Annotated in this window: 55 protein-coding genes (1 of these 55 only partly in view); 12 read left to right on the top strand and 43 right to left on the bottom strand. The window is 62.0% G+C overall.

The features are described from left to right. The 6 genes from rlmB to HMPREF2690_RS07760 form a co-directional block, all read right to left on the bottom strand. On the bottom strand, positions 1-787 hold the 5' portion of the coding sequence (gene rlmB, locus HMPREF2690_RS07785; protein ID WP_070422501.1) for a 23S rRNA (guanosine(2251)-2'-O)-methyltransferase RlmB. Its footprint begins 146 nt before the window's first position; only the first 787 of its 933 coding nucleotides appear in the window; its start codon is at positions 785-787; its stop codon lies off the left edge, out of view. A gap of 3 nt (positions 788-790) precedes the next feature. Further along, positions 791-2149 (bottom strand): cysteine--tRNA ligase, encoded by a 1359-nt coding sequence (cysS, locus tag HMPREF2690_RS07780; protein ID WP_070820591.1) that lies wholly within the window; start codon positions 2147-2149, stop codon positions 791-793. A gap of 5 nt (positions 2150-2154) precedes the next feature. Next, entirely contained in the window at positions 2155-2640 is a 486-nt protein-coding gene (gene ispF / locus HMPREF2690_RS07775; RefSeq protein ID WP_070820590.1) for a 2-C-methyl-D-erythritol 2,4-cyclodiphosphate synthase, read from the bottom strand. Further along, the gene (locus tag HMPREF2690_RS07770) at positions 2637-4112 is read right to left on the bottom strand and encodes an HNH endonuclease signature motif containing protein (RefSeq protein ID WP_070820589.1); all 1476 of its coding nucleotides are present in this window, start codon (positions 4110-4112) and stop codon (positions 2637-2639) included. Before HMPREF2690_RS07770 ends, ispF begins: the two co-directional genes overlap by 4 nt. Positions 4113-4211: 99 nt before the next feature. Then, the gene (gene ispD / locus HMPREF2690_RS07765; RefSeq protein WP_070820588.1) at positions 4212-4934 is read right to left on the bottom strand and encodes a 2-C-methyl-D-erythritol 4-phosphate cytidylyltransferase; all 723 of its coding nucleotides are present in this window, start codon (positions 4932-4934) and stop codon (positions 4212-4214) included. Positions 4935-4943: 9 nt separating this feature from the next. Then, a complete protein-coding gene (locus HMPREF2690_RS07760) occupies positions 4944-5522 on the bottom strand; it encodes a CarD family transcriptional regulator (RefSeq protein ID WP_070450262.1) in 579 nt (192 codons plus the stop codon). A 157-nt stretch (positions 5523-5679) separates the two neighbouring features. On the opposite strand from HMPREF2690_RS07760, the gene HMPREF2690_RS07755 reads away from it, so the two are divergent. Both HMPREF2690_RS07755 and radA read left to right on the top strand, forming a co-directional pair. Beyond that, positions 5680-6219: a hypothetical protein gene (locus tag HMPREF2690_RS07755; RefSeq protein ID WP_070820587.1), complete on the top strand. Its 540-nt coding sequence runs from the start codon at positions 5680-5682 to the stop codon at positions 6217-6219. 118 nt (positions 6220-6337) lie between these two features. Next, positions 6338-7702 carry a DNA repair protein RadA gene (gene radA, locus HMPREF2690_RS07750; RefSeq protein ID WP_070820586.1) on the top strand — a complete coding sequence of 455 codons (1365 nt, stop codon included), beginning with the start codon at positions 6338-6340 and terminating at the stop codon, positions 7700-7702. 10 nt (positions 7703-7712) lie between these two features. Here radA and HMPREF2690_RS07745 read toward each other — a convergent pair whose 3' ends face one another. Together HMPREF2690_RS07745 and HMPREF2690_RS07740 are read right to left on the bottom strand one after the other, a co-directional pair. Beyond that, the gene (locus tag HMPREF2690_RS07745) at positions 7713-8393 is read right to left on the bottom strand and encodes a hypothetical protein (RefSeq protein WP_070422493.1); all 681 of its coding nucleotides are present in this window, start codon (positions 8391-8393) and stop codon (positions 7713-7715) included. A gap of 9 nt (positions 8394-8402) precedes the next feature. After that, complete coding sequence (locus HMPREF2690_RS07740; protein WP_070820585.1) at positions 8403-9023, bottom strand: carbonic anhydrase; 621 nt, start codon at positions 9021-9023, stop codon at positions 8403-8405. Between the two features lie 10 nt (positions 9024-9033). Here HMPREF2690_RS07740 and HMPREF2690_RS07735 point away from each other — a divergent pair, with 10 nt between their 5' ends. Continuing rightward, a complete protein-coding gene (locus HMPREF2690_RS07735) occupies positions 9034-9909 on the top strand; it encodes an HhH-GPD family protein (protein WP_371326020.1) in 876 nt (291 codons plus the stop codon). Here the strand turns inward: HMPREF2690_RS07735 and HMPREF2690_RS11710 are convergent. After that, a complete protein-coding gene (locus HMPREF2690_RS11710) occupies positions 9888-10058 on the bottom strand; it encodes a DUF4236 domain-containing protein (RefSeq protein ID WP_083279432.1) in 171 nt (56 codons plus the stop codon). The genes HMPREF2690_RS07735 and HMPREF2690_RS11710 overlap by 22 nt on opposite strands. Before the next feature lie 24 nt (positions 10059-10082). On the opposite strand from HMPREF2690_RS11710, the gene HMPREF2690_RS07730 reads away from it, so the two are divergent. After that, a complete protein-coding gene (locus HMPREF2690_RS07730; protein ID WP_070820584.1) occupies positions 10083-11540 on the top strand; it encodes a lipase family protein in 1458 nt (485 codons plus the stop codon). On the opposite strand, the gene HMPREF2690_RS07725 is transcribed toward HMPREF2690_RS07730, so the two are convergent. The 24 genes from HMPREF2690_RS07725 to dacB form a co-directional block, all read right to left on the bottom strand. Beyond that, a complete protein-coding gene (locus tag HMPREF2690_RS07725; RefSeq protein ID WP_070820583.1) occupies positions 11492-14233 on the bottom strand; it encodes an ATP-dependent Clp protease ATP-binding subunit in 2742 nt (913 codons plus the stop codon). The genes HMPREF2690_RS07730 and HMPREF2690_RS07725 overlap by 49 nt on opposite strands. 176 nt (positions 14234-14409) lie before the next feature. Continuing rightward, positions 14410-15507, bottom strand: a complete 1098-nt coding sequence (locus HMPREF2690_RS07720; RefSeq protein WP_141761223.1) for a hypothetical protein — start codon at positions 15505-15507, stop codon at positions 14410-14412. Beyond that, positions 15495-18230 carry an FtsK/SpoIIIE domain-containing protein gene (locus HMPREF2690_RS07715; RefSeq protein WP_070820581.1) on the bottom strand — a complete coding sequence of 912 codons (2736 nt, stop codon included), beginning with the start codon at positions 18228-18230 and terminating at the stop codon, positions 15495-15497. Before HMPREF2690_RS07715 ends, HMPREF2690_RS07720 begins: the two co-directional genes overlap by 13 nt. Continuing rightward, complete coding sequence (locus HMPREF2690_RS07710; protein ID WP_070820580.1) at positions 18211-18474, bottom strand: hypothetical protein; 264 nt, start codon at positions 18472-18474, stop codon at positions 18211-18213. Before HMPREF2690_RS07710 ends, HMPREF2690_RS07715 begins: the two co-directional genes overlap by 20 nt. A 12-nt stretch (positions 18475-18486) precedes the next feature. Continuing rightward, positions 18487-18849, bottom strand: coding sequence for a hypothetical protein (locus HMPREF2690_RS11955; protein ID WP_141761222.1), 363 nt, complete (start codon positions 18847-18849; stop codon positions 18487-18489). Between the two features lie 75 nt (positions 18850-18924). Further along, the gene (locus HMPREF2690_RS11705) at positions 18925-19227 is read right to left on the bottom strand and encodes a CHY zinc finger protein (protein WP_083320344.1); all 303 of its coding nucleotides are present in this window, start codon (positions 19225-19227) and stop codon (positions 18925-18927) included. Next, positions 19227-20039 carry a MetQ/NlpA family ABC transporter substrate-binding protein gene (locus HMPREF2690_RS07705; protein WP_070820579.1) on the bottom strand — a complete coding sequence of 271 codons (813 nt, stop codon included), beginning with the start codon at positions 20037-20039 and terminating at the stop codon, positions 19227-19229. Before HMPREF2690_RS07705 ends, HMPREF2690_RS11705 begins: the two co-directional genes overlap by 1 nt. A gap of 57 nt (positions 20040-20096) precedes the next feature. Next, on the bottom strand, positions 20097-21788 hold the full coding sequence (ptsP, locus tag HMPREF2690_RS07700) for a phosphoenolpyruvate--protein phosphotransferase (protein ID WP_070820578.1): 1692 nt from the start codon (positions 21786-21788) through the stop codon (positions 20097-20099). A gap of 10 nt (positions 21789-21798) precedes the next feature. Then, complete coding sequence (locus tag HMPREF2690_RS07695; RefSeq protein WP_070820577.1) at positions 21799-23796, bottom strand: glucose PTS transporter subunit IIA; 1998 nt, start codon at positions 23794-23796, stop codon at positions 21799-21801. Positions 23797-23865: 69 nt separating this feature from the next. Beyond that, positions 23866-24726: a hypothetical protein gene (locus tag HMPREF2690_RS07690; protein WP_141758886.1), complete on the bottom strand. Its 861-nt coding sequence runs from the start codon at positions 24724-24726 to the stop codon at positions 23866-23868. Between the two features lie 5 nt (positions 24727-24731). Further along, entirely contained in the window at positions 24732-26273 is a 1542-nt protein-coding gene (gene lysS, locus HMPREF2690_RS07685) for a lysine--tRNA ligase (RefSeq protein WP_070820576.1), read from the bottom strand. A gap of 16 nt (positions 26274-26289) precedes the next feature. Further along, on the bottom strand, positions 26290-27543 hold the full coding sequence (locus tag HMPREF2690_RS07680) for a hypothetical protein (RefSeq protein WP_070450286.1): 1254 nt from the start codon (positions 27541-27543) through the stop codon (positions 26290-26292). A gap of 38 nt (positions 27544-27581) precedes the next feature. Continuing rightward, positions 27582-28379 carry a pantoate--beta-alanine ligase gene (locus HMPREF2690_RS07675; protein ID WP_070820575.1) on the bottom strand — a complete coding sequence of 266 codons (798 nt, stop codon included), beginning with the start codon at positions 28377-28379 and terminating at the stop codon, positions 27582-27584. Beyond that, complete coding sequence (locus tag HMPREF2690_RS07670; RefSeq protein WP_070820574.1) at positions 28380-29081, bottom strand: 6PGD fold domain-containing protein; 702 nt, start codon at positions 29079-29081, stop codon at positions 28380-28382. It lies immediately after the preceding gene. Continuing rightward, positions 29082-29906 carry a DUF6779 domain-containing protein gene (locus HMPREF2690_RS12500; protein WP_070614409.1) on the bottom strand — a complete coding sequence of 275 codons (825 nt, stop codon included), beginning with the start codon at positions 29904-29906 and terminating at the stop codon, positions 29082-29084. It lies immediately after the preceding gene. A 10-nt stretch (positions 29907-29916) separates the two neighbouring features. Continuing rightward, positions 29917-30384 carry a DUF3180 domain-containing protein gene (locus HMPREF2690_RS07660; protein ID WP_070820573.1) on the bottom strand — a complete coding sequence of 156 codons (468 nt, stop codon included), beginning with the start codon at positions 30382-30384 and terminating at the stop codon, positions 29917-29919. Further along, complete coding sequence (gene folK, locus HMPREF2690_RS07655) at positions 30381-30839, bottom strand: 2-amino-4-hydroxy-6-hydroxymethyldihydropteridine diphosphokinase (RefSeq protein WP_070820604.1); 459 nt, start codon at positions 30837-30839, stop codon at positions 30381-30383. The genes HMPREF2690_RS07660 and folK overlap by 4 nt, the downstream gene beginning before the upstream one ends. A 5-nt stretch (positions 30840-30844) precedes the next feature. Beyond that, complete coding sequence (gene folB, locus HMPREF2690_RS07650) at positions 30845-31216, bottom strand: dihydroneopterin aldolase (RefSeq protein ID WP_070483452.1); 372 nt, start codon at positions 31214-31216, stop codon at positions 30845-30847. After that, a complete protein-coding gene (folP, locus tag HMPREF2690_RS07645; protein WP_070820572.1) occupies positions 31209-32051 on the bottom strand; it encodes a dihydropteroate synthase in 843 nt (280 codons plus the stop codon). The genes folB and folP overlap by 8 nt, the downstream gene beginning before the upstream one ends. Positions 32052-32058: 7 nt before the next feature. Beyond that, positions 32059-32634 carry a GTP cyclohydrolase I FolE gene (gene folE / locus HMPREF2690_RS07640; RefSeq protein ID WP_070422479.1) on the bottom strand — a complete coding sequence of 192 codons (576 nt, stop codon included), beginning with the start codon at positions 32632-32634 and terminating at the stop codon, positions 32059-32061. After that, on the bottom strand, positions 32621-34969 hold the full coding sequence (gene ftsH / locus HMPREF2690_RS07635) for an ATP-dependent zinc metalloprotease FtsH (protein WP_070820571.1): 2349 nt from the start codon (positions 34967-34969) through the stop codon (positions 32621-32623). Before ftsH ends, folE begins: the two co-directional genes overlap by 14 nt. Positions 34970-34990: 21 nt before the next feature. Beyond that, the gene (gene hpt, locus HMPREF2690_RS07630; protein WP_070820570.1) at positions 34991-35590 is read right to left on the bottom strand and encodes a hypoxanthine phosphoribosyltransferase; all 600 of its coding nucleotides are present in this window, start codon (positions 35588-35590) and stop codon (positions 34991-34993) included. A gap of 114 nt (positions 35591-35704) precedes the next feature. Next, the gene (gene tilS, locus HMPREF2690_RS07625; RefSeq protein WP_070820569.1) at positions 35705-36589 is read right to left on the bottom strand and encodes a tRNA lysidine(34) synthetase TilS; all 885 of its coding nucleotides are present in this window, start codon (positions 36587-36589) and stop codon (positions 35705-35707) included. 11 nt (positions 36590-36600) lie between these two features. Then, a complete protein-coding gene (dacB, locus tag HMPREF2690_RS07620) occupies positions 36601-37857 on the bottom strand; it encodes a D-alanyl-D-alanine carboxypeptidase/D-alanyl-D-alanine endopeptidase (protein WP_070820568.1) in 1257 nt (418 codons plus the stop codon). A gap of 61 nt (positions 37858-37918) precedes the next feature. Here dacB and HMPREF2690_RS07615 point away from each other — a divergent pair, with 61 nt between their 5' ends. Continuing rightward, a complete protein-coding gene (locus HMPREF2690_RS07615) occupies positions 37919-38401 on the top strand; it encodes an inorganic diphosphatase (protein ID WP_070422474.1) in 483 nt (160 codons plus the stop codon). Positions 38402-38636: 235 nt separating this feature from the next. On the opposite strand, the gene HMPREF2690_RS07610 is transcribed toward HMPREF2690_RS07615, so the two are convergent. The 4 genes from HMPREF2690_RS07610 to HMPREF2690_RS07595 form a co-directional block, all read right to left on the bottom strand. After that, the gene (locus tag HMPREF2690_RS07610) at positions 38637-40292 is read right to left on the bottom strand and encodes an MFS transporter (protein WP_070820567.1); all 1656 of its coding nucleotides are present in this window, start codon (positions 40290-40292) and stop codon (positions 38637-38639) included. 88 nt (positions 40293-40380) lie between these two features. Continuing rightward, entirely contained in the window at positions 40381-42408 is a 2028-nt protein-coding gene (locus HMPREF2690_RS07605; RefSeq protein ID WP_141761220.1) for a hypothetical protein, read from the bottom strand. 45 nt (positions 42409-42453) lie between these two features. Next, positions 42454-43305 carry a hypothetical protein gene (locus HMPREF2690_RS07600; protein ID WP_070422471.1) on the bottom strand — a complete coding sequence of 284 codons (852 nt, stop codon included), beginning with the start codon at positions 43303-43305 and terminating at the stop codon, positions 42454-42456. A 129-nt stretch (positions 43306-43434) separates the two neighbouring features. Further along, positions 43435-44142 (bottom strand): sortase family protein, encoded by a 708-nt coding sequence (locus HMPREF2690_RS07595; RefSeq protein WP_246815330.1) that lies wholly within the window; start codon positions 44140-44142, stop codon positions 43435-43437. Positions 44143-44161: 19 nt separating this feature from the next. On the opposite strand from HMPREF2690_RS07595, the gene HMPREF2690_RS07590 reads away from it, so the two are divergent. Genes HMPREF2690_RS07590 through HMPREF2690_RS07580 form a run of 3 tightly spaced genes read left to right on the top strand, consistent with a single transcriptional unit; the run spans position 44162 to position 48816 of the window. Then, the gene (locus tag HMPREF2690_RS07590) at positions 44162-44458 is read left to right on the top strand and encodes a rhodanese-like domain-containing protein (RefSeq protein WP_070422470.1); all 297 of its coding nucleotides are present in this window, start codon (positions 44162-44164) and stop codon (positions 44456-44458) included. Between the two features lie 44 nt (positions 44459-44502). After that, the gene (locus HMPREF2690_RS07585; RefSeq protein ID WP_070422469.1) at positions 44503-44937 is read left to right on the top strand and encodes a MarR family winged helix-turn-helix transcriptional regulator; all 435 of its coding nucleotides are present in this window, start codon (positions 44503-44505) and stop codon (positions 44935-44937) included. A gap of 57 nt (positions 44938-44994) precedes the next feature. Further along, complete coding sequence (locus tag HMPREF2690_RS07580) at positions 44995-48816, top strand: Pls/PosA family non-ribosomal peptide synthetase (RefSeq protein WP_070820565.1); 3822 nt, start codon at positions 44995-44997, stop codon at positions 48814-48816. Positions 48817-48881: 65 nt separating this feature from the next. Here HMPREF2690_RS07580 and HMPREF2690_RS11950 read toward each other — a convergent pair whose 3' ends face one another. Then, on the bottom strand, positions 48882-49304 hold the full coding sequence (locus HMPREF2690_RS11950) for a hypothetical protein (protein ID WP_141761219.1): 423 nt from the start codon (positions 49302-49304) through the stop codon (positions 48882-48884). 322 nt (positions 49305-49626) lie between these two features. Here HMPREF2690_RS11950 and HMPREF2690_RS07575 point away from each other — a divergent pair, with 322 nt between their 5' ends. Genes HMPREF2690_RS07575 through HMPREF2690_RS07560 form a run of 4 tightly spaced genes read left to right on the top strand, consistent with a single transcriptional unit; the run spans position 49627 to position 52567 of the window. Further along, positions 49627-50514, top strand: coding sequence for a transporter substrate-binding domain-containing protein (locus HMPREF2690_RS07575; protein ID WP_070820564.1), 888 nt, complete (start codon positions 49627-49629; stop codon positions 50512-50514). 3 nt (positions 50515-50517) lie between these two features. Beyond that, a complete protein-coding gene (locus tag HMPREF2690_RS07570; protein WP_070569174.1) occupies positions 50518-51171 on the top strand; it encodes an amino acid ABC transporter permease in 654 nt (217 codons plus the stop codon). Next, positions 51161-51832 (top strand): amino acid ABC transporter permease, encoded by a 672-nt coding sequence (locus HMPREF2690_RS07565; RefSeq protein ID WP_070422464.1) that lies wholly within the window; start codon positions 51161-51163, stop codon positions 51830-51832. The genes HMPREF2690_RS07570 and HMPREF2690_RS07565 overlap by 11 nt, the downstream gene beginning before the upstream one ends. Further along, positions 51833-52567, top strand: a complete 735-nt coding sequence (locus HMPREF2690_RS07560) for an amino acid ABC transporter ATP-binding protein (protein WP_070422463.1) — start codon at positions 51833-51835, stop codon at positions 52565-52567. On the opposite strand, the gene HMPREF2690_RS07555 is transcribed toward HMPREF2690_RS07560, so the two are convergent. The 5 genes from HMPREF2690_RS07555 to HMPREF2690_RS07535 form a co-directional block, all read right to left on the bottom strand. After that, complete coding sequence (locus HMPREF2690_RS07555; protein ID WP_070422462.1) at positions 52564-53088, bottom strand: GNAT family N-acetyltransferase; 525 nt, start codon at positions 53086-53088, stop codon at positions 52564-52566. The two genes, HMPREF2690_RS07560 and HMPREF2690_RS07555, sit on opposite strands and share 4 nt — an antisense overlap. Beyond that, positions 53078-53362: a type II toxin-antitoxin system TacA family antitoxin gene (locus HMPREF2690_RS07550; RefSeq protein ID WP_070422461.1), complete on the bottom strand. Its 285-nt coding sequence runs from the start codon at positions 53360-53362 to the stop codon at positions 53078-53080. The genes HMPREF2690_RS07555 and HMPREF2690_RS07550 overlap by 11 nt, the downstream gene beginning before the upstream one ends. Positions 53363-53584: 222 nt before the next feature. Next, positions 53585-53989 (bottom strand): ImmA/IrrE family metallo-endopeptidase, encoded by a 405-nt coding sequence (locus HMPREF2690_RS07545; RefSeq protein ID WP_070422460.1) that lies wholly within the window; start codon positions 53987-53989, stop codon positions 53585-53587. A gap of 172 nt (positions 53990-54161) precedes the next feature. Next, complete coding sequence (locus HMPREF2690_RS07540; RefSeq protein WP_070820563.1) at positions 54162-54920, bottom strand: ATP-binding protein; 759 nt, start codon at positions 54918-54920, stop codon at positions 54162-54164. A gap of 14 nt (positions 54921-54934) precedes the next feature. Further along, entirely contained in the window at positions 54935-55864 is a 930-nt protein-coding gene (locus HMPREF2690_RS07535; protein ID WP_246819528.1) for a Mu transposase domain-containing protein, read from the bottom strand. Positions 55865-55944 lie beyond the last annotated feature (80 nt).

Here is a 55944-nt window from a genome sequence, read left to right as displayed (position 1 = left end):
CTTCGGAGCCAACCACGATCACTACCGGGCCCGTGGCCTGGTCAAACGTGTCCAGGGTGTGCTCGCCGCCCGCATCCAGGCCGACGACCGTGTAGCCGTTGTCCTGGAACTTCTTCACCGTGCGAGTCACGTTGGTCACGCGCGCCACCGGCAACTGCGCCGCCGTACCCGCCGACGTCCGCCACGCCACACCCGTGACCTGCGCCGAACGCCGTTCCGGGATGATCACGCCGTTACCGCCAAACGCCGCAGTCGAACGAATCACCGCACCAAGATTGCGCGGATCCGTAATGTTGTCCAGCACCACAAACATGCCGGGGCCATCCACCGACTCCAGCAGGTCATCCAGGTCAGCGTACTTGTACGGCTGGATCTTCAACCCAATGCCCTGGTGTAGGCCGTTGCCGGTCATCGCATCCAACTGCTGGCGCGGCACCTCCTGCACCGGAATGTTCTTGCTGTTCGCCAGCGCAACGGCCTCGCTCAGACGGTCATCGTGGCCAGTGCCCTGCGCGACGAACAACGCCTCCGACGGCACCTTCGCCTTCAGACACTCAATGACCGGGTTGCGGCCCACCACCAGATCCGCCACCTCACGATCGTGCCGGCCCTGCGCGCGGCGCTTCTGCTCCAACTTGCGCTTATGCGCCGCGTGGTAGACGCGATCCTCAGCCTTCGGCGTCGCACCTTTGCCCTTCAGGCCACGGCGACGCTGCCCGCCAGAGCCCTTCGTCGGACCCTTTTTGTTCTTCTTCTGTACGTCACGACGCTGATACGGTTTCGCCATCGTCTACTCCTTTACCTGCCACTGCGGCCCCTCGGCCGTGTCGGTCACTTCAATTCCCGCACGCGCCAACCGGTCGCGCACCTCATCCGCCGTGGCCCAATCCTTCTCCGCACGCGCGGTCGCACGGCGTTCCAGTTCAGCTTCCACCAGCACGCCTAATGCCTTGCTATTGCCATTGCTTGACGACGACGGCCACGCTCCCGGATCAACCCCCAACACCGCCGCCATCGCACGCACCTGCGCCGCGATCGGGGCCGGATCGACTGCCTTATTGCCCTCGCGCACAAGGTTGTGGATTTCTGCGAGGGCTTTCGGGACGGCGAAGTCGTCGTTAAGCGCCTGCTCAAATGCCTCAGTCCACGTCGACGGCTCCGGCATACCAGCGCGCTTCACAAACTCCTCAATGCGCCTAAAGCCGGCCGCAGCTTCCTTGAGCGCCTCCGGCGAATACTCCAACACGCTGCGGTAATGCGCCGACCCGAGGTAGTAACGCAACTCCACCGGGCGCACCTCCTCCAGCATGTTGTCGATGGACAGCACATTGCCCAGGCTCTTCGACATCTTCTCGCCAGCCATGGTCACCCAGTGGTTGTGCATCCAGTACTGCGCGAAATCATCGCCCGCCGCATGCGACTGCGCCTGCTCGTTCTCGTGGTGCGGGAACTGCAGGTCAAGGCCACCACCGTGGATGTCAAACGTGCCACCCAGGTACCACGTGGACATCGCCGAGCACTCCAAGTGCCACCCCGGACGCCCATCGCCCCACGGGGTCGGCCAACTCGGCTCGCCCGGCTTCGCCGCCTTCCACAACGCGAAATCACGTGCGCCACGCTTGCCCGCGTTCGACGTCTCCCCCTGCTCCATCTCCTCAACCTTGTTGCCGGAAATCGAGCCGTAATCGCCACCCGCCTTCACCCAAGCGTCGACGTCGAAGTACACCGAACCGTCCACTGCATAGGCGTAGCCGTTATCTATCAGGCGCTGCATGTAATCGACCATCTGCGTCACATGCCCAGTTGCCCGCGGCTCCACCGACGGCGGCAACACACCAAGCGTGTCGTACGCGCGGGTGAACTCACGCTCGTACGTGGACACCCACTCCCACCAGGGGCGATTGTGCTCGTCTGCCTTGGCGAGGATCTTGTCATCAATATCCGTGACATTACGCACAAACGCGACGTCGTTGCCCTTCGCCGCAAACCAGCGACGAACAATATCGAACGCAACACCCGAACGCAGGTGGCCAATATGCGGCTTCGCCTGCGGAGTGGCGCCACACAGATAAATCGAAACGTGGCCAGGATTCACCGGGTCGAAGTCTCGCAGCGTGCGGGTCTTGGTGTCGAAAATACGTTGATTCACGCCGTTTATCCTACGTTGCCGTTCAGTTCCACCAACGCAGTGGCAATCGCCGCCCGGCCCTCACCCGAACCAGTGAACCCCATGTGGTCCGTCGTCGTCGCCGACACCGACACCGGGGCCCCCAAAGCCTGCGACAACACCCGCTCTGCCTCCTCACGCACCGGCCCCATCTTTGGGGTCTGGCCGATCATTTGGGCGGAAACATTGACGACGGTGTGGCCGTGGTCGTCGATAAGCACCCGGAGCTCCTCGAGCAACTGCACCCCTCGGACCCCGTCATACTCAGGGCGGCCGACCCCGACGAACGAGCCGAGATCCCCAAGGCCCGCCGCCGACAGCACCGCGTCCACGATCGCGTGGCTGACAACATCGCCATCTGAATGACCTTCGCAGCCATCCTGGCCCTCGTGCAGAATTCCGGCGATCCAGCACTCCTTCCCGGCCTGGATCTGATGGGCATCGAAGGCAGTACCAACTCGCAGATTCGTCATGGACTGAACACTACCCACTCCGGGGACGCCGAGTCGTATTCTTCGAAGCCCTCGCGCTCCAGTTCGAGGTCGCGCAGGTGTCTCTTCAGCGAGGCGAGGAGTTCCGGCGTAATCTCCGGCATCTTCTCCGGCGCATACTCGAACTTGCGGCCAAACTTATCCTCCAGCGTGGTGATCGTTTCCACGCAGGCTTCCCAGTCGTAGTCCTTTTCGTACTGCTCCACCGCCGAGTGACACCGGGCGTTGAACTCCGCACTGTCGCGGCGCCGCTTCCGACGCTGTTCCAGAGTGGACTTCCACCGCGGGTTTTCACCTTCGGCGAGATACTCGACGATCAAGCCGTCGGGTTCGCTGACCTGGAAGGTGCCGTCATCGAAAAGCCAGACGACTTCGCCCGTGACGTGATCGACCACATAGGTAGCGCGGCGGTCCGTCTTGATGTTGTGGTGACGCTGGCACAGACAGAACAGGTTCGACGGCGTCGTTTTGCCGCCGTTGCCGTAGGGAATGCGGTGGTCGAGCTGGCAGCGCTTCGCGGCAACGTTGCAACCCGGCCAACGGCAGGTACCGTCGCGGGTCTGCACGAATGCCTTCATTGCTTCGGTGGGCACATAGGCGTCGGTCTCGGCATGTTCAGCCTCGTCGAGGTCGATGACCTTCACCTTGGCGGTTTCTTTGAGCGCGTCGATGACTTCCGTACCGTCTGCCCCCGACCAGCCGAAGCCGGGAACGAAGTAGCCGGCGCCTGGGGTCTTCGGCGAAAACACGTGCAGCACCAACTGAATCGACGAGTGCTGCTGGCCGGTGAGGATCATCTGCAGTGCATCGTCACGACTGAGCTTGTGTTCCTTCGCGACGGCACCGACATACATATCCATCAGACCAATCGTTGCCGAGTCGCCAGAGATATTCAGACCGGCGTCCCCGTCGTCTTGGCCATAGAACACGCCTTGGCAGGTGCCGAATGGCGCATCTTTTGCTTTCTTGCGAGCTTTCGTTTTCTTCGGGCTTGGTGCCAACTTCGCATCGACTTGCTTAATCCGATCACGCAGGCGGCGCTTTAGCGACGTCGCCGATGGCAACTCCATCCCGGCAGAACGCGGCGTGAACACCTTGACTAGGTAGTCGTCGAACTCAGCCAACACTTCGGGCGTGGCGAGATCGTTCAACCGGTTTAGCACGGTCTCGATTGCGCTAAGGCGCGTGATATCGAGCCGTCGCGTATCAGCCTGCATTTGGCGCAGGTTCGGCAGGTCTGCCAAGACGCTATACCCAAGAATTCCGCTTTCGGCCCAGCTCACGGTACGGCCGGCGGCGCTTGCGATGCGCTGGCCTACCAGTTCGAAGTCGTCGATAATCGCACCGGGCTCAGCGTAAGCGTGAAAGATACTGTATTCCGCGTCTCGGATCGCTTGACCTGCGACGCTGATCTGGTCACCCTGACGTTCTGTGGCGAAGTATCCGGTAGACATTGTCCCCCCTTTCGATCTTTCAATCGAACATACATGCCACCACCGCGACAATGCAAGGGTTTTTCGAAACTTTTTAGATAATTCGTTCGAACACTCTAACTAGTTGCCGGGGATCTCGAACACGGTCGGCTCGGCCTCATCGGTAATGCTTTTCGCCAGGCGAAGATCGATCGGGGTGGTAATCTTGAACGCCATCGGATCGCCCTGAACAGTGGTGACGGGGGCGCCGTACCACTCCATCAGGGACGCGTCATCAGTTGCCACGAACTCGGGCGACTGCTCAAGGTAAGCACGGTTGGCGGCACGCAATTGACTCAGGTCAAAGCCTTGCGGTGTCTGTGCGGCCCGCAAACGGCTGCGGTCCAGCGTCGCCTCCACCGCATTCACCGCACCCCCACTGACCTGTTTAATGGTGTCCGCGACAGGTACAACCGGCACCACCGCGGGCGCGCCATCGAGCACGGCACGGGCCACGCGGGCAATCATTCCGGGAGGGGTGAGGGCGCGGGCGGCGTCGTGGACGAGCACGCAGGCGTCGTCAAGCGAAATTGCTCCGAGCGCCGCATAGATCGAGTCCGCGCGCTCCGCACCGCCGTGCACAAACTGCACGTCATGCCCCCGCAGGCACTGTCGGGCGTGCTCCTCCATGGCAGGGCTGATGACGACGACCACCTGGTCCACAATCTCGGAGGTTTCCATCGCGGTAACGGAACGCTCCAAAAGCGTGCGCCCGCGCAACGGAACGTACGCCTTTGGCACCTCAGCGCCCAGCCGGGTGCCCTGACCTGCTGCGGCAACAACCGCTACAACACGGCGGTCCAAGGGCTCGTCTTACTCGTCGTCGAAAGAAAGCTCGTCGAGGTCTACGTCATCTTCGGCGTCAACATCGCCCGGTGCCTCGGAGATACCGGCCTTGACCTGCTCGTCGATGATCTTCTGGATCTCGGCTTCCATCTCCTCGACCTTCTTCTCATCAACAGGCTCTGCAAGCGCGAGCTCACCGACGAGAATCTGGCGAGCCTTACCAAGCATGCGCTTCTCACCAGCAGAAAGACCCTTGCCCTGGTCACGGCGCCACAGATCACGTACAACCTCGGCCACCTTATTAATGTCGCCGGAGGCAAGGCGCTCCTGGTTCGCCTTATAGCGACGAGACCAGTTGCCGGCCTCCTCAACATCCGTCTCACGCAGCACGGAGAACACCTTCTGCAGGCCCTCCTCGTTGACTACGTCACGCACACCGACAAGCTCGGAGTTCTTTACGGGCACGCGAACCTCAAGGTCTGAGTGGAGAATCTGCAGCACCAAGAAGTCCAGCTTCTCGCCGCGCATCTCACGCTCTTCGATGTCGGCGATACGCGCCGCGCCGTGGTGCGGGTAAACGACCACTTCTCCGACCTTGAATTCCATAAACGCTCCTTGGTGCTCCCGGCGAAGTTTTGACCCCACAACCCTACCACCGCCTTCAAAGCTCCGAATAGGGGATAAAATGGGAAAAGTTGCTGTCTAGGCGCTAAAGTATTCCAGAGAATAACCTTCGAAACCGTTTGACTATGGAGGACCCCACGTGAAGTCCCTGAAGCAGGTAGCCGTTATCGCTGCCGCTGGCTGCGCATCCTTGGCCCTTGTTGGCTGCTCCGCTGGCCAGATTACTCAGACCTCGAACCAGGTCGCTGCTGTGGATGGTGCCAGCGCCGCAACCGAGAACGGCGAAGTTGCTGTGCAGGATGTCACCGTCGTCTTGGCCGAGGACGGCAAGGCTGCCCTCAAGTTCACCGCAACGAACCAGGACACCTCCATGACGGATCACACGTTGAAGTCCGTCACCGCTGGTGGCAACACCGTCAAGATCGCAAACAACAACACGATTAAGTACAACTGCGTGTTGGTTGCTGATTCCGCCGCGGGCCTCGAGCGCCTGCCGCAGGATGACGCGAACTGCATCAGCTACACCGCTACCTCGCTGGCTAACGACGATTTCGCGTACGGCGGCAACGTCCCGGTCACGTTCAACTTTGACACCGGCTCCATCGACGTTGTGGCTACCGTGTCTGCCCCGCACCTCGTTTCGGGCCAGGTTGACCGCGAGACTGGCGCGAAGCACTAAGAGCTTTTCGCTTATCGACGAACACATGCCGCTGGGTTAACCAGCGGCTTTTTCGTTTTCGAACACTTTTCGAACACTTGCAGGCTCCGTGTCGTGTGCGTGTTATACGGTGTCGCACATGGCTAAGAAACCTCGCGTGATCCACACGTGCTCCGAATGCGGCTACTCTTCCCCGAAGTGGCTCGGTCGCTGCCCTGAGTGCGGGTCGTGGGGAACGTTGCAAGAAGAAGCGCCGGCTGCGGTTTCCGCAGGTGCGGTGAAGACGTCTGCGCTGACACCGACGTCGCCCGCGACCCCGATCACGAAGGTGAACGCGACTGCGACGCGCACGTTGCCTTCTGGCATCCGGGAACTCGACCGGGTGTTGGGCTCCGGTGTCGTTCCGGGGTCGGTGGTGCTGATGGCCGGTGAGCCGGGTGTGGGTAAATCGACGCTGTTGCTTGAGGTGGCATCCCGCTGGGCGGCGATGGATGGCCGCAAGGCGCTATACGTGACTGCTGAGGAATCTGCAGGCCAGGTCCGTGCCCGTGCTGAACGCACCGATGCGTTGAAAGACACGCTGTACTTGGCGGCGGAGTCGAACCTCGACGTGGTGTTTGGCCACGTCCAGCAGGTCAACCCCTCGCTGCTCATTGTGGATTCGGTGCAGACCATGCACGCCGCGGGTGTGGAGGGTGTTGCGGGTGGGGTGGCACAGTCCCGCGCAGTAACGGCTGCGCTGACCACACTGGCGAAGACGACGAACCTGCCGATCATCCTGGTGGGGCATGTGACTAAGGACGGCAACGTGGCCGGCCCGCGCGTGCTCGAGCACCTGGTGGATGTGGTGTTGAACTTTGAGGGTGACAGGCAGTCGTCGCTACGCATGCTGCGTGGCATTAAGAATCGCTTCGGGGCGACGGACGAGGTGGGGTGCTTCGAGCAGACCGCTGGTGGCATCCGGGAGGTACCGGACCCATCGGGGCTGTTCCTCTCTCACCGTGGGAAGACTCCGGACGGTTCTGCGGTCACGGTGGCGATGGATGGTGTCCGGCCAATGCTGGCGGAAGTCCAGGCACTTACCGTCGATCCGGTGAATAAGAGCCCGCGACGCGTGGTCACAGGCTTGGATTTCAACAGGGTGCCGATGGTGCTCGCCGTCCTCCAGGCACGCTGCGGGCAGCGCACGAATGACAAGGACGCGTACGTAGCAACCGTTGGCGGTGTGAAGATCACCGAAACAGCAACGGATCTTGCGGTCGCGCTGGCTACATGGTCGAGCCTGCACGAAACACCGCTGCCGCCGAAGACTGTGGTCATCGGCGAAGTGGGCCTCGCGGGTGAGCTACGAAGGGTGCCTAACCTCGGACGCCGCCTGCAGGAGGCTGCGAGGTTGGGATACGAAAACGCGATCGTGCCCAGCGGAGAACTCGAACCGGTCGAGGGAATGCGGGTCAGTCAGGTCTCCACGCTCGGGGAGGCGATCGCGCTACTAGCTAAGTAACTACAAGAAACTAGGTGATGTTGAAGGGGGCTGCTTCCGAAGCATTGTCGCCGATGACCGTGTGCAGGAAGTAGGACCCCGGCTCGATCGCGGGACGGTCATCACACTTACCCGGTTGAGATACGGTGCCGGACCAGCGAGCCTGGTAGCCCTGCTTCTCCCCTGCCTTGTAGGTCTGGGTGCCGGACACGACGGGCTGGTAGCAGTCGGTGTCTGCCCACATGCGCTCGTTGGTACGCATGTCGTACACCTCGAAGCGCAGGATGTTCTCGTCAAGGTCGATGACGCAGTCGGTGTCGGTCGGGTTTTCCACTTCCATGTAGAACACAGGCTCGGTGCCTGCGGCGTAGGAGGGCTGGTTCGGCAGCGCCTTGATCCGCAGGTCCTTGAGTTCGCATGCGCCAGTGCGGGCCGGTGCGGCCTCAACACTGGAAGGTTCCTCGGACGGGGATGCGGACGCAGTCTCAGACGTAGATTCCTCAGGCGCGGCGACGGTCGGCTCGGTAGCCACGGTCGGGTTCACGGTTTGCTCGGTGGAGGTTTCGGTTGCCCCATCCGATCCGGATCCGCCGCTGCGGGCCATGGCGGAAAGCGCCCAGACCAGCAACGCCACAACCACGAGGAGGATGACGAGGGCCGCGACGCGGCGGCGCATGTAGATCTCCGGGGGCAATGGGCGCTGGTTCGACATGCTTATAACTTAATCGCCGAAGTTTTCGTAGGTGGTCTCGACACGGCCGTCCGACAGACGGTAACGCGCACCTACCACGCCGATGCGGCGCGCTTCCAGGCCGGCAACGACGGCGGGGATGCGGGCGACCAAGTGCTCGGCGCCGTGGCGGGCGTGGGCCTGCTCGACCTGCTCGCCACGCTTTTCGGCCTCGACGATGGAGGGGGCGATCTTCTCCACGAACAGGCGGGTCAGGCCGTGCGGGATCTCGCCGGACTCGAACGCCTGGACTGCGGAGCCGACAGCGCCACACTTTTCGTGGGACAGGAACAGCACGAGGTCTACGCCGAGGCCGTCGACGGCGAATTCGACGGAAGCGGAGACAGCGGAGTCGACGCAGCCGCCGGCGGTGCGGATGACGAAGATGTCGCCGAAGCCGGCGTCGAAAAGCAACTCGACGGGCACGCGCGAGTCAGAACAACCGATGACGCACACGGCTGGGTTCTGGCCGGACGTGAGCTGCTGGAGGGTTTCGGAGTCGCGGTTCGGGGCGACGGTGTTGCCGGTGGCGAAGCGTTCGTTGCCTGCGCGAAGCAGTTCCCACACTTCGCGCGGGGAGGTAGCGGCCTGGAGCTCTGTTGCATTAGTCATACCGGCTATTGTGGCACGCATTGTGCAGAATATTCGCCCAAATCAGGTAGTTGATTGGTACCGCGCCAACGCGCGGGATTTGCCGTGGCGCAAACCGGGTACGTCACCGTGGGGTGTGCTGATCAGCGAGGTCATGAGCCACCAAACTCAGGTGGAGCGCGTTGCGCCCATTTGGTTGGAGTGGATCGAGCGTTGGCCGACTCCGCACGATTTTGCGCAGGCGCGTATCGACGACATCCTGCGCGCCTGGGCCAACCTCGGCTACCCACGGCGGGCGTTGAGGTTGCGGGAGTGCGCGCAGGTGATCGTCGATAAGCATGGCGGCGTTGTGCCGGACGATGTGGACGCGCTGCTGGCACTGCCGGGCATTGGGGACTACACGGCGCGGGCGGTGGCGTGTTTCGCCTATGGGAAGAACGTGCCGGTTGTGGACACGAATGTGCGTCGCGTGGTGGCGCGTGTGGAGCGCGGCCAGGCGCTGGGGGTGCCGGGGAAGAAGGAAATCCAGGAGGTTGCGCGCCTGCTTCCGGAGGACAACGGTCCCGAGTTTTCGGTCGGGCTGATGGAGCTTGGTGCGCTGGTGTGCACCGCGAAGGCGCCGAAGTGCGATGCGTGCCCGATTGCGCAAGATTGTGCCTGGTTGGCGGCGGGAAGGCCGGCGCCTGAGGAGGGGCAGCGGCGGCCGTCGCAACGCTTTGCGGGCACCGATAGGCAGGTGCGCGGCAAGATCATGAAGGTGCTGCGCGAGGCAGATTCGCCGGTTGAGCAGGCGATTATCGATGCCGTCTGGCCCGACGACGCGCAACGCTCACGCGCCCTGTTCTCACTGTTGGAGGACGGCCTCGCTGAACAGGATGAGCGCGGTTACTTCCACTTACCGCGGTAGGTCAGCCCACCCGGCAGCTTGATCCACACGCCGCCACGCGAGTTGATGGTCACTGGCCCGACGCGTTTGGAGGCGGAAACGCCCGAACCGGAGTAATTCAGCCAGCTGTCCTTGCTGAGCTTCTGGCGCTTACGAAACTGGAATCCCATAGTCGGCAGTTTACACTGCTGTACATGCAAAAACGTTGGTGCTCCCTGCTCATTCCGGTGTTATTGGCCCCATCCGCGCAGGCTGCGGACCTGAGCGCGGAGTCGTTGTCGTCGCTGTCGTCGGTGGGGTCGTCCACAGTCGATGTGGTGCGTGACGCGTCATCGTTGTCGTCGCTTCCGGAGTCATCGTGGAAACCACTGGCCGGCGCACCAGGTAACGAGGCGGGCTCGCTCGATGCGGTGAAGCGGGTGCCGGGCTCGAATGGCCAGCGCATCCGCTACACCTCCACCAACGAGCAAGGCGAAAAGGTCGCGGTGACCGGGGCGTTTTACAAGCACCGCCGCGCGAAGGGACTCATCGCGCTCGCACCGGGCACGCGTGGTCTGGGTGATCAGTGCGCGCCATCGGCAGGCTCGTCCATGCTGGTGCGCATCGAAGACGGAACCGTGAACATTAACTACGAGGCGCCCCTGGTACAGAAGCTGCTGGATGCCGGCTATTCCGTGGTGGTCACCGACTACATCGGGTTGGGCACCGATGGGTTGCACACCTACTTGAACAGGGTGGATCAGGGGCATGCGCTTATCGACGCCGCCCGCGCCGTCGCAAAACCAAACCAAAAAGTGGGCTTCTGGGGCTACTCCCAAGGCGGTGGCGCTGCCGCGGCCGCTGCGGAACTTGTCGCCGACTACGCCCCCGAACTCAACGTGATGGGAACGTTCTCCGGCGCCCCGCCAGCCGACCCGCTGGGTGTGCTGGAGCAAGGTACCGCACCGATGCTCACCGCCGTGGCCGGTTTTGCCGCTGCGAGCTACTCCGAAAGCTACCCGGAATTCGGCGAGGCCCTGCAGGAACACCTCACCGACGAGGGCAAAGTCTGGCTCGAAGGACTGAAAACCTCGTGCGTGGTCGACGCCTCGTTGTCTGCGCCAGCCGACCCTTCCACACTGTTCACCGCAGGCAACTCGTTCGCTGAAGTGGTGCACTCGGATGAGCGGCTGGCGAAGTATCTGGAACTAAACAAAATGGGCACCGTCGCACCGTCTGCGCCGATCATGGTGATGACGAATGCCGACGACGACCTCGTTCCGGAGCCGCAAGCCACCCAACTGGCAGAGGACTATTGCGCCGTCGGTGCGCAGGTGGAGTACCGACGCGTGGTGGTGCCGGGTTCCCCGACGCAACCGTTGTCGTCGGGGCGTCTGCAGTTGACGCCACGCGTTCCTGGTTCGGGCCATGCCGCTCCCCTGCTTTTGCAGGCCGATAATGCGATTGCGTGGATGGATGATCGTTTCGCCGAACAGCCTATGAAACGGGTGTGCCCCTCCGACCACCCTGCATATGAGGTGGTGGAGGGGCTCAACGCGGTGGAGATCACCGCGTTAGTCCTGGGCATCCTTGGCGTGCTCGGTGCCGCAGCCGCCTGGTGGGGTTACACCGGCTCGGGGCCGTTGTCTTCCTTGCCCTCGTTGCCGTTCTGATCTTCGGCGGTCGTGTCGCGCTCATCCGGGTATTCGGAGGCTTCAGACTCCGGCTGGGCGCGCTCCGGCTCGATGTCGCGGACCTCTTCTTCCAGCTCGACGTCGAAGGCCTCCGCTGGCAGCGGGCGTGGACGTGGGGTGAAGGTGAAGGTCGCATCCGGGGCGGCCTTGCCACGATCCTTGCGGGCCGTCTCCACGTCGCCGTCCCAGCCCTCGACGTCCACGGTGATGATCTCGCCGGCACCGATCTCGCCGAAGAGGATCTTCTCGGACAGGATGTCCTCGATCTCGCGCTGGATGGTGCGACGCAGCGGACGTGCACCCAGCACGGGGTCGAAACCACGGACTGCAAGCAGGTTCTTGGCGTTCTCGGTGAGCTCGATGCCCATGTCCTGCGCGGCCAGGTTCTTGTCCACTCGAGCGATGAGCAGGTCCACCATCTGGACAATCTCTTCCTGGGAGAGCTGCTTGAACACGACGATCTCGTCGATACGGTTCAGGAACTCCGGACGGAAGTGTTTCTTCAGCTCGTCGTGGACCTTACCCTTCATGCGCTCGTACTGCGCCTCGGAATCCGCAGCGGTATCCCCGGTGAAGCCCAGGCCGACCGGCTTGGAGATGTCGGAGGTACCCAGGTTCGAGGTGAAGATCAGCACCGTGTTCTTGAAGTCCACGTTGCGACCCTGGCCGTCGGTGACGTGACCTTCTTCCAGCACCTGCAGGAGGGTGTTGTAGATCTCCTTGTGGGCCTTCTCGATCTCGTCGAAAAGCACGACCGAGAACGGCTTGCGGCGCACCTTCTCGGTGAGCTGGCCGCCCTCTTCGTAGCCGACGTATCCCGGAGGGGCACCGAAGAGACGCGACGCGGTGAAGCGGTCGTGGAACTCGCCCATGTCCACCTGGATCAGGGAGTCGTCGTCGCCGAAGAGGAACTCTGCAAGCGCCTTCGACAGCTCCGTCTTACCCACACCGGATGGGCCGGCGAAGATGAACGAACCGGACGGACGGTTCGGATCCTTCAGACCTGCGCGGGTGCGGCGGATGGAACGGGACACAGCCTTGACAGCCTCGTCCTGACCGATGATGCGCTTGTGCAGCTCGCCTTCCATGTTGAGCAGGCGCTTCGACTCGCTCTCGGTGAGCTTGAACACCGGGATGCCAGTCCAGTTGGCCAGCACGTCAGCGATCTGCTCCTCGCCAACCTCGGCGATGTCCTCGAGGTCGTCCGAGCGCCACTTCTTCTCCTTCGCGGCGCGCTCCTCGGTGAGCTTGCGCTCCGATTCGCGCAGGCTAGCTGCCTTCTCAAAGTCCTGGGCGTCGATCGCCGCTTCCTTTTCCTTGCGGACCTCAGCGATGCGGTCGTCGACCTCACGCAGGGAATCCGGGGCGGTCATGCGCTTGATGCGCATGCGGGCGCCGGCCTCGTCGAGAAGATCGACTGCCTTATCCGGCAGGAAACGGTCATTGATGTAGCGATCTGAAAGGTTCGCTGCAGCCTTGAGTGCATCGTCGGTGTAGGACACGCGGTGGTGCGCCTCGTAGCGGTCGCGCAGGCCCTTGAGGATCTGGATGGTGTCCTCGATGCTCGGCTCGTCCACCTGCACCGGCTGGAAACGACGCTCAAGGGCGGCGTCCTTCTCGATGTGCTTACGGTATTCGTCCAGCGTGGTTGCGCCGATGGTCTGGAGCTCGCCACGAGCCAGCTTCGGCTTCAGCAGCGAAGCAGCGTCGATCGCACCTTCGGCGGCACCGGCGCCGACGAGGGTGTGGATCTCGTCGATAAACAGGATGATGTCGCCGCGCTGGTTGATCTCCTTGAGCACCTTCTTCAGGCGCTCCTCGAAATCACCGCGGTAACGCGAACCTGCAACCAGGGAGCCCAGATCCAGCGAGTAAACCTGCTTGTCCTTCAGGGTCTCCGGGACGTTGCCGTTCGCAATGTCGAGCGCCAAGCCCTCCACGACGGCAGTCTTACCGACGCCCGGCTCACCGATGAGCACCGGGTTGTTCTTGGTACGGCGCGACAGGACCTGCATGACGCGCTCGATTTCCTTGTCACGGCCCACAACCGGGTCGAGCTTGCCTTCCTTGGCAGCTGCGGTGAGGTTACGGCCGAACTGGTCGAGTACGAGCGAGTTGGAACGCTCGCCGCCCTGCGGGCCGCCACCACCTGCGCGGTTGCCGCCAGCACCCGCACCTGCAAAGCCCGGTCCGCCGCCCTGCTGCGGGGACTCCGGATTCTGTGCCTCGCCGCCCTCGTAACCAGACAGCAACTGGATAACCTGCTGGCGCACACGCGGCAGGTCAGCGCCGAGCTTGATCAGCACCTGCGCCGCAACGCCCTCGCCCTCACGGATCAGGCCGAGCAGCAAGAACTCGGTGCCGATGTACTTGTGGCCCATCTGCAAACCCTCACGCAGGGAGAGCTCCAGGACCTTCTTGGCACGCGGGGTAAACGGGATGTGGCCGGTGACCGGCTGGGTGCCGTGGCCAATGATGTCGATGACCTCGCGGCGCACATCCTCAAGGTTGATACCCATGGATTCGAGGGCCTTCGCGGCGACGCCCTCGCCTTCCTTAATCAGGCCGAGCAGGATGTGCTCGGTGCCCATGTAGTTGTGATTGAGCGCGCGCGCTTCCTCCTGCGCCAGGACGATGACGCGACGGGCCCGGTCGGTAAACCGCTCGAACATGTGGCTGACCCCTTCTATAGCTAAATCGTTGTCCACCACCATAACGCCGGGGTGCGACATCACTTCCCACGTTTTGGCTGCGGGGGGCGTGGAATCGTCAAAAAGCAGTGCTCAGAGGGGATGTTCACCCTTAGCGAACATCCCTGAAATACACGTTTTCGTGCATCCGAAAATGTCTAGGCAGTCGTCGCTTGCGTTTTCTTCAAGGCTTCGCGTTTGTTTTCAGAAAGTTTCCGTGCGACGCGTTGGCTCGATGCATAGCAGATTAGGCCAAAGGTAAAAACCACTACTCCCCAAGACAACGTCGCAACAGCGCCAAGGGGCAACACGGAAGCCAGCAGCGCCAATAAGCCGATAACGTAACTCAAAGCACCGGCAATCATCAAAGACTTCCCCGCGTTGGCAGACCCGAGGATTCGACTGCGATACTGCGAAAGATCGCCATAATCCGCATCATCGTCACTAAAAATCATCCACTGGTAGACTCCGGCCGCCCAAAGGGCGATCGTAGAGAACACAAGCGAACCCGCCCCAAGAGCCGTGGCTTTTTTGTAATCTTCAGAGTTTTGGAACGTCGGCATCGTATTTTCGGTGAGACTCTGCATAGGGGACACTATGAGACTTTCTGCGGGGGACACCAACAGAAGCACTCCTAGTACTGAGAAGGAGAACATGAAAAGCGCGGTGGGAAGCATTGGTAGGCCAACCTTTTCACCTCGCCGAATGCGTGAGAGGGTGAACGCCCCAGCAGCCTGATCAGCATTTTTCCAATACCGACGTGCAAATACGAACACTCCGACCGCATAAGCAGGCAAGATAATCCAGACCAACATGGTATTTCCCAACAACAAGGTCAGGATTGCAAAGATTATCCCCGAGAGTCCAATAATACTCGCAAGCTTGCTGGCGTGATTCTCGCTCTCTAATCCTTTTTCTACCTTTTGTTGTGTAGCGAGCTCCTCACGAAGGTGCACTATCTTTTCAAGACTGTTCTGGAACGGACCGAAACCGTCAATACCGTTGATAGTTTCAGTTGACTCAGGTAGATGCACCTCAGTGCGGCTAGTTTGTGCACTGTTAATCCACCGTTCCAACTGCTTGATGCGTTCTTCTCTGCTAGAGATATCCAACCGTGCAGCAGCGGTCATATCGTGAATCTTTTTGTCCGCAGCATGTTCCGCATTTTCTGCCCTATCTACGCCGCGCGAAAGAGCAAGTTCCGCATTGTTTATTGCAAGATAGTAGTTTTCCAACTGTTTAATCATTGCTGCCACCTGACGAAATCTTCCTTATCCATTGGCATCACGGGAGTAACGACTTCAATGCCTTGCTTCGCCCCCGTTCGGCTAAATGAAGCCGCTTTCGCGCTGTTTAGCTCCGGAATTCCAGACTGTGCGATACCGGCTGCAACCATAAAGTCGTCGACTGATGCTTCAGTAAAAACAACGTTTTGGAAAGACTCTGCTCGCATTGCCCGGTTCATGACCGACGCAGAAGTCCAATGCCCGATGAAGTGAATTCCTCTTCTCGGCCATTTCTGGAGGAAGTTTTCGTCATCCGAGAACTGTTCTGGACCGAAGTCTTCATTTTCCGCACCGAGCGCGAGCACTAGGGTTCCCGGCCCGTCTTCGAGCTGATCTACGAAACGGAATACATCATCGTCGATGCCCAACCGGAACACCTCCGTTCCCATTGCGCGAAGAGTATCCATCCATGTTTCAAGGTTGGAGATTCGACGCTGCGATGGCAATTGGGTGTCATACACCACCACTCGGAGGTGGTTAACAGCTTTCGCTGCCGACAAGGTCATCATCTGCATCATGCCAATAGCAGCGCGCATGTTTGTGCCCAAGATCAAGACATGGTCGCCCGACTTAGGCTGCATCTCGTGATACGCAAAGTCTGCGTCGATTGTGGCTCTTTGCCCGAACACCACCGGAAAGCCATCTTCGTTTGCCTTCGGCAGACGGCTGCAATCAAGCGACGAAAAGTAGACAGGCTGATCGCCACGATAGATCCGTTGGGGAAGCGTGGTGGAACTTGCATATTCATTCGCAAGCTGACGCTGAATATCGTTGTGTTCTTGCTTATCAGCGTAAGCAACCACAAACAGTTGGTTGTCCGTAGGCGCTCCACCCTGTTTGTTAATGATCGCCTGACCCCGGTAGCGCAGATCACCTGCTGCTTTGTTGTCATTTCGAAGGAAAAGGGCGGATTGCTCTGCCCCCATTCGCAACGCAATCCTCAAGGGGGTTTGGTCAAAGATTGCATCTTGCTTGCCAGAGTTCATTCTGATTCCGGACAAGGACTGAGACGCAACTATAAAGTGCAACCCGGACGATCGGCCCTGACGCGCCAATGTATCCAGCAACTCAGTAGCCCGGTCAGCATCATCATTGGAGAATAGGCCTTGGAACTCGTCGATAATCAGCAGCCACCGCGGTAGATTTTCTCCGGTTACTTCGCGGTACATCTTGTAGTCATCGACCCTATTCGCCTTAAAAAGCGCGTTCCTGCGTTGGATCTCATTCACAAAGTGCTCGAGCGCGGAAATGCCGAAAGCAACATCGGACTCCGTAGAAACTACTCGGGCATGGGGGAGCGCTGGTTTATCTTCATCCTCAATAAACTGGTTGAACTCCACGCCTTGCTTAAAGTCCAAAAGGAACAGCTCGAGTTCATCCGGCGAATAGCGTGACGCAAGAGAGTAAATGATCACCTTAAGCAGGTTCGACTTACCCGTACCTGCTGCACCACCGATCAAACCATTTGTAAGGGTATCGCCGATGGTGAAGTCGATTTGGGAGGTACCGCTCTTACCAATTAACGCAGTAATGCCTAGCCTGCTGGATTCAGTCTTAAAGCTCTGAAGCATTGGTACCAGCGGAATTTCGGGAAGCGCACCTTGCTTCGCTTCAATTGCAACTAGCTTCGAAAGCGCTACGACAGCTTCGTCGCTAGGTGCGTCAAAAGTAACTGGTATCGCGTTGTCACCAGTAAAACGCGTCCCCTCAATCGAAATCTCTTGAGTTCTACCTTTCCAATAGGTGAATTCAATCGAGGACTTCAGCGCTGCTTCAGTGAGTTGAGCATTCACACTCATCAATACGACATGGATGCCGTACTTTGGGCCGCTCTCCATCAGTTTTGTTAACTTGCCACGTGTGCGCTCGTCTAGGTTGTACCAATCTTCCATCACAACGAGCAACCGGTAAGGAAACTCCTGTTGTCCGGTCTCGGACACCATCTCCGTCAGGGATTCGAACTTCCCCTTCATTGCTCGGTTTACATCTTCAAGACGCTGAAGGTGAAAATCGAGTGTCTCTTCAAAGGCCTCTGGCGTCCGTGAAATCTCCCGGTAGAGCTCACGGTTGTCATCTGACATCTCGTAAAACAGAGAAAGATCGCCAATCATTGATGGGTCATAGACCGTCACCAGCATTTGACCGGGCTGAACCGAAACGTACGCGCCAAAAACTGCGGAGCGAGCAACCTTTAGCGGCCATGCTTGAGTCGATTGACCGCGAATCCACAGATTCCTAGATCCAATAAATGGGGCCAGCGCATCCAGCGGAGCCTTTGAGACACTTTCTGCTTCGATTGCCCCTACACGCAGGAGTGGTTTTACTTCTGTTCCGCGAGTAATCTCGTCGTGCTCCACACCCCAGTAAATGTACTGAGATCGCAGATTCTTTGAAATCGACAGAGCTAGGTTACGTTGCTCTTCCTCTTCTCTCTCATATTTTTCAAGGATCTGCGAGGATTCAGTACCCGACTGGGCTTTTGTCTGACTGGTAAGACGATCTAGTTCGCTTCCGATCTGGATGCTCTCATCTTTTAGCCTCTTGATTTCAGCCTCATAATTCTGACGGGCTGTATCAAACTGATTGGCTGCGGTTTGCTCTAACGTGGCCAGCTCAGCACGCAGGTGTGACGATGAATCGGATTGAATTAACTTTTTCTTGTTGAAAAGATTATTAAATACGCTCAATGCCATACTCCTCCAGAGCGGTGAGCGTCCGCCGAAGCTTCTGCCCCGTGTCGAGAATTTGCCGTTCAGCCTCCATCAGCAAATGGAGGATTTCCTGCAGAGAGCTTTGCGACGATCCGTAAAAGACTCGCCGGGCTTCCGACGCTGCTGATTGAAATCCTGGCACTTCGGATTCCAAAGTACGGAGCAATGTGTAGAACTCATCGTGAAGGCGGTGCAGTTCCACTTTGATGTCATTTGACGATGCCATGTTTAATTCACCCTAAATTCTGCGTGCGTAACTTGCAGCCACATCGCCGACTTGTTGCAGTACACGCTGAGTTCGTTTGATTGCAGCATTGGTTTCCTGCAAATCCGCGGCTACTCGCCTATCTAGACCTGAACCTGTACCTTCGAGCAGCTTCGTTGCGTTTTGTGCCGCGTCGGACGTACTGGTGGTGTACCGGTTGATGGTTGCTGCAAGATCGTTCGCTCGTCTAGCAAGCTGATACGCTTCTCTTTTCAAATCTTCGACGCGACTCATACTGTTTCTCTCATTGTCTTTTCCATTGACCAGAACATGAATCAGAATATCCCATGTCACGTCTGTAGTAAGGACGTCCATGGCACGCAAAGCGGCCGTCACGCTAGATCTACACCGAGCAAATGGCACTAAACGCGAAAAAGTTACGAAAACGAGGTGCTGCGCTGCCACGCACCCTTAGCGAACATCCCTGAAATACACGTTTTCGTGCAGTTTGCAGCCCGGATTAAACGGGTGCCCGCACGAGGGGCACGCGGCCCCATACTCGGCATGCGTCATCATGTAACCGCACGCGCCGCACATCACAGAGCGCAGTTGCTTATCGACGCCCACAAACCGGTGATCCGCCAACTCGTCATGGCACAGCGAACAGGCCCAGAGTTTGTGGCAGGCCCCGCAGGTGTTGGCGACGACGTCGTGCTCCGAATGCCAATGCGCGCACCGGCCTTGCGGGTCGACGTCGATACCGTGGATTTTCATTAATTCACCGGGATTACGGAGCCGCTGTACTTCTCGCGGATCCACTCTGCGGTCTCCGGCGAGCTCAGGTCCGCCGCCAGCTTCTCAATGCGGGGATCCTTCGCCGCGTCCTCATTGGCTGCGAGGATATTCACGTACGGGTTGTTCTCCGGGCTTTCGGCAATGACAGAGTCCTCCGACGGGTTCAGGCCAATTTCCAGAGCGAAGTTCGAGGTTACGATGACACCAGCGACAGACTCGTCCGACAGCGACTGAATAACCAGGGTGTCTTCGACCGGGACGATCTCAATGTCCTTCGGGTTGTCGGTGATCGACTGCAGGTTGATCTTGGACACGTTTGCCGGATCGATCTCCTGGTCCAGACCGATGACACCGTTGGCCTCCAGCAGGATCAGCGCACGGGCAAGGTTGGACGGCGAGTTATGAGTCACGATCTTCGCCCCCTGCTCCAACTGGTCAATGGACTTGATGGAGTTGGAGTACATCCCCATCGGCTCAATGTGGACTCCGACGATGTTGACCAGGTTCTTGCCAGTCTGAGCATTCCAGTCCAGCAGGTACGGCGAGTGCTGGTAAAAGTTCGCGTCCGCGGAACCGTTGGCCACCGACATGTTCGGTTCCGACCCACCAGAAATGACCTTGACATCCAGCTCGTACTCCGGATTTTGCTCGTCGACGTAGCGCAGAATCTCCGCGTGGGGCGTGGCTTGCGCCAAAACGGTGAGCGGTTCTTCACCGCCCGAATCACTGGAGCAAGCAACGAGGCCGAGGCCAACTGCGGCAGACAAAGCAACGGACGCGAAACGCTTCATGGGGAAGCCCTTTCCCTATCGTGAACAACTTTGTCTGCCAATACTAGACTATGCGGTTCACAGTAGGTCAAGAATTACTGAATCCGCGATCCCAAGCACCGCCTCACGTGCATCTTCAGCGGTTCGGGCGGCAAGGGCATCATCGGCCATCTTCCGGCAGGTATCCATGTCGTGCAGGCGCAGCGCCGCGCGCACGGCGTTGACCTTGCCGGGCGCCATAGACAGTGACTTCACGCCAAGGCCGACAAGGACGAGGGCCATGAGCGGGTCGCCGCCGGCCTCACCGCACACACCGATGGGCTTGCCAGTAGCTTCACCGCCGCGGCAGGTCTCGCGGATCATGGACAGCACCGCCGGCTGCCAGGGCGAGAGCAGTTCAGCGAGTTCGCCCTGCATGCGGTCAGCGGCCATCGTGTACTGGGAAAGGTCGTTGGTGCCGATGGAGCCGAAGTCCACAACGTCGAGCACCTGCCCGGCGCGAATCGCGGCCGCAGGGGTTTCGACCATGATGCCCACCTGCTTCAGGCCAGCAGCGCGGGCACGTTCGGCGAACCACTCGGCCTCCTCGACCGTGGCGACCATGGGCGCCATCACCCACAGTTCGGCGTCCGGCACGTTACGCTGCGCGTTGGCGAGTGCCTCCAACTGGTCGGCGAGCAGATCCTCGCGGGCTTGAGACAGTCGCAAGCCGCGGCGGCCGAGGGCTGGGTTTTCCTCCTCGCCAAGGTCCGCAAACGACAGCGGCTTGTCGGCGCCGGCGTCGAGGGTGCGCACCACCACGCGACGCTCGCCGAAGGCCTCGAGGACCTTGGTGTAGGTCTCGGTCTGCTCGTCCATGCTGGGCGCGGAGTCGCGGTCCAGGAAGAGAAACTCAGAGCGGAACAGGCCGGAGCCTTCCAGGTCGTAGCCCGCAGCCTTCACCGCGTCTTCGGCGGTGCCGATGTTGGCCAGCAGTTTCACGGCGTGGCCGTCGCGGGTGGCGCCGGCGCCGGCGGAGCCTTCCAGTGCGGCGGCGCGGCGGCGGGAGCGCTCGTCGAGTTCGGCGACGTCCTCATCGGACGGGGCGACGATGATTTGGCCGGTGCTGCCGTCGAGGGCGATGCGGGGGTCGTCGACAATCGCATCGGAAATGCCCTTGACCTGCACTGCGGCGGGGATGCCGAGCTGGGCGGCGAGGATCGCGGTATGCGAGGTCGCGCCACCCGCCTCGGTGACAATGCCGAGCACCATCGCAGGGTCCAGCGTGGCGGTCTCAGCGGGCGCAAGATCGTGCGCGACCAGCACAGACGGTGCCGTCAGATCCGGCACGCCCGGCTCCGGCAAGCCGCGAAGGCGTGCGGTGGCGCGGTCGCGGATGTCGTAAAGGTCGGTGACACGCTCGGCCATGTAGCCGCCGAGTTTGCGCAGCTTGTTCGCGTATGTCTCCACCGCATCGTGCACCGCTTTGGTGGGGCCACTGCCCTTCTTCAGTTCCTTGTCCACCCCGCGGATCAGGCCACGGTCCGTGGCCAGCGCTGCGGTGGCCTCGAGCACGTCCTGCGACGCCTTCGAGTTGGCGTGCGCCGCACGTTCGCGTAACGACGACGCCACCTCCCCCAACACTTCCCGTATCCGCTGACCATCCGCCTCGGGGTTCACGGAGGCGGGCTCGTGGTTATCGATACCCACCGCCGGGGTCACTACCGCGACGGGTCCGCAGGCAGTACCAGCGGACACACCAATGCCGTGAAGAACTGTGCGCTCAGTCATGCCACCGAGCCTACTCGGCGGGCGTGATCTCGAGGATGGCATCTCCAATTTCGACGGTGCCATCGGCCACGTCGTTTACTCCGCCGAGTTTCTTGGAGTTGACCACGGTGGTGATCACAGTGGTGTCGACCCCCTTGGCGGCAATCGCCGGGAAGTCCACCTCCGCCAGCGCGTCACCGGCAGCGACAACCTGCTTCTTCTCCACCAGCGGGGTGAATCCCTCGCCGTCGAGTTTCACGGTGTCGATGCCGATGTGCACCAGCAGTTCCGCGCCGTCGTCGGTCTTGATGCCGTACGCGTGGCCAGTCTTCGCCACCGAAATCACCTTGCCCGCAGCAGGCGCAACCACGGTGAGTTTGTCATTCGCCGGAATCACACCAACAGCCTGGCCGAGGGCGCCGGAGGCGAAGGCGGCGTCGTTAAGCGCTGCCATCGCCACAACCTCACCAGCGACAGGAGCGAGCACTGTGCTTTCAGTGCTTTGCGACGACCCCACAACCGCAACCGGCTCCTCCTCACGAGCAGCAGCCGCGCGAGCAAGCGCGTCTGCCTTCTCCTCAGGGGTGCGGTAGTCGGTGATCAGGATGATGAAGAACGAGGTGAAGAACGCCACTGCGATGGCGATCAAGTAGACCCACATCGGGTCGAATACGAACACGGTCGGCAGCGAGGTGAACACGAACGCGTTGGTCTTCACGCCACCGAACGGGGTCCCCAGAACGGCGATGGTCAAACCACCGGCGAAGCAGCCGACGAGCATGCGCGGGTAAACCTTCTTAAAGCGCAGGTGGATACCGTAGAGCGACGGCTCCGAGATGCCGCCGAGCAGGCCCGCGGCAAGTGCGGAACCGGAGGTCTGGCGCATCAGCGGATCGCGGTCGCGGATGGAGATCGCCAGCACCGCGGCGGTGGCGCCGAAGCAGGCAAAGTTCCACGCACCCATTGGTCCCTGGATGAAGTCGTAGCCAAGGGTGTTGATGTTCACCAGCATCAGCGCGTTAAGCGGCCAGTGCAGGCCAAGCGGAACCAGGAACGGGTAGAGCATCGGGATCAGCAGCGCGAACAGGAACGGCGCATTGCCGTTCATCCACGCCAGACCAGTACCGATCCACGCGCCGAGCAGGTAGCCGAACGGGCCGATGATAAACGCGGTGACCGGGATCATGACCAGCAGCGTCAAAAACGGCACAAACACCATGTGCACGGCAGACGGAATGATCTTCTGCAACCCCTTGTACAGCAGGGCCGCAACAGCCGCCATGATCAGCGGCACGAACACGTTGCCGTTGTAGCCGTTCAGAATCATCGGCAGGCCGAACACATCGACGACGTCGGTCGGTGCGCCGAACAGATCGATCACCCGCGCATCGGGGTGGTCCTTCAAGTCAATGAAGTCCGGGGTAAATAGCGCAAGCATGATCGCCGCTGGCACCCACGGGTCGATGTTGAGCTTCTTGCCCGCGTTGTAGGCCACCGCCACCGGCAGGAAGAAGAACACCGAGCCCCACATGGCGTCGACGAACTGCCAGCCCGGCGTCTTCACTTCCGCGCGGAAGTCAATGATGTGAAACGCGTCGAGGAACGCCGCAAACGCAATGATCAGCGACGCGCCCAACAGCACACCCAGGATCGGGCGGAAGGAGTCGGAAAGGTACTCGAAGAACGTATCCAGCCACGGCATCTTGCCCTTAGCCTTGTCACGCTGCTGCTTCTTCAGCTCGTCGTTGGAAACCGAGCGGCCCGCCATCTCGGGCAGGTTATTGATCGCGTTGTACACCGTAGCCACGTCACCACCGACGATGACCTGGTAGTGGCTGCCGCCCTGGGGTACCGCGCCCATTACCTTCGGGTTTGCTTCGAGGCGGTCTTTGTCGGCCAGGGAGGCGTCGTTTAGTTCGAACCGCAGTCGGGTCGCACAGTGCGTCATCGATGCGATGTTGTCGGCCCCGCCGATTCCGGCGAGGATATCGGCAGCCTGATCTTGCAGGCTCGCCTTAGTGGTCGCCATGCTGATGCTCCTTTCAACCACATGGTTTAGTCACATCAAACGTTAGTTGGTTATAACCACCGTGCACAATTAGCAGGGATCGAGATATTCCTCACGATCCGACAACACTCGCGCGTTCCCGCCGTAGTTCTTCTTCGCAGCACACAGCGCATCCGTGTCGTGGCCAAAATCGAGGTACACCGGGTAAATATCGTTGCCATCGACCTGTGCGCGAAGCGACGGGCAGTGGCCTGGATAGGTGAACTCAGCATTTCCATCGCCGAGATACGCAATGTCAAACGCAAGCTTGGAGTGTGTCGAGCCAATATCTCCGTCCGCAATTACGGAATCGAGAATGAGAATTCCTCGTCCATCACAATTCGGCGCAGAGATTTGACGCTTAACCCCTTCAAACTGCGCCTCGATAATCACGCCATCGCTGTCGCGCTTAATCCCCCAGTTTGGGTCGAGTGTGCTCGATGTCGGCACAGGAGTGGAAGCCTTCGCCTGCTTCTTGTGCGGCGGCTCCTGACCAGGCGGGTATACGCCGCAGCGTGGCTCCTTATCCGCCAGGGATTCGGGAACGCCGAGCTCCTCAAGACGACCCGGGTTAAAGCACGGCCGCGCCATACCCATGCCATCCCACACGCCGTCAGCCTCGACCTCGACCCAGTGCTTACCGTCCCACTGCGCGAGGATGATGTTGCCGGAATTCGGAACTCCAGGACGAGTGAAGCCACCTTCGCAAGGACCATACATCTCAAACTCTTCAAGCCCTGGCGAATTTTTGATTGCATCAGTGGAGCAATCCGGTGGGGGCAGCTGCGACGTTGTTGTGGTTGGCGTGGTAGGCACCGTTGGCTCCGCAAGCTCTGCTTGTTCACTACTGCCACAGCCTGCCAACGAGGCTGCGAGGAGTACCCCGGCTGCTGCGAGGGGCCAACGGCGCATCGTCGTTACGCCTCCGGCTTCACCATCGGGAACAGGACGGTCTCGCGGATACCCAGGCCGGTCAAGGCCATCAGCAGGCGGTCCACGCCCATGCCGCAACCTGCTGTCGGCGGCATGCCCTGCTCCATAGCGGCGAGGAAGTCCTCGTCGAGCACCATGGCCTCGTCGTCACCATGCGCCGCCAGGCGGGCCTGGTCTTCGAAGCGCTCGCGCTGGATCACCGGGTCGATGAGCTCGGAGTAGCCGGTGGCCAATTCGAAGCCACGGACGTAGAGGTCGAACTTCTCGGTCACGCCCGGCTGCTCGCGGTGGTCGCGGGTCAGCGGGGAGGTCTCCACCGGGAAGTTAATGACAAAGGTCGGCTCATAGAGCTGGTCGGAGCAAAGCTCCTCCCAGATTTCCTCAACAAGCTTGCCGTGCAGCCAGCCTGCATTCTCCGGAACCTTCAGACCGATAGTCTCAGCGATGCCCTTGAGTTCCTCCACGGAGGAATCGATGGTCACCTCAGGCTGGCCCGGGAACTTACGCTGCAGCGCCTCGTTGAGCGACGGGTACATCTCCAGTACCTTCCACTCGCCGCCGAAGTCGTACTCGGTGCCGTCAGCCAGCGTGACCTTCTGGGAGCCGAAGACTTCCTGGGCACAGAACTGGACAAGACCCTTCATGGTTTCGGCACCGTCCTTGTAGGTGCCCCACGCCTGGTAGGTCTCCAACATGGTGAACTCCGGCGAGTGGGACGAATCCACGCCCTCGTTGCGGAAGTTCTTATTGATCTCAAAGACGCGCTCCAGGCCACCAACAACGGCCCTCTTCAGGTAAAGCTCCGGCGCGATGCGCAGGTAGAGGTCAATGTCCAGCGCGTTGGAGTGGGTGACAAACGGACGAGCCGCAGCACCGCCGTGCAGCGTCTGCAGCATCGGCGTCTCAATCTCCACAAAGTCCAGGCCCGTCAGGTACTTACGCACCGCGGCCATGACCTTGATACGGGTCATGGCGTTCTTGCGCGCATCCTCGCGCATGATCAGATCCGTGTAACGGCGACGGACGCGCTGCTCCTCGTTCATGTCCGCAAACGCGACCGGAAGCGGGCTCAAGGCCTTCGAGGCCATGTGCCAGGACTGTGCCTGGACGGAGAGCTCGCCTCGTCGAGAAGCAATGATGCGCCCACGAACCGAGACAATGTCACCCAGGTCCGTGTCAGCCTTCCACTGCGCGAGGGCCTCCTCGCCCACCTCTGCCAGCGACAACATGACCTGCAACTGGGTGCCGTCACCCTCCTGCAAGGTGGCAAAGCAGAGCTTGCCGGTGTTGCGCTGGAACATGATGCGGCCGGCGACGGCCACCACATCCTGGGTTTCCTGGCCGGCCTCAAGGCGGGTCACGCCGTCGCCTTCGCCCTCTTCAACGACCTGGTACTTCGCCCGCAGGTCCTTCAGCGAGGTCGTACGGTCAACTTCGACGGGGTAGGCATCACGGCCCTCGCCGATAAGCCGTTGCCTCTTCTCCCGGCGGATTTGCTGCTGCTCTGAAAGATCCTGCGTACTCACGCCGGTCAATCGTAGTCTATTGGCAAAGCGGAAGATCCAGACGCTGCTCTTCCGAGTTCAAACCGTTAATAATCATGAGGTATTCAGGCTTGTCCTGCGGCACCATCACATAGGCAGGCGGGTTCGCGTCCGGCAACTCATAGGAGTTCACGGTGCACTCACCGGAGCCCAGAACGACGGCCTCGCGCGGGTCCGGCACCGCATCGTCGCGGTCATACTCGTCGGCGTACTTCACCACAGACACGCCCAACTCTGCGTTGGCGCAGCGGATCTTGCCTTCCTGGTCCGGATCGGTCGAGCCGTTCTCGCAGCGCAGGTCCTGCCAGCCCTTCTGGCCGGACTTCTTGGACACGATATCCGGGTACTCCTCGGCGATCTGCGCCTCCGCACCCTCCCAGGCCTCGCCGCGGTTGGCGGACCAATACCACAGTGCCGCAATAGCGATGAGCAGTAGCGCCAGGATCGCGATGATCCACGGCCACGGGACTTTCTTCTCGTTCGTCGCCGCCGGGCGGGTGTAGTTGCCGTCCGGGCCGTACGCGTACGGCTCAGGGCGCTTGCGATAGCCGTCCTCCGGGTTGGGAGCAACGTCGATGTTGGACGCCTCCTGGGGCGCCTCGCCCACCGGCACCATATGCAGCACATCCGCACAGGTGCGCACGCCCTCGCGTGGGGCCTCGCCCGTCATCAGACTGACCACGCTGGCGAACTTGTCCACATTCGCCTTGGCCAACTCCTCATCCGAGCCAACCGCGTCGGTACTCGGACCAACCAGGGTGAGCTTCACCGGGGTGGTCGACCACTGCGGCTGCACCAAAAGTCGCTCCGGCGAAATAGAACGGGAGACGAACCCGGACAGGCCCTTGAGGTCGTAGTCATCGATGGCCTCGACCACCGGGGCGAGCAGGTCACGCACTTCCTGCTGGGTAAACGTCGCGCCCTTCTCCGCAATGAGGTCGCTCAACGGCGTGCCGGTTGCGGCCTCGCGCAGGACGAAAAGCTGCCCTTCGTCGGTGGTACCCACACTGCGCGGCTGGAACGCGCCCGGATGCGCCGCCAGCGCGAGGCGGCTGTTGAGCGTGTTCACGTCGGCGCCGAGGTGTTCCGCCACCTTCGTGTCAAAGACCTCCACCTCTACGGCGTGGCCTTTGTCGTCCGACGCGGTGTACAACGTGGACGTTTCAGTACGGCCGCTTTCACGCACCTGCTCAGGGGTGAAGGCGAAGCCGAAGCGGTCGGCGAGGATTCCGGCGATGTTGGGCACAGACATGCGCCGCATTCTACCGCCTGCGACCGCAGCCCGTTCGGCTACCTATCTTCTTCGATGTGCTTGAAGCCAATCCCGAGCGGCAAACCCACGTTGTCGGCCAGGCGCACAGGGCCGAGGTCGACGGCGGCGAGGAGGCGGGCGTCGCCACGCTCGGGCGCTTCGCGCATCGCCAGGTCGCGCAACTCAAGGTAGGCCGGTTCAAGGCCCTCGGCGGCGAGCACACCACGCACGGTTTCAAGCACGACCTCGGCGCCCTGCTCAGCGGCGTGGGCGCCTGCGGTCAGCGCCGCCGGCAGCGCGAGAGCCGCCTCGCGCAGGTCCTCCGGCACGTCCGCGTTGCGCAGCGACACCGCCAGCCCGTTCGGGGTGCGCACGGTAGGCACGGAGTGCAGTTTGACCTCCATACGCAGGCCAGAGACCGCATATTGCGTAGCCACGAGCACCTCGAAGTCCTTCTCCCCCAACACCACATCCGTCGCGTGCGAGGCGTTAATTGCCGCGAGGATGCGCGCCACCTCGCGCTGCGTGTGCTCCGGATCTTCAAGCGGATCCACCCCGGAATCCACCCGCACCTTGGTCTCCAGCGGGCCGTGGAACACCACGTCCACCTTCTCCTCGGCGAAGATGTCCGGCACCTCGTCGCCAGTAAACGTGACCACGACGTACGAGCCGAGCAGCGACTTCGCCGCACGGATCAACTCAATGTGGCCCGCGTGCACGTCGCGGCCCAGCGGCACCACCACAACAGACTTGCCGATCTTGCGAAACGCCCGCCCATAGGTCGCCAGCAGCGCCTCATCCTTAACGACGACCGCCTTACCTGCCTCAAACGCCATTTATCTTCCCTCGTATTTCTGAATAACCCACAGTTCCGTATCCGTGTCCTGCTCCATCTCACCGCGTCGGCGCTGCAGATCCACAAACAGCCTGCGCACCCCGGGTTCCGGCAGTGCGTCCAGCATCCGGTCCAAGTCGTTGACGCTTTTTGCGTATCGACGACCCGACGCCGCCTCGATGAACTTCTCCGCCACCGCCTCAAACGCAGGAACCGTATCGATGAGCAGCTCGAGCGCGTCGTCGCGCACCGTCGCTTCCAGCGCGCGAAGTTCTTGGGCGGCGGCGATGGTGGGGCGGACGGTGTCGTCGATACGCATGCTCGTGCCGCCGATCTCCGCGATGAGCAGCCCCACGACGGTCTCGCCGAGTTCGTCCGCGGCGGAGGTGACCCAGATGTTGTCGAAGAGGTTGTGGGCGCACATGGTGATGGCCTGGGACGTTTCGACGTCGTCAAGCAACTGCGGGCCTTCCTCCAACGCGGTGTGGAGGAACATCTGCTGCGGGCGCGCGTAATCAGCCAGGATTTCTGCGGCGGCGCGGATATCGTTCGCGGAGCCGTCGATGAGCACGAGGTCCACGTGCGCGATCGCGCCCGGGTCAGTGTTGATGTCGATCGGGCGCACGGTGTGCCCGGCGCGTTCCAGATCGAGAGCGAGTTGGCTATGGCCGGGGATTGCGCCTACGAGCAGGCGTGGCGCCATTTACTTCCCCCGGCGGGCGAGCAGTTCAGCGACGGAAATGGAGTTCTCGCGCTCGTCACGACGACGGCGGCCCGAACGGCGCGGCTCCTCCTGCGGTTCCGGTTCCGGGGTTGGCTCCGGCTTGGGTTCTGGCTGCGGTTCTGGCTTTGCTTCTGCTTCCGCTTGCGCCTTTCGCTCGCTGATCAGGTCAGACAGCGGGTTGCGGGCAGGGCGGCCGGACGGCTGGGTGCCAATGCGGCCAGCGATCGCATCCGAGCTCGGCGCACCTGTCGGACGCACGCGGTCGAGCACAACCGTGTCGTCGGTCGACGGCGACGGGCGCGCTGGTTCTGGTTCTGAGATCGGTTCTGGTTCCGGGGTGGGTTCCGGCGCTGGCTCTGGCTCTGGGGTGCTCTCCAACTCGGAGATGCGACGCGCAGAGGCGCGCACGGCGGCTGGCTCGTACTCGAAGACGCGGCCGTTGAGCTCCTCCAACTGTGCACGCAGTGCCTGGATCTCGTCCTGCAGGGCACGAAGGGCTTCCATGTCCACAGGTGCGTTTTCGCCCTGCGGCAGGGCGGCGATGACGGCCTTGTGGCGTTCTTCCTGCTCGCGGACTTGTTCGCGGGCGGCTTCGGCGTCCCGGGTGGCGTCGTCACGCTCGCGGCGGCTGCGGAAGTTCAAAATCAGCCCAGCCGCTCCGGCCCACAGCGCGAAGATCAGCGCGATCTTCAGTGCGTTGGCGGAGTTGGTAAACAGCATGACAACGGTGCCAATTACGGCGACAACAAAGGGGACGATGACCCACAGGGTTGCGCTGTCACTGGATGTGTTTTTGGCACTCATGCCCAACACTCTAGCCAACCCCCTGCCCGTCGGCGGGTGGCGACACCTCGCAGTTTTTCTCCAGCACCAACCCAGCGACACACAGCGCGATGCCACCGAGGGTGCCCACCGTCAGGGGAACGACATCGTCAGATGCTGCTGTGAGCACATCAAGTTTGCGCACCACATACATCAACGCACCTGCATACATGCCGCCACAGATCGCGCCCGCCCAGGCACTGGCCTTGCCGAACACCATGAAGTTCGCGGCCTGCATCGGGTTAAGTTGGCTCCGATCCAACCCCACCTGGCCGTCCTTGCGGCGCTTGTGCACCACCCACGCCAGCCACCCGGCCACCGCGGCGATGCACCACAGCGACAGCGGCACGATTAGATCCAGCGACTCCAGCCAGCTGTAATAACGCCGCACCACAATCAACGCAGCTGCGGCGCTGAAGCCAGCGGCGGCGATAAGGCCTTCGATCGGCGTGCGCTTCATAGTCTGCGCACCCCTTGATCCTCCAGGCCATCGAGCAATTCGCGTATCGACGACCCCCTCAACTCCGCACCCGGATCAATCTCCAACCACGGCTCAAGCACAAACTGGCGCAGGTGCGCGCGCGGGTGCGGGACCGTCAGCACCGGGTCGTCGGAGGTATAGCCCTCGATCCAGACAATGTCCACGTCCAGGGTGCGAGGGCCCCAGCGCTCCACGCGCACACGGTCGGCCTCGTTTTCCAGGCGCTGGCAGCGCTCGAGCAACTCGTGCGGGGTTTGGTCCACCTCCACCAGCAGGCTCTGATTGAGAAAGTCCGGCTGGTCAGTCTTGCCCCAGGGCGCGGTGGCGTAGATGGAGCTGGCAGCAACGGTTTCGCTCGCGAACTCATCCACAACCGCGCGCAGGTGCGCACGCGCATCACCCATGTTCGATCCGGAGGACAGCACTGCGCGCATGGGCATCACATCCGTTTCCGGGAGCGGCGCGCCACCACGGCAACATCGTCGAACACTGCCGGGATCGGCGCGTGTGGCTTGTGCAAGGTCACCTCGATCGCGTGCAGCGCGTCGTAGGTGCGCATGGCGGTCTCTGCGATCTCGACAACCACGGTCTCAATCAACTGACGCGGCGTACCGGTTGCAATCGCCAGCGCGGTGTCGGCGAGTTCGGCATAGTTGACGGTTTTGGTCAGGTCGTCGTCACGCGCGGCGTCCGCAAACTCCAACCAGCACGTGATGTCCAGCGAGAACGCCTGGCCAAACTCGGTTTCGTGCTCGAGTACACCGTGGTTGGCGTGGAACTTAAGCCCCTTGAGTTCGATGCGGTCAGCCATGGTTCCACCTTGCCACCACATCCACCGCGTCGCGCGAGACCGCAACCTCGTGCACACGAACGCACCAGGCGCCGGCCTGGGCAGACAGCGCCGTGACGGCAGCGGTAGCCGGGTCCGCATCCACCGGGGAGTGCTCCAGACCACGATCCGCACGGATCTCCCTGAGGAAACGCTTGCGCGAGGCGCCGACAAGAATTGGGAACTCGCCGGCGATGAACTCCGGCAGGGCGTTGAGCAGCGCCCAGTTATCGGCCGCGGTCTTAGCAAAGCCCAGGCCCGGGTCCAGCGTGATCTGCTCCTTGGCCACACCCGCGGCCAGGGCGTTCTCGACGAGTTCGGCCAGCACCTGGTGGACATCCTTGACCACATCCCCGCCGTGGTCGGCCGCGCCCGAAGCGTTGACAAACGCGTCTGCGCGCCAGTGCATGAGGCACACCGGCAGCTGCGTTTCTGCCATCACGCGGTACATGTCCTCATCCGCCAGGCCACCGGAGACGTCGTTGATCAGATCCACGCCCTCTTCAGCAGCGGCCTGCGCGGTAGCGGCACGCATCGTGTCAATCGAGGTCCGGATGCCATCCTCGTGCAACGTCCGGATCACCGGGCGAATGCGCTCCGCTTCCACCTCCGCGGGAACGCGGGTGGCGCCGGGTCGGGTGGATTCGGCGCCGACGTCGATAATGTCCGCGCCCAACTTCACCAACTCGTGGGCATGGGCGATGGCATCGTCGGTGGCGAGCCACTTGCCGCCATCCGAAAACGAATCCTCCGTGACGTTGACAATCCCCATCACACTCGTGCGTCCGGACAGTGTCAGGTCGGCGACAGTGGTCATTGGTGTTCTATCCCCTAATCAGGCTCATGACCTCGGCACGCGAGGCCGCGTTCTTCTGAAAACCGCCGCGCACAGCGGACGTGGTCGTCGTCGCACCCGGCTTCCGGATGCCACGCATCGCCATGCACAGGTGCTCGCATTCGATGACGACGATCACCGCAGACGCATCAAGCTTTTCGACGATCGCATCCGCAATCTGCGCCGTCAACCGCTCCTGCACCTGCGGGCGCTTCGCGTACATATCCGCCACACGCGCCAGCTTGGACAGGCCGGTCACCTTGCCGTCTTGGCCAGGGATGTAGCCAATGTGGGCTACGCCGTAGAACGGCACGAGGTGGTGCTCGCAGGTGGAGTAGATCGGAATGTCACGCACGAGCACCAACTCGCGGTGGTTCTCCGAAAAGGACTTCTCCAGGTGCACCTTCGGGTCCTCGTGCAGGCCCGCGAACACCTCGGCGTAGGCGCGCGCCACACGCGCTGGCGTCTCCACGAGGCCCTCGCGGTCCGGGTCCTCCCCCACCGCGATGAGCAGTTCACGCACGGCGGCTTCGGCGCGCTCGTGGTCAAACTTAGGCGTCGTCATCGTCGTCTCTCCTGTGCTTCGGTTCCTGCGGCTCGCGCGGCAACTGGGTCGTCTCGTCTTCAGACGCAGTCGGACGGGTCTCCGGCTCCGGACCACGCGCTGGGTTGTCTGGGCGTTCGTGCTCCGGCAGGCGGAAGCCGATCTCCTCGGTCTCCCGGGTTGGGTAGTTCTCCGCACCCGGGTGCTGCTTCGGCTCAGGCTGCTTTGGTTGCGGTCCGCCCACGTAGGTCCAGTCCGCCGGCGGTTTCTCACCGCGGTACTGCGGGGCCTGGCCCTTCGGCGGCTGCCAACGCGTGGAGCCCTTCTGCTCCGCTGCCTTCTCTTCCGCCTCGCGTTCCTTGCGACGACGCTCACGCGTCGCCTTCGACGCCTCCAGGATGGAGAAACGCTTCGGTGGCTCCTCGCCACGCTCCTTAGCAATCTCCACCGGAGTCTTCACCGGCTCGCGACCGATCTGGCGGCCGAAGCGCACGTCGTGCTCCGGCAAGGTCGGGCGTTGCGGCTCGATCGAGTCGAAGATCTCCTCCAGATCGCCCCGACGCAGGGTTTCCTTCTCCAGAAGCTTCGAGGCCAACGTATCCAGCTCGTCGCGGTAGCGCTCGAGGGTTGTGTAGGCGACCTTGTGGGCTTCGTCGAGAAGCGTCTGCATCTCCTCGTCGATCTTCGCGGCGACTGCCGGCGAGTACTCGAGTGTGCCGCCACCGCCGCGGCCGGAGAACGGATCGCCCTGCTCCTGGCCGTACTTCACCGCGCCGAGCGAGGAGGTCATGCCGTACTCGGTGACCATCGCGCGGGCAATCTTCGTGGCCTGCTCGATATCGTTCGACGCACCGGTGGTCGGGGCGCCGAAGACGAGCTCCTCGGCGGAGCGGCCGCCCATGGCGAACACCATGCGGGCAAACAATTCGTCGCGGGTGTACATCCCCTTGTCGTCCTCGTCGGCCGTCATGGCGAAACCGCCGGTGCGGCCGCGGGCAAGAATGGTCACCTTGTACACGCGCTCGATGTCCTTGAGCGCCCACGCAGACAGTGTGTGGCCGCCCTCGTGGTAGGCAGTGACCTTCTTTTCGTGCTCGGAAATGATCTTGCTGGAACGACGCGGGCCACCGATCACGCGGTCGGTGGCTTCTTCCAACGCATCCGCGGTGATCACGTTGCCGCCGATACGGGCGGTGAGCAACGCGGCCTCGTTGAGCACATTCGCCAGGTCCGCACCCGACATGCCCGCGGTGCGCTTTGCCAAAGCATCCAGGTTGACGTCCTTGGCCAACGGCTTATCCTTCGCGTGCACCTTCAGAATCTGGGCACGACCCGCGAGGTCCGGGTTGGATACCGGAATCTGGCGGTCGAAACGGCCCGGGCGCAAAAGCGCGGGGTCCAGGATGTCCGGACGGTTCGTCGCCGCCAGCAGGATCACGCCCTCGCGGCCGGAGAAGCCATCCATCTCCACCAGCAACTGGTTCAAGGTCTGCTCGCGCTCGTCGTGGCCGCCACCCATACCGGAGCCGCGCTGGCGGCCGACGGCATCGATCTCATCGACAAAGATGATGCACGGAGCGTTCTCACGCGCCTGTTTGAACAGGTCACGCACGCGGGAGGCACCCACACCAACGAACATCTCCACAAAGTCAGAACCGGAGATGGTGTAGAACGGCACGCCCGCCTCACCAGCGACAGCACGCGCAAGCAGGGTCTTACCGGTGCCCGGCGGGCCATAGAGCAGCACACCACGCGGGATCTTCGCGCCGAGCTTTTCGTACACGCTCGGGTCGGTGAGGAAGTCCACCACTTCGTGGAGTTCGTCGACGGCCTCGTCGGCACCCGCCACGTCATCGAACGTGTTGGTCGGGTTGTCCTTGGTCAGCTGCTTCGCCTTCGAACCACCAATGCCAAACGGTCCGCCGCCGCCCGACTGCATGCGATACATGAAGAAGAACAGCAAGCCGAACACCAGGATCATCGGCAGCATGAAGCCGAGCATGGACATCAGGAACGAATCCTGCGTCACGTTCGTCTGGTAGGAATCCGCCTCAGCCTCACGCACCGCCTGGAACACATCCGGTGCGGTACGAGCCGGGTACTGGGCGGAGATTGCCTCGACGCCCTCGCGCTCGTCGACAGTAATTGGCTCACGCAGATCAATACGCACCCGCTGCTCGCGGTCATCGATCTGCACTTCCTCCGCGTTATGTTCGCGGAGCTGCTGCATCGCCACCGACGTATCCACGCTCTGGTAAGCGCGGGAATCGTCCCCAATCAGCGTCAGCAAATAGAGCACAATAAGCGCGATGGCGCCCATAATGCCCCACCGCATGACGTTTTTATTTTTGCTCATAAACCTTTGTTCTAGTCGGCTTTACTCAGCGTCCGAGTACACGCGCGGATGCAACGTGCCCACGTACGGCAAATCACGGTAGCGCTCCGCGTAATCCAGGCCGTAGCCGATCACGAACTCGTTCGGGATATCAAACCCGATATCAAGCAAGTCGATCTGCGCCGTCTGCACATCCGGTTTGCGCAATAGAGTAACGACCTCAAGGCTCTTCGGGTTCCTGTTCTTCAAATTACGCAGCAACCACGACAGCGTCAGACCCGAATCGATGATGTCCTCAACCACCAGCACATCACGGCCAGCGATCTCCTTATCCAGGTCCTTCAGAATGCGGACCACACCGGAACTCGTCGTCGAATTGCCGTAGGAGGACACCGCCATGAACTCCATCTCAGCCGGGATAGAGAGCTTGCGCGCAAAGTCCGTCAGGAAGAACACCGCCCCCTTCAGCACACACACCAAAATGAGGTCCTCTTCGGAGTCGCGGTACTTCTCCGACACCATATCCGCCAACTCCTGGATACGGTCCTGCAACGCCTCCTCCGTGATCAGGATTGCCTCCACGTCGTCGCCGTAACGGTTCGGCGGAACGTTGAAATCCTTCGTGTCGTGCAACTCAGTCATGGGCTGGCCTTTCCCTTTCGCTGTGCCTCGCGGACGTCACGCAGTTCACCTGCGCGTAACTTCCTCATCTTGCCACTAGATTCCTACAAGGCACAACCACCTGGGACATTTGGGCTAGGTCAGGACCAGTTTCCCGTCGATTCGCGCCACCGCGCGCCCGCCGCCAACTGCGATCGGCCCCTGCCCGCGCCAGTTGGTCACCAGCGCCTCGATTGCCGCAAGTTGGTCGCCCTGGACCCGCACTCCTTCATCCAGGAGCCATCTTGCTAATCGACGACGCCTCACCGGCCCCGCATCCCCCTCCAACTCCACACACGACGTGGTCAGCGTGAGGTCCGCGAGTTGTTCAATGAGCGCCTGGTCGGCTGCGATGCGGTTCGCGGTGGTGGCAAGGGCCGGCACCGCATCCCCGCCCAGCAAGTCCGTCAGCGCAGGGATGATGCTTTGGCGCATTGCTACGCGACGATACGCCGGGTCGGAATTCATCGGGTCGTGCCAGACGTCGAGCCCGAGTTCCTCGCACGCCCCGACGGTGTCTGCGCGGCGGATGTGTAGGAACGGCCTGACGATCTTCCCGTTGCGCTGCGCCATGCCCGAAGGGTTACCCCGCAGTGCGCCGAGCAGCAACGTTTCTGCCTGGTCGTCGGCGGTGTGTGCGACCCAGACGTCGCGGCCGGATTCGAGCAGTGCGGCGTACCTTGCTTCGCGCGCGGCGGCCTCGACGTTGCCGGGACCTACTGTCACGTTGGCGACCGTAGAGGCAAACCCGAACTCGCGCGCTACGGCCGCGGCGCGCTCGGCGACGTCGGCCGATCCGGGCTGCAAACCGTGGTCCACAACTAGGACCGAGACGTCCTTTTGCTCCGCCGCAGCCGCCGCGACCAGCGCCAACGAGTCCGGCCCGCCCGACAGCCCGATCACCGCTGGCCCGTCGAAGGGGCGCACAGCCCGCCTGCACGCGAGGAAGTGCGGGGAGCGGCGCGGCCAAAACGGTTGCATCAGGGTGCCTTTTAGAAAGCTCGCAGCGCCGAGGTGAACTCGTCCATGGCCCGGCGCGCCGCGAGCACGTCGGCGTCGTTACAGATCAGCGCAAACGTGTAGATGTTGCCGTTCTCGCTGGTCACCGTCCCGGCCAGCGAGGCGGTGCCGTCGAGCGTGCCAGTCTTCGCGCGGACCCAGCCGCGTCCCGGGAGGTCGCCGTAGCGGTCCGCCAGCGTGCCCTCGCCCGCCGCAACCGGCAGTGTTGCCAGAAGCGGGCGGAGTTCGGGTTTGGTCGTAGCTTCCACGAGCACACTATCCAGCACCACCGGCGGAATGCGGTTGTCTGTAGACAATCCCGAGTTGTCCGAGAGCGCCACACCCGACGTATCAATGCCGTGCTCCTGCAGCAGCGACAGCGTCGCCGACGGCGCATCCTTCACCCCGCGCGCGAGCGCAACCTCGCGGCCAATTGCCTCGGCGTAGACGTTGTCAGATTCCTTCATCATCATCTCGAGGCGCTCCACCAGTGTTGGCGATTCCACCTCGGCGACAACCTCGGCGTCGACGGGGGCCTCGCGCACATCCACCACGCCCGCGCCGAGGCGGTTCGCCAGCGCCTGTGCCACGTCGAGGGCCGGCGTGTGCGAACGCGGCACGTCCCCAGACGTCTCCCCGTCCAAGCGCCCGCCGGACAGCATCGCGGGTTGCAGTGGTGCGACGTAACCGCCGTCGATATCCAGCGGGTCCCAGCCCGGCATCATCTCCGGCATGCCAGCCCAGGCGGACGTATCCACATACACCTCGGACGCCTCACCGATCTGGCCCGCCAGCTCGTCGAGTGCCTCCGCGTCCAACCACACGTCGCCAGCCGCCTTGATCGTCACCGCACCCGAATCCGCGGCACGCACCACCTGCGTTGTAATCGTGTCGCTTTGCCCCAACTCGATCAGCGCCGCCGCGGCCGTGAGCACCTTGGTCACCGACGCCGGGCGCAACGCATCCCCCGACGCCCGATCAAACACCACGTCGCCGCCCGCCGCGGACACACGACCATGGAACTGCCCCAAACCAGGATTCTCAGCAAGATTGGTGAGGGTTTGGGTCAGCAAGGTGTCGTCGATAAGCGAAGGCTCTGCAGGCACAAGCGGAAACGCCGCCTGCTCAAGCCGAAACGCCGGCGCATGCTCAATCCGCGACAACTGCTCATGCGCAGCCACACCAAACCCAGCAACACCACCAACCGCAGCCAACGCCAACGTGCCCGCAACCCAAGTCCATACCTTCATCGGCAAAAAGCGTAGCCCACGTATGATGATTTGCGGACAATCACCAAACGAAGGAGATCCCATGTCTATTGAGGTCATCATCGAAATCCCCAAGGGCTCACGCAACAAGTACGAGTTCGACCACGAAACCGGCCGCGTCTACCTCGACCGCTACCTGTTCACCCCGATGGCATACCCGGCCGACTACGGCTACATCGACAACACTCTTGCCGACGACGGCGACCCACTCGACGCCCTCGTCATCCTCCCCGAACCCGTCTTCCCGGGCGTCACCGTCAAGGCCCGTCCGCTTGGCGTATTCAAGATGACCGACGAAGCCGGCGGCGACGACAAACTCCTCTGCGTCATCGACGACGTCCGCTACGACCACTACCAGGACATCGACGACGTCTCCGACTTTGTCAAGGACGAAATCGAGCACTTCTTCGTCCACTACAAGGACCTCGAGCCGAACAAGGAAGTCACCGGCTCCGGCTGGGGCAACAAGGCAGAAGCCGAGAAGATCCTCCAGGCCTCCATCGACGCATACAAGGGCGACAAGTAAGACTGTTTGGTCTTTGATAGCCGGGCTCCGCGACTGTGCGGGGCCCGGTTTTTGTTGTTCTGTGGTGGGTTTTCTGGGGTTTTCTGGGGTTTGCGCAGTCGTCTAGCTCCCCCTCAGGTGCAGCTAGACGATCAGCTAGTGGGCTTCACATTTCCCCAGGTCATGTTGAACATGATGGTCATTATGCGCCTGATCGTCTTGTTGGCCTTGCGGCGAGCTAGACGATCAGCGAACACTAGACTGCGGCCGGAGTCTTCTTCGACTGTCGCAGCACCATCACCGAGCCGAGCAGGCCCAGCAGCAGGAACAGCGCAGAGAACCCGATCGACCAGGCGGCGGCCTCGGCGAACCCGCTGGACAGCTGCTGAACAACCACACTGCGGGCGTCGCCGAGGGGTGCGGTGAAGGGGTCGGTGGGGGTGGCGTCGCGAAGTTGCCCGATCATCGAGCCCGCGGATGCCTGGGTGGCCTCGGACAGTTTGGACAGCACATTCTCGGACACCCCGGCGACGGACTCGAGCGAGGACGGGATGGTGCGCGCCATCGCCGCTGCCAGGGCAGACCCGGCGATCGCGGCGCCCATGGCGGAGCCGAGTTGGCGCACCGTGGACTGGGTGGCCGAGCCCGCGCCCGACTGCGCTTCGGGGATGCCGGCGAGCACCGTCGAGGTCAACTGTGCGGACGCAAGGCCGAGCCCTACGCCGTAGACCACGAGTGCGCCGACGGTGAACCAGGTGGAGCCTTGCGTTGCGACGACCCCCGCCAACAGCCCAACACCAACCACCTCAAGCGCAAGACCAAGCACGACGACACCCGGCGCGCCGAGCCGAGCCGCGAGGTGGCGTGCGGAAGCGCCGGAGACGAACGCGCCGAATGCCATCGCGGCAAGGACAAGGCCGGTGCGCACGGTGGAAAGTCCCACGGCGTTGACCAGGAACAACGGCAGGACAAACATGAGGGCGAACTCGCCGACGGCAACCATGGCGGCGGTGAGGTTGCCCCAGGAGAAGGTGCCGACCTTGAACAGGGAGAGATCCAGAAGCGCATCGCGGCCGTTGCGAGCACGGTGCAGTTCCCAGCGCAGGAACAAGCCGATGAAGATCAGGCCGATACCGATAGCGAACGGCACGGGCGAGATCGTCCAACTCTCCGGCCAAGACCAGGAGCCGATGCGCAAGGTTTCTTTCTTCTCCCACCAGCCGAGCGTGGTCGCCTCGATGAGCCCGAACACGACAAGCCCGAAGCCGATGGCGGAGGTGAGCAGGCCGTCGACGTCGACACCCCGGACGTTGCGTTTACCGTGGGTTTGCGGCACCCAGGCGTAAATACCCAGTAACACCAGCAGGCCGAGCGGCAGGTTGACCCAAAAGATCCACTGCCAGGAGAAGTACTGTGTGAGCACCCCACCGAGCAGCGGGCCGAGCGCCGCCGTACCGCTCATCACGGCGCCCCACACACCGAACGCGGCGGCACGATCCTTGCCGTGGAAGAGCGAATTTACCGACGACAACGTCGCCGGCAGCACCAATGCACCACCGACGCCTTGGACGGCGCGGGCTGTGATCAGGGTGGTTGCGGTCGTCGATAAGCCTGCAAGCAACGAGCCACCAATGAACAGCGCAACGCCTGCGGCGAACGTGGTGCGGCGGCCGACGCGATCACCGAGGCGACCGGAGCCGAGCAGCAACGCCGCGAAGATGACGTTGTAGATCGCGTTGACCCACTGCGCGTTGGTGAGGCTGAGGTCGAGGGCGGTGATCATCGTGGGCAGGGCGACGCCAACGATGGTGCCGTCCATGACAATCAGCGCCAGCCCTGCGGCGAGGACCGCGAGGGCCTTCCACCGGCCGGGGTGTTCGGTTGTTGTGTTTGGGGTGTGCACTGTAGTCACGGGGTTCCTTTCGACCTTCACGACAGTAGGCCTGGGAACCACCGGGATTCATCAACCGATCGGTCGAAAAAATGCACACCCTTTCGGTTTAGAAGTAGTGCTTGTACAGGTAAAACCCAACAGCGCCGAGGCCGGTAAGCACCAGCAGAATGCTCGGCACGATGATCGCAAGCGGCGAGGTGCTCGAGGACTTCGCCGAGCCGTCTTCCTTCCCAGTCGGGATCTCCAGCGATTCCGTGATGGTTGTCGGCGCGCTCGTACTCTTATCGACGACCGACCCCTCCGGAATTTCCACCACCGTAGTAGCCGCTGCCGTGGTGGTCGGTGCAGCCTCCGACGGCTTCGTGGTCGGCGTTACCTTGGTGGTCGACGTCTTGGTCGACAACCGCGGCGTCGAAGACGGTGCAACATCAGACGGACGCGAGGTCGTGGTCACCGTGGACTCTGCCGACGGAGTTGTCGCAGACGTACTTGCCTTCTTAGTGGAAGTAGACGGTGCAACCTCAGACGACTTCGTGGGCGGCGTAACCTTCGTCGCCCGAGTCACAGTGGTCGGCGTGGCCTTGGTGGTCGACGTCTTGGTCGAGAACCGCGGAGTCGTAGACGGCGTGACAGCAGACGTACGCGGGGTCGTGGTCACTGTGGTTTCCTTCGACGACGTTGCCTGCTTGGTCGTGGTTGCCTTCTCCGTCGTCGTAGACGGTGCAACCTCCGACAACTTCGTGGTCGTGGTGACCTTCGTCGCCTGGGTCTGCGTAGTTGGCGTGGGCCTCAGCGTCGGGGACGTGGTCGATGTCCGCGAGGTCGTAGAGGTCGTAGAGGTCGTCGTCGGCGCAGACGTAGTTGCCTTCGCGGTCGTGGTGGAACGAGGCGTCGTCACCTCGGGCTTGGTGGTTACCTCAGACGTCGGCTCCGGCACCTGCGTTGGCTCCGGCTCGAGTTCGGGTTTGGTCGTAGGAGTTGCCGTCGGGGTTACTGACTCCTCCGGCTCGAGCGTGGCATCCGGGTGCTGCGCCTTGAACTCCTCAAGATTGTTCTGGGCAGCCTGCAAGACGCTCCAGGCAGCATCCGCAGCTGCCTCGGCTTCGTCGATGCCTTCGCCCCTTTTCTGCGCTGCCTTAACTGCCTCATCAGCAGCCACGTACTGATGCTCCGCTTCCTTCACCGCATCCAACGCTTCCTGCAGGGTGGTCGGCTTCGGCAGTTCCTCGACGGGAGCGACCTGGGTGGTCTCCTCGGGAGCCAGCTCCGCAGAGGTGGGTTCCTCAACCACGACAGTTTCGATCACCGTCGTCTCGGTGGTCGGCTCCTCACTGGTCGGCTCCTCGGTGGTCGTTGTGGCCGGGACCGTCGTGATGACGGTGCTGATCTCAGGCGTGGACGGCTCCGGAACCACAGGTGCGGGCTCAGACGTCGTTGGCTCAACCGGCACCGGCGCAGGCTTCGAGGTCGAAGGCTCAACCGGCGCAGGTGCAGCAGTCGTGCTCGGCTTCGGCGGGCGGCCGCCGTACTGCTTAAGGTTGTTGTGCTGGATCAGCACCTGTGCGTCCAGGGCCTGCGGGGTGGTCGCAGATTTGCCACGATTGTTGCCCACCTTCATAAGGGCGCCGTCGCACGAGTGGGCAAGGCCCATAGCGTGGCCGATCTCGTGGGCGAGGGTCATGGTGATGCTCGGTTCGTGTCCTCCACGGATCGTCGCCGGATTGATGAGCACCTTCATGTCGTGCACGTTGCCGGTGACGCGACCTACGGAGCCGCCGAGGTTAGCCTCCTGGACGGTGACGACTTTGTAGCCGGGTTTGTCCACGTACTCGAAACGCACGAGTTCATTGGTGGCCTTGCGCCATTCGGCGGTGGCGCGGTTGATGTGCGGCTTCAGGTGATCCGGCGCGTAAAGGTACAGGGTATTTTCGACGAGGGCGTTTTCGTTGTCGCTAAACACGAAGCGGTCCATGTGCGGGATCGGCGCGCCCCTCTTCGCAGCAGCAGTGGCTTCCTTGCACTCACGGCTGAGTGGGTCGATATCGACGTGAGCGTGGGCGGTTGCAGGAGCTACGACACCGCCTGCGATCACAGCGGATGCACAGGCGGTGGCGATCAGATGTCTATAATTCACGAACTAAGGGAACATCATTCTCAGCCGTAAATCAAGTCGGGTGTCCTAGATAAGACGACGGCGCGCGAACGCGTATACGCCGGCACCCAAAACGGATGCGAGCAGCAGCGCGAACAGTGCGCGCACGAGGGTGTTAGAGCCGGTTTCGGCGGCGAGGCCGCGCTGGGCGGTCGCGGCGGTGTCGGCGGCGGCTGCGTCAACGGTCTCGGCACCGCCACGCTCGGCGGCATACGGGGCAGCCGGGGCGACGTCGACGTTCAGGTCGCCGGCAGCGCGAGCGGCCTCGATACCCTGGCGCGCGATTTCGCCAGCAAACTTTGCGACGAGCCCATCACTCAACGCAATCTCCTCCGGCGTGACATCCGAGTTCACGCGCAGGACATCGGCGACGAAGGTGTGACCGTTTTTGTTCAGGAAGTAGGTCACGCCGTCCAGGGTGGCCACTGGCGGGAACTTGACCAAACCGTTGGCAACCGGGTCCGGGTTGGCCGGGTCGACGTTGTCGGCGCCAAGCGGCTTCTCAGCCGGGGCCTGGGTGGCCTCGCCGCCAGACTGCGCCTCAGCCTTCTCCTCTTCAGAGAGCTCCGGGGCGGGAGCGGGTGCCGGTGCCTGCACAGAAGTCTGGGCGTCGCGGATGACGCCGGTGTCGATGAGGCCGGCCACGGCGGCGTCGACAATTGCAACTGCCTTCTCCTGCTGTGCGGAGTCGAGCTGCGCGAACGGCTTGAGCGCCTCCTGCGCGTCAGGCACGTAGTGGGTGCCTTCCTCGTTGAGGAAGTAGGTTTCGCCGCGCGCGTCCTTGGTTTCCTTGGGCAGGTCCTGCGCGTTGGCGTTTGTCATCGGCAGGGCGGCCAGGGCGAGAGCGCCAGCGGCGGCTGCGGCGAGAAGGCGGTTCATTGTGGTCTCCTGAAGTTGAGAAAGTCTAAAGTTCAACTTGAAGTCTACAGTGCCTTGACAGTTTTTACACCAGTCACACGAGAAACTTTTGTCACAATTTGACAAACGGGCGCGACAACGCACCAGAAATCAACGTGGCTGGAAGACGGTTTCCACCTCGTCGTCAGTAGCGGTGCCCTCGAGCTGCCACCCCACCACCGCATTGCGCACCGAGTTGGCCAGCAGGTTCGACGGCTGCACACAACTGATGGTCAGCAGCCTGCCCGGCATCGGCCCGTCACCCCAGATCTCCGGGTTGGAGGCAAGCGACTTCTTGTCAGGATCGTGCAGATCAGTCGCGCGGTACACCAGCCAGTCCTGCCCGGAGGTTTCGGTGCGCACGTAGAGGTAGTCGCCGACGGCAACGTTGTGGTGCTCGGTGGTGCCGTCGTAAAGCTTGTTAAACACCGCGCTCACCCCCGCACCCGTGTGACCCGCGATGACCACAAGATCCTTCGCATCCGTGCCCGGCAGCGCGTACGGGTACCCCTCCCCCGTCAGCGCACACGCCTTATCCAGGCTCTTCGGATCGATCGCGCCATCGACCACCCGGCAATCCTCGGCCTCAAACCCGGCGCGCATCCCCAACACCGGCACAACCATCTCCACCGGCCGTCCCGCTGGAATCTGCGCAGCTGCTTCTCGACGAACCGACGTCTCCGACGACGTCTCTTCCGTGGTGGGGGTTTCGGGGGAAGGCGTGGTGTCGTCGAAAAGCAATATGCGCACGACGAACACAACGATGAGCAGCGCGACAATGCGGCGCACATGATAAACCCAGCGAGGAGTGGACGTCACGGGCGCTATCATACGAGCCATGGAGAATGTCCAAGTCACTGAAGTCCCTGCAGGCGCGCAACTTATCGACGTCCGCGAGGCCGACGAATACGCCGCCGTCCGCGCAACCGGCGCCAAGAACATTCCGCTGTCCGAGTTCGTGGCACGCTACAGCGAAATCGACCCGGATCAGGACATCTACCTGATCTGCAAGGGCGGCGGCCGCAGCGCACAGGCCGGCGAATACCTCGAGCAAGCCCTCGGCTGGGACGGCATTTACAACGTCGCGGGCGGCACCACCGCCTGGGTCGAACAAGGTTTGCCGCACGAAAATTAGGCCGTCCCAACCATTGGGACGCCGCAGGGAAGTATGGTGGGGGTATGTCGACGCTTCCTGAACTGCCCTCTGCTCTTCTGAAGTCTCCCCACTTCCAGATCGAACGCGTGCGCAGGCACACCAAGGACGAAGTCGAACGCACCCTGGCCAAGCACGACACCACCATGCGCGAGTACTGGGTGCTGTCCTGCGTGGACGTTGCTCCAATGTCGCAGCGCCAACTGTCCGAACTGCTGATCATCGACGCCTCCGACATGGTGCGGCTCATCGACTCGCTGGAGAAACTCGGCTGGGTCACCCGCGACCGCGACCCGAAAGACCGTCGCCGCCAGATCGTCGCCGCGACCAAGAAGGGCACGAAGGCGCTGGCCAAACTTGGCGACGACGTGGTTGCAGCCGAGGAGCGCGCACTCGAAGCGTCGTCCCAGAAGCAGCTGAAGAACCTGAAGAAGCTGTCGCAAGCGCTCGAGACGGAATAGCCGTGTAGTCGCCGTGTAGTCGAGCGATGCGCCCCGGATAGGTTTAACCTAATCCGCATGGTTCAAGCCGAGCCCCTTCCCAACCCGCTCCTGCGCAGCCACCTCGCCCCGCCGGAGCGGACACTTATTGATGTCCTTTTCGCCTCCGCCGAAGCCCACCCCGGCGCGGCGGCCATCGACGACGGCGAAGTAATCACGTACGCCGAACTCGTCGAAGAAATCGAACAACGCGCCACCGCCATGCGCACCCAGGGTGTGCCGTACCGGGGCCGCGTCGGCATCCGGATGACGTCCGGCACCCGCGAGCTCTACCTCGCAATCTTGTCGACGATGCGCGCCGGCTGCGCCTACGTCCCCGTCGACGCGGACGACCCGGACGAGCGCGCCGAAACCGTGTTCACCGAAGCGGACGTGGACGCCATCTGGACCGACGAGGGCCTGCGGATGGTGAAGGCGCCGGTTGGTGGTGGTGTGTTGGGCGGCGAGCTTGGCGCGCTTGCAACAGTCACCCCCGACGACGACTGCTGGATCATCTTCACCTCCGGCTCCACCGGCAAACCAAAGGGCGTAGCGGTGACCCACCGCTCGGCCGCCGCCTTCGTGGATGCGGAGGCGCGCCTGTTCTGCCAGGACGAACCGCTCGGGCCCGACGACCGCGTGCTTGCGGGCTTGTCGGTGGCGTTCGACGCGTCCTGCGAAGAGATGTGGCTGGCCTGGCGCCACGGGGCATGTTTGGTGCCGGCCCCGCGCGCGCTAGTGCGCTCGGGTCAGGACTTGGGCCCGTGGCTGATCCGTCGCGACATCACGGTCGTCTCCACCGTGCCCACCCTTGCTGGGCTGTGGCCGAAGGAAGCCCTGGACAACATTCGCCTGCTCATCGTGGGTGGTGAGGCCTGCTCCCAGGAACTGACCGACCGGCTGGCAGACGGCCGCGAGATGTGGAACACCTACGGTCCCACCGAGGCGACCGTGGTGGCCAGCGCAACCCGGCTCTTCCCCGGCAAGCCTGTGACCATCGGTTGGCCGCTGGATGGTTGGGACCTCGCCATCGCAAGCGACGGCGAGGGAGAACCAGGTGAGTTGATCATCGGCGGCGTAGGTCTCGCGCGCTACCTCGACCCGGAGAAAGACGCGGAGAAGTACGCCCCCATGGGTGATTGGGAGCGCGCGTACCGCACCGGCGACCACGTGCGGCTCACCGAGGATGGCCTGGCGTTTATCGGCCGTGCCGACGACCAGGTGAAAATCGGCGGGCGCCGCATCGAGCTCGGCGAGGTGGAGGCCAACGTGGCGGCGCTCGACGGCGTGTATAACTCCGCCGTCGCCGTACAAACGCTGCCCGCAGGCGACAAGGTGCTCGTCGGCTATGTCTCCCCCGACGACGGCGTTTCGTTGGACGTGCAGCAGATGCGCGAGCGCCTCGCCGAGGTCATGCCGGCCGCGCTCGTGCCGCGCATCCACGTGATGGACGAACTACCGATCCGCACCTCCGGCAAGGTGGACAAGAAAGCCCTGCCGTGGCCGCTGCCCGCCAGCGTGGATGCGGTCGGCATGACGCCGACCGAGCAGTGGGTCGCTGAAGCATGGGTGGCGGTGCTCGGCCTGGACGTGCCGGGCAAGGATGCGGATTTCTTTGAGTTAGGTGGGTCGTCGCTAGCTGCCGCCTCGCTCATCGCGCGTCTGCGCGAGCGCGTGCCCACCATCGCGGTGCGCGACCTCTACGACCACCCGAGGTTGGAAACGCTTGCATCGCTTATCGACGACCTCACCCACACCACCAAAACCTCCACCCGCGAACGTTCTGTGGCTCCTGTGACCGGCGCGACCCGGCTGGCGCAGACGCTGCTCATGGTGCCGGTGATGACGCTGAAGGCGTCGGCGGCGGTGACGTGGGTGGCGATCGTCGCAAATGTGCTGGGCCTGACCACGCTGTCGTGGACCTGGCTCGCGGTGGCGTTTGCGGTGCTGTGCACGCCGTTGGGGCGGATCCCAATCGGCGCGCTCGGGGCGCGTGCGATCCGGGGCCGGATCGCGCCCGGCGTGTACCCGCGCGGCGGTTCGCAGCATTTGCGGCTGTGGGCCGCGGAGCGGTGGCTGGCTGCCTCGGGTGCAATGAACATCGCGAGTGCGAACGCCGCCAAGGTCACCGCCCGACTGCTTGGCAACACGGTGGGCAAGGACGTAGATATGCACGCGTTCGCGCCGGTGACCGGTCTTGCCTCCATCGGCGAGGGCGCAGCCATCGAGCCCGGCGTCGACCTCGGCGGAACCTGGCTCGACGGCGACGAACTGCACGTCGGCACCGTGGTCATCGGCCCCGACGCCCGCGTGGGCGCACGCTCCACACTGATGCCCGGCACCGAAGTCCGCGAGGGCGCCCACGTGGAGGCGGGCTCCACCGTCACCGGCGACAAACCGGTGAAGAAGCACGCCCGCTGGGCCGGCTCGCCTGCGCGGAAAAAGGGCCGGTCCAAGCACCGCTTCCCCAACGAACGCCCGCCGCGCCGCCCCATGTGGGCGCTTGCGTACGGACTGACCTCCCTGGTGTTGTCGGTGCTGCCCGCCCTGGCTGTGCTCGGCGGTGCGGCGGCGACGCTCGGTCTGGCGCGCCTGTTTGAGACCCGCTCCGTGTGGGGCCTGCTGGTCTTCGCGCCCGTCGGTGGCGTGGTCTACATCGGCCTCGGACTCACCCTGACCTGGGCCGGCGTGCGCCTCGCGCAACTTGGTGTCCAACCCGGCGTGTTCCCCGTCCGGTCGCTTCGCGGCTGGAGCCTATGGACCGTCACCCGCCTCATGGACGACGCCCGTACCCGCTACTTCCCCATCTACGCCGGCGCCGCCACCCCCGTCTGGCTGCGCCTGCTCGGCGCCGACATCGGCGAGCACGCAGAAGTGTCCACCGCGGTCATGGTGCCGAAACTCACCGAAGTCCGCGAAGGCGCATTTCTTGCCGACGACACCCTCGCCGGCGGCTACGAAATCGGCGGAGGTTGGATCCGGACCGACCACGCCGTCGTGGGTAAGCGGTCGTTCGTGGGCAACTCCGGCATGGTCGCCCCGGGCCGCAAACTGGCCAAACACTCCCTGGTGGCGGTGCTGTCCGCGAGCCCGAAGAAGTCCAAGGCGCACTCGAACTGGTGGGGATCCCCGCCCGAGCGCATGCGCCGCGTGGAAGTCGAAGCCGCAGGTGAAGCGACGTACGAACCGGCGAAGGGGTTGGTGCGCAGGCGTGGTGTCGTCGAGACGATGCGCCTTCTGGCGCCCATGACCCAGGCGGTACTCGCGGCCCTGTTCGCGGCTTGCGTGGTGACGTTGCTTGAGCGCGTCGGCTGGTGGACGTACCTGCTCGGCGGGCTTACCTGGATGGGCGTGGGCGTCGTCGCGGTGGCCTCCGCCGTGGTGGCGAAGTGGGTCCTCGTGGGCAAACACCGCGCCGGCGAACACCCGCTGTACTCGTGGTTCGTGTGGTTTAACGAACTGCAAGACCAGTTCATCGAAGTCATCGCTGCGCCTTGGTTCTTCAACTGGGCCACCGGCTCCGGCGAAATGAATCTCGCGCTACGGGCCCTGGGCGTGAAAATTGGGCCCGGCGCGTGGGTGGAGTCCTACTGGTTCCCCGAAACCGACCTGTGCTCCGTCGGCGCCGGCGCCACCGTCGGCCCAGGCACCGTCGTGCAAACGCACCTGTTCCAGGACCGCGTGATGTCGTTGGACGCCGTCACCATCGAGGCGTCGGCCACCCTCGGCGCCCACTCCGTCTCCCTGCCGGGCTCCGTCATCGGCGCCGGCGCCACCGTGGGCCCCGGTTCGCTGGTCATGCGTGGCGACTCCGTCCCCACCAACACCGTCTGGCAAGGCAACCCCGTCGAGCCGCGGTAGCCGGTGGTGCGCCCTTCCAGGCCACACTAACGACATCTAGCAGCGGAACGGCCCTGCCGTTCAGGTTAGATCCACGGGCGATCGTGATCCTTCGCCGTTCGTAGATTTCCCTCACCCAAGCAGATACTTCTTTTACGGAAGGAGATCGGAGTCCGTTCAAGGTTGAAAACGAACCGAGAAGGACGACTCGTCGGGTAGAACCAGGCCTCAGGAGGTTCGGAAATCTCAACAGACCATCCAGGGCTCTCCCCAGGGAAGCGTTCGGAGTACGTCATCTCAGCAGCAGCTCGAATGACACGATCCCAATCTGCATCTCCAGTCGTATCCGGTTCACGGTGCGCCGCTATGAACTCCTTGTGATCTTTAATATCCCGGGTCTCTGACACAACACGCTTCAGCACACGCACCACAAAAGAGGAATCATTCTCGGCAGCAAGTTCACATTGCACCCATTGTGCAAAGCGTTCATAGGTATAAAACTGATCCACTTGCGCCTCCTTCCTCAATTCGAGCCTTCGGCTTCAATTATGCCCCACTAGCGCCTCTGCGTACAGACCAAACTCGACTGCCATGCAGCGATGCCGACCAATCGGCTGCACCGTACCTCCCTCGCAAATGTCGTTACCGGGATGTCGTTCGTGCCACTTCAACCCCGCACCAACGAATTCCTGGTAACGACTTCTAGCAGCCGAAACGCGCCGCATGAATACAAAGCGAACACCCCAGTTCACAAAACTAGACAGACTGGTGTACTTTTACCGAACCAAGCGGTATCCGCCGCCGTAGTTTTACAAAAGAAAGTTCACTGTCATGTCACTCTTCCCGTCCCGCAACACCCGCAAGGGCCTCGCAGCCAGCGCCGCCGTGGTCCTCGCCGCCATTACCCTCACCGCCTGCTCCGCGGAGTCCGGCGATACCGACGCCACGAACGGCGCGGAGCCGGCAGCGGGTTTCCGCGACGTGGCCACGATCCAGGAGGCCGGCTCGGTGAAGATCGGCGTGTTCTCGGACAAGTCCCCGTTCGGCTACGTGGATTCGAACGGCGAGTTCGCCGGTTACGACATCGAGTACGGCAATCGTTTGGGCGAGGACCTGGGCGTAAACGTCGAGTATGTGCCGGTGGAGGCTGCCTCGCGTGTGGAGTTCCTGGACCCGAACAAGGTCGACATCATCCTGGCTAACTTCACGGTGACCCCGGAGCGCCAGGAGAAGGTGGATTACGCCAACCCGTACATGAAGGTGTCGTTGGGTGCGGTTACCCCGGACAATGCGCCGATCGATAGCGTGGAGGGGCTTGAGGGCAAGAACGTGATCGTCGTTAAGGGCACGACCGCGGAGGCGTACCTGGAGAAGAACCACCCGGAGATCAAGCTGACCAAGTTTGAGCAGTACACCGAGGCGACGAACGCGCTTCTCGACGGCCGCGGCGACGCCTGGGTCACCGACAACACGGAGGCTCTCGCATGGGCTGGTAAGACCGATGGTTTCTCCGCGACGATCCCGACGCTGGGTGAGACGGACACCATCGCGGGCGCGGTGGCGAAGGGTAACGACGACCTGCGCGAATGGATGAACAACGAACTCGTCGATCTCGGCAAGGAGAACTTCTTCCACAACGCATACGAGAAGACCCTGAAGCCGGTGTACGGCGACGCGGTTTCCGCGGACGACCTGGTCGTTGAGGGCGGCCAGCTCTAACTCATGGACGTTTCGGTCATTACCGAGAACATCCCGGTTTATGCTTCGGCGGCAGTCCTCACGGTGAGGGTTGCCGCCAAAGGCATTGTGCTCGCCTTTATCGTTGGCGCGCTGGTGGCCGGGGTGCGGTTTTTCAAGGTGCCCGTGCTGAGCCAGATCGCGCGGGTGTACATCGAGCTCTCGCGCAACACTCCCCTGCTGGTGCAATTGTTCTTCCTGTACTTCGGCCTGCCCAAGATGGGCGTCGTGCTGGAGAGCGAGACCTGCGCCGTGGTGGGCTTGGCCTTCCTGGGTGGCTCGTACATGGCGGAGGCGATCCGCGCTGGCCTGGAGGGGGTCGCCCCGATTCAGTTGCAGTCCAGTTTAAGCCTGGGTATGTCGCGGATGCAGGCGCTGCGTCACGTTGTCGCGCCGCAGGCCACGGCGCTTGCGCTGCCGGCGATTACGGCGAACATCATCTTCCTGATCAAGGAGACCTCGGTGGTCAGCATCGTGGCACTGCCGGATTTGGTCTACACCGCCAAGGAGCAGATCGGCCAGACCTACGAAACGCGCGAGGCGTTGCTGCTTTTGGTCACGTTCTACCTGATCATTTTGCTGCCGGTTTCGCTCATCGCGGGACAACTGGAGAAGAAGGTGCGTGCGAATGTTTTCTGATCTGCAAGTCCTCGCCGACGGCAACAACTTCCAACGCCTCCTGATGGGCCTTGGCGTGTCCATCCAGATCGCGCTTGCGTCGATGGGTTTGTCGATTGTGTTGGGGACGCTGTTGGGGGTGGTGATGTCGTCGCCAAGCAAAATTGTTCGCGTGATCACCCAGACCTACCTGCAGTTTGTGCGCATCATGCCACAGTTGGTGCTGCTGTTTCTGGTGTACTTCGACGCCACGCGCGCGTGGGGACTGAACCTGGATGCGCGGGTGGCGGCGGTGATCGTGTTCACGCTGTGGGGCACGGCTGAACTCGGCGATCTGGTGCGCGCCGCCATCGAGTCGGTGCCGCGCCACCAGTACCTCTCTGCGGCGGCGCTGGGCATTGAGGGGCGCGCGCTTTATCGTCACGTTGTGCTGCCGCAGGCGCTGCGCGGTCTAATTCCCGCGACGATCAACCTGACCAACCGCATGATCATGACCACCTCGCTCGTCGCGCTGATTGGCGTGGTGGAGGTGCTCAAGGTGGCGCAGCAAATCATCGATGCCAACCGTTTCGAATACCCGTCCGCCGCCCTGTGGATCTACGGCGTGGTGTTCCTGCTGTATTTTCTCGTCTGTTTTCCCATCTCGCTCGCCGCGCGCAAGCTGGAAGAAAGGTGGAGCTAGATGTCGCTTATCTCGCTCGAGCATGTCCCCAAGACGTACCCCAACGGGCACAAGGCGCTTAACGACGTCACCCTGTCCGTCAACCCCGGCGAAGTCCTCGCCATTATCGGCCCGTCCGGCTGCGGCAAGTCCACACTCCTGCGCACCGTCAACGGGTTGGAGTCGGTGGATTCCGGCCAGATTCTGGTCAACGGCCGAGACGTCACGTCGAGTGCCACCAAACTCAAGGACGTCCGCTCCGACGTTGGCATGGTGTTCCAGTCCTACGACCTGTTCCCGCACCTGACCGTGATGGAGAACCTGTTGCTCGCTCCGAAGGTGGTCAAGGGCGCGGACAAGGATGAGGCCCGCTCGCGGGCGGTGGCGCTGCTCGAACGCGTGGGGCTTGCCGCCAAGGCTGACGCTCGCCCGCGCGAACTTTCCGGTGGTCAGAAGCAGCGCGTGGCCATCGTGCGTGCGCTGATGATGCAGCCGAAGGCATTGCTTCTCGACGAAATCACCGCCTCCCTCGACCCCGAAATCGTCCGCGAAGTTCTCGACGTGGTGGTTGGCCTCGCCCGGGACGGCATGACCATGATCGTGGTCACCCACGAAATGGCGTTCGCCCGCGCCGTTGCCGACCACATCGCGTTTATGGACGCCGGCCGCATCGTCGAGATCGCCCCACCCGAGGAGTTCTTCGCCGCCCCGAAGTCCGAACGCGCGCAACGCTTCCTGGACCAGTTGGTGTTTTAGGCGGTTGCGGGCTGGGTCATAAACTGTTTGATGCCTCTAATCGGTAGCAAGAGATGTAACGGTTGCTCCGGCATCTCCTGAAATTCTGCGTACTGCATGTAGAACCGTTTCGCGTGTTCATCCAACGTGTGTACAACCACTGCCGCGGCTCCAATTTCTCCAGCCACAGTGAAGCACCGCGCTAGAGCGTCTCTCAGCAGCGCTTTCCCAACTCCTTTCCCCTGCGCATTCACATCTACCGCCAACCGCGCGAGAATTAACACTGGGATCGGATCGGGACGCCCCTTGGCAAACGCTTCTGGCGCGGCTCCAGCAACCATCCCACCCGTACAGACCGCATAGTACCCAGCGACGCGGTCATTCCACTTGGAAACGTAAACAACACAGTTGTGTGCCCGTTGATTCTGCATGGCGTAGCGGCGAAACCACACATCGAGCGAAACCTCACCACAATGAAAACTCGAACGATCATCCGCCTTAACAAGTTTCCGAGGCGGCTGAAGCACACCGTCAGTCGCCAAATTGAAACTCCTTGCCAAATGGAGTCTCCTCAGCGAAAAGTTTGCCAAGCTTAGAGAAGTCGGCCGGCTGGTCGAGAAGTTCCTCAACACGAGAGAAACCTTCTTCCCCCAACACAAAAAGTCGCTGATCAGCAAGTACCATCAATGCGCGCTCCACGGCACTGTCGAGCACAAACTGTGACACCGAAGTGTTTGTCACCTCAGCGGCCCTGCGGAAAAACTCCTCTTGGTGTGCGGATGTACGCAAGTTCAAGCGCCGGTCTTTAACTGCCATTTCAAACTCCTTAAAGCGATGTACTCACAATGTACTCACGATCGATGTCGATAGCAAGAGTGTTTAGAAAGGAGGAAATGGTAGCGGTGTGGTGAGTATCCGGTAGCGCTGTTTGCGACCGCGGTTTGCGCCGTCGGTCTTCGGCGCGTCGGAGATTGTCAGGAAATTCGTGCGTGAGGTGGCTTGTGTCAATCACGAGACAACGGGCGCAGCCGCTCTCACTCACGAGGCTTTTCTCCCCTGCGGTGGAATCCTCTCCGGCAGCTGCTCCTCAACGACTGCCCCGAATAGCACTTCCAGAGTTTTCCCTGTCGTGAGCTTCCTCTGTTGATACGCGTTGAGCACTGCACTGCGATACAGAGGAGGAACTACATCCGGTTCTTTAACCATCGGGATTGCAAAACCAGCGTTTTGAAATTCTTGACTATCGGGCTTGCATTCCACCTCCAACGCATAGGTTTCATCGGTGATAACACCAAGGTTTGCAAGATGCCCAAGCGTCGCGCTCCAACTCACACCACACTGAGAAGAAACTGCCATCGCGAGCGCTCTCCTGTCTGCGTGCTTCGCCTCCATCCGTTCTACAAAGGAGCGCGGCATCAGCAGATGCGCAGCGAACGAATTCATAGCGCGTTCGACAGCTCCGTGTCCGCAACCAGTTCCGAAAGACGTGCGATACACCCAGTGGCCGAGTGTCAGACGCGGGTTTTTGGTACCGGTGTTCCGGAGACCCGGTACTACCGTGTTCCGGGTAGTTGGTACCGGGGCCGGGCCGACGGAGTCGGCCCGGCTGTTTGCTTTATTCGTCCGGATCTATTGGGGCGGTGGCCTTGCGCATGTCGAAGTCTCCGATGCGGATTCGGTGGCCGTTGTTGAGGCGGCTAACGAGTGAATCGGCTCCGACTCTGTCGGGGAGGGCTTCGACCCAGTAGGCGGCGGCCGATTGGGAGGAGATCAGTGTTGGGAGCCGACCGTCGCGGTCGAATATGATTTTGCTCAGGTCTTCTTGCCCACGCTGGTTGATGCTCATGGTCATAAAATCATCGATGATAAGGACATCGACATTGATCAGTTTCCGCATCTTATCGAGGTAGTTTTGATCAGTCGGTGAGAAGACCGCCAACATGTCTACGAGTTGGTCCAGCCGGTAGTAGGCCACGGAGTATCCGGCTTGACATGCGGCGACGCCGATGGCGCAGACTATGTATGTTTTCCCTGTTCCGGTCGGTGCGAGGATGTGAATGTTGGTCGGGTTTTCCCGCCAGTTCGTCGCCGCGATTCGTTTCAGTTGGCGCATGTTGATGCCGCGTTGTTCTGCCCGGGTGACTTCAGCAAGGCTCGCATCCGGGTATCGGAATTGTGCCTGGGTGATGGCTTTGGCGATGTTGCGTTGTTGCCGTTGTGTGTAGGCCTCTTCGACTGCTGCGAGGAAGATGTCCTCTGGTAGCGCATCCGCGTAGGCCTCGTCGTTGACAATCTCGTAGAAGACATCAGCGAAGGTCGATACGCGAAGCTTTCGCATTTTTGCCCGTACTGTTTCGTCATTGATGTTGCTCATGGTTAACACTCCTTCTAGTTTTCGTAGTGGTCAGCAGGCCGAATAAAGACGGCATCAGCTGCGTCGCCGGTAAGCGGGGCGCTTGGGCGTTGTTGGTTCTTCGTCGCGGGCTGTGTCTTTCGCCCTGGTGCAGCAGGGTGCTGCTGAGCGTGCGCAATGTCAGTCTGGATGCGTTTGATCACAGCCATAGTTGGAGCCAGCTTCTTTTCTAAGACCTGCTGGCATGCTGGTTCGAGGGTGGCTTTGCTGTGCTTTTTGCCCAGGTTGGCCAGCACGTTGCGAGCCTGGAGGAGTCCGCGGGGGATGGCGGCACTATTACGGTCGAGGATCATCGCTATGACCGTGTGCGTTGCGCAACCAAACGATGATGCCCAGGCCAGCAGTTCGTCGCGGGTGAGCGCCTTGTGGCCTTCATCGTCACCACTTGGCCCATGATTGGGATCAGTGGAGTACCGGTACTTAAATCCGTGAAGACGTGTGTGTTCAGCAACAAGCTGATCCCCGTTGAAGATGCTCACCAGTTGCGGGGTGAGCCTGACTGTTACTGATTCTCCTACCAGCTGAAATGGCACCGAGTAGTACTGGTAGTCACAGGTGATGTGCCAATTACGGTCGACTTTGCACCGCTTGTAGGACACTTCCGTAAACGGTGTCGGCGGCAGGTCGCGCATCATTGGTGCTTCTTCTTGCTCGAAGCGCATGCGCCGTGTTGTGCCATCAGCCCGCGTCATTGCACTGTTGATATCGGCAAGACGGTCAGCGATCGCTTCATTGAGTTCATCGAGGTTGTAGAAGACCTCGTCGCTGAAGTATCCGAGTATTTTGGTGTAGGCGATTTTCACAGCACGCTCTACTGCCGCTTTGTCGCGGGGCCTGCCAGGCCTCGTCGGCACAATCGTGACCCCGTAGTAGTCGGCAAACGCTGAGTAGCGGTCAGTGACCATCCGGTAGCCTGAATGCTTCTTCGGCCGGTAGGTCGCCGTAGAGGCAGGTCAAGTCCCGTGTAGTGGTGTAGCCGTTTGTG

It is taken from the genome of Corynebacterium sp. HMSC034E11 (genome assembly GCF_001835905.1).
GTDB lineage: Bacteria > Actinomycetota > Actinomycetes > Mycobacteriales > Mycobacteriaceae > Corynebacterium > Corynebacterium coyleae.
The sequence above is the reverse complement of the archived record's forward strand: the minus strand, read 5'-3'. Positions and strand labels throughout refer to the sequence as shown.

What these genes read in the sequence shown, in the direction of transcription:
- ispF (WP_070820590.1), bottom strand. Translation starts at nt 2,640, where the DNA reads ATGACGAATCTGCGAGTTGGTACTGCCTTCGATGCCCATCAGATCCAG.
- HMPREF2690_RS07770 (WP_070820589.1), bottom strand. Translation starts at nt 4,112, where the DNA reads ATGTCTACCGGATACTTCGCCACAGAACGTCAGGGTGACCAGATCAGC.
- HMPREF2690_RS07760 (WP_070450262.1), bottom strand. Translation starts at nt 5,522, where the DNA reads ATGGAATTCAAGGTCGGAGAAGTGGTCGTTTACCCGCACCACGGCGCG.
- radA (WP_070820586.1), top strand. Translation starts at nt 6,338, where the DNA reads ATGGCTAAGAAACCTCGCGTGATCCACACGTGCTCCGAATGCGGCTAC.
- HMPREF2690_RS07745 (WP_070422493.1), bottom strand. Translation starts at nt 8,393, where the DNA reads ATGTCGAACCAGCGCCCATTGCCCCCGGAGATCTACATGCGCCGCCGC.
- HMPREF2690_RS07740 (WP_070820585.1), bottom strand. Translation starts at nt 9,023, where the DNA reads ATGACTAATGCAACAGAGCTCCAGGCCGCTACCTCCCCGCGCGAAGTG.
- HMPREF2690_RS11710 (WP_083279432.1), bottom strand. Translation starts at nt 10,058, where the DNA reads ATGGGATTCCAGTTTCGTAAGCGCCAGAAGCTCAGCAAGGACAGCTGG.
- HMPREF2690_RS07730 (WP_070820584.1), top strand. Translation starts at nt 10,083, where the DNA reads ATGCAAAAACGTTGGTGCTCCCTGCTCATTCCGGTGTTATTGGCCCCA.
- HMPREF2690_RS07725 (WP_070820583.1), bottom strand. Translation starts at nt 14,233, where the DNA reads ATGTTCGAGCGGTTTACCGACCGGGCCCGTCGCGTCATCGTCCTGGCG.
- HMPREF2690_RS07715 (WP_070820581.1), bottom strand. Translation starts at nt 18,230, where the DNA reads ATGGCATTGAGCGTATTTAATAATCTTTTCAACAAGAAAAAGTTAATT.
- HMPREF2690_RS07710 (WP_070820580.1), bottom strand. Translation starts at nt 18,474, where the DNA reads ATGGCATCGTCAAATGACATCAAAGTGGAACTGCACCGCCTTCACGAT.
- HMPREF2690_RS11705 (WP_083320344.1), bottom strand. Translation starts at nt 19,227, where the DNA reads ATGAAAATCCACGGTATCGACGTCGACCCGCAAGGCCGGTGCGCGCAT.
- HMPREF2690_RS07705 (WP_070820579.1), bottom strand. Translation starts at nt 20,039, where the DNA reads ATGAAGCGTTTCGCGTCCGTTGCTTTGTCTGCCGCAGTTGGCCTCGGC.
- ptsP (WP_070820578.1), bottom strand. Translation starts at nt 21,788, where the DNA reads ATGACTGAGCGCACAGTTCTTCACGGCATTGGTGTGTCCGCTGGTACT.
- HMPREF2690_RS07695 (WP_070820577.1), bottom strand. Translation starts at nt 23,796, where the DNA reads ATGGCGACCACTAAGGCGAGCCTGCAAGATCAGGCTGCCGATATCCTC.
- HMPREF2690_RS07690 (WP_141758886.1), bottom strand. Translation starts at nt 24,726, where the DNA reads ATGCGCCGTTGGCCCCTCGCAGCAGCCGGGGTACTCCTCGCAGCCTCG.
- HMPREF2690_RS07680 (WP_070450286.1), bottom strand. Translation starts at nt 27,543, where the DNA reads ATGTCTGTGCCCAACATCGCCGGAATCCTCGCCGACCGCTTCGGCTTC.
- HMPREF2690_RS07675 (WP_070820575.1), bottom strand. Translation starts at nt 28,379, where the DNA reads ATGGCGTTTGAGGCAGGTAAGGCGGTCGTCGTTAAGGATGAGGCGCTG.
- HMPREF2690_RS07670 (WP_070820574.1), bottom strand. Translation starts at nt 29,081, where the DNA reads ATGGCGCCACGCCTGCTCGTAGGCGCAATCCCCGGCCATAGCCAACTC.
- HMPREF2690_RS12500 (WP_070614409.1), bottom strand. Translation starts at nt 29,906, where the DNA reads ATGAGTGCCAAAAACACATCCAGTGACAGCGCAACCCTGTGGGTCATC.
- HMPREF2690_RS07660 (WP_070820573.1), bottom strand. Translation starts at nt 30,384, where the DNA reads ATGAAGCGCACGCCGATCGAAGGCCTTATCGCCGCCGCTGGCTTCAGC.
- folK (WP_070820604.1), bottom strand. Translation starts at nt 30,839, where the DNA reads ATGCGCGCAGTGCTGTCCTCCGGATCGAACATGGGTGATGCGCGTGCG.
- folB (WP_070483452.1), bottom strand. Translation starts at nt 31,216, where the DNA reads ATGGCTGACCGCATCGAACTCAAGGGGCTTAAGTTCCACGCCAACCAC.
- folP (WP_070820572.1), bottom strand. Translation starts at nt 32,051, where the DNA reads ATGACCACTGTCGCCGACCTGACACTGTCCGGACGCACGAGTGTGATG.
- folE (WP_070422479.1), bottom strand. Translation starts at nt 32,634, where the DNA reads ATGACGACGCCTAAGTTTGACCACGAGCGCGCCGAAGCCGCCGTGCGT.
- ftsH (WP_070820571.1), bottom strand. Translation starts at nt 34,969, where the DNA reads ATGAGCAAAAATAAAAACGTCATGCGGTGGGGCATTATGGGCGCCATC.
- hpt (WP_070820570.1), bottom strand. Translation starts at nt 35,590, where the DNA reads ATGACTGAGTTGCACGACACGAAGGATTTCAACGTTCCGCCGAACCGT.
- tilS (WP_070820569.1), bottom strand. Translation starts at nt 36,589, where the DNA reads ATGCAACCGTTTTGGCCGCGCCGCTCCCCGCACTTCCTCGCGTGCAGG.
- dacB (WP_070820568.1), bottom strand. Translation starts at nt 37,857, where the DNA reads ATGAAGGTATGGACTTGGGTTGCGGGCACGTTGGCGTTGGCTGCGGTT.
- HMPREF2690_RS07615 (WP_070422474.1), top strand. Translation starts at nt 37,919, where the DNA reads ATGTCTATTGAGGTCATCATCGAAATCCCCAAGGGCTCACGCAACAAG.
- HMPREF2690_RS07600 (WP_070422471.1), bottom strand. Translation starts at nt 43,305, where the DNA reads ATGAACCGCCTTCTCGCCGCAGCCGCCGCTGGCGCTCTCGCCCTGGCC.
- HMPREF2690_RS07590 (WP_070422470.1), top strand. Translation starts at nt 44,162, where the DNA reads ATGGAGAATGTCCAAGTCACTGAAGTCCCTGCAGGCGCGCAACTTATC.
- HMPREF2690_RS07585 (WP_070422469.1), top strand. Translation starts at nt 44,503, where the DNA reads ATGTCGACGCTTCCTGAACTGCCCTCTGCTCTTCTGAAGTCTCCCCAC.
- HMPREF2690_RS07580 (WP_070820565.1), top strand. Translation starts at nt 44,995, where the DNA reads ATGGTTCAAGCCGAGCCCCTTCCCAACCCGCTCCTGCGCAGCCACCTC.
- HMPREF2690_RS07575 (WP_070820564.1), top strand. Translation starts at nt 49,627, where the DNA reads ATGTCACTCTTCCCGTCCCGCAACACCCGCAAGGGCCTCGCAGCCAGC.
- HMPREF2690_RS07570 (WP_070569174.1), top strand. Translation starts at nt 50,518, where the DNA reads ATGGACGTTTCGGTCATTACCGAGAACATCCCGGTTTATGCTTCGGCG.
- HMPREF2690_RS07565 (WP_070422464.1), top strand. Translation starts at nt 51,161, where the DNA reads ATGTTTTCTGATCTGCAAGTCCTCGCCGACGGCAACAACTTCCAACGC.
- HMPREF2690_RS07560 (WP_070422463.1), top strand. Translation starts at nt 51,833, where the DNA reads ATGTCGCTTATCTCGCTCGAGCATGTCCCCAAGACGTACCCCAACGGG.
- HMPREF2690_RS07550 (WP_070422461.1), bottom strand. Translation starts at nt 53,362, where the DNA reads ATGGCAGTTAAAGACCGGCGCTTGAACTTGCGTACATCCGCACACCAA.
- HMPREF2690_RS07545 (WP_070422460.1), bottom strand. Translation starts at nt 53,989, where the DNA reads ATGAATTCGTTCGCTGCGCATCTGCTGATGCCGCGCTCCTTTGTAGAA.
- HMPREF2690_RS07540 (WP_070820563.1), bottom strand. Translation starts at nt 54,920, where the DNA reads ATGAGCAACATCAATGACGAAACAGTACGGGCAAAAATGCGAAAGCTT.
- HMPREF2690_RS07535 (WP_246819528.1), bottom strand. Translation starts at nt 55,864, where the DNA reads ATGGTCACTGACCGCTACTCAGCGTTTGCCGACTACTACGGGGTCACG.